46 protein-coding genes (1 of these 46 running past the window's edge) are annotated in these 57,671 nt (G+C 42.0%); 21 read left to right on the top strand and 25 right to left on the bottom strand.

Translation table 11 applies throughout. The features are described from left to right. The 11 genes from ICL16_RS30470 to ICL16_RS30425 all read right to left on the bottom strand — a co-directional run. On the bottom strand, positions 1-788 hold the 5' portion of the coding sequence (locus ICL16_RS30470; protein ID WP_238361028.1) for an aldo/keto reductase. Its footprint begins 175 nt before the window's first position; 788 of the gene's 963 nt are visible here — the first part of the coding sequence; its start codon is at positions 786-788; the stop codon falls past the left edge of the window. A 9-nt stretch (positions 789-797) separates the two neighbouring features. Further along, positions 798-929, bottom strand: a complete 132-nt coding sequence (locus ICL16_RS46975) for a hypothetical protein (RefSeq protein WP_273039747.1) — start codon at positions 927-929, stop codon at positions 798-800. Positions 930-956: 27 nt separating this feature from the next. Next, positions 957-2,384 (bottom strand): ATP-binding protein, encoded by a 1,428-nt coding sequence (locus ICL16_RS30465; RefSeq protein ID WP_190835341.1) that lies wholly within the window; start codon positions 2,382-2,384, stop codon positions 957-959. An 81-nt stretch (positions 2,385-2,465) separates the two neighbouring features. Beyond that, positions 2,466-3,869, bottom strand: a complete 1,404-nt coding sequence (locus ICL16_RS30460; protein ID WP_190835340.1) for an ATP-binding protein — start codon at positions 3,867-3,869, stop codon at positions 2,466-2,468. 67 nt (positions 3,870-3,936) lie between these two features. After that, on the bottom strand, positions 3,937-4,323 hold the full coding sequence (locus tag ICL16_RS30455; protein WP_190835339.1) for a type II toxin-antitoxin system VapC family toxin: 387 nt from the start codon (positions 4,321-4,323) through the stop codon (positions 3,937-3,939). Continuing rightward, complete coding sequence (locus tag ICL16_RS30450) at positions 4,323-4,553, bottom strand: type II toxin-antitoxin system Phd/YefM family antitoxin (RefSeq protein ID WP_190835338.1); 231 nt, start codon at positions 4,551-4,553, stop codon at positions 4,323-4,325. Before ICL16_RS30450 ends, ICL16_RS30455 begins: the two co-directional genes overlap by 1 nt. Before the next feature lie 48 nt (positions 4,554-4,601). Then, positions 4,602-6,266, bottom strand: a complete 1,665-nt coding sequence (locus ICL16_RS30445) for a response regulator (protein WP_190835337.1) — start codon at positions 6,264-6,266, stop codon at positions 4,602-4,604. 237 nt (positions 6,267-6,503) lie between these two features. Continuing rightward, positions 6,504-7,811, bottom strand: coding sequence for a ScyD/ScyE family protein (locus ICL16_RS30440; protein WP_190835336.1), 1,308 nt, complete (start codon positions 7,809-7,811; stop codon positions 6,504-6,506). A gap of 183 nt (positions 7,812-7,994) precedes the next feature. Continuing rightward, the gene (locus tag ICL16_RS30435) at positions 7,995-8,888 is read right to left on the bottom strand and encodes a helix-turn-helix domain-containing protein (RefSeq protein ID WP_190835335.1); all 894 of its coding nucleotides are present in this window, start codon (positions 8,886-8,888) and stop codon (positions 7,995-7,997) included. A gap of 135 nt (positions 8,889-9,023) precedes the next feature. Beyond that, positions 9,024-9,662, bottom strand: a complete 639-nt coding sequence (locus ICL16_RS30430; protein ID WP_190835365.1) for a DUF938 domain-containing protein — start codon at positions 9,660-9,662, stop codon at positions 9,024-9,026. 61 nt (positions 9,663-9,723) lie between these two features. Beyond that, complete coding sequence (locus ICL16_RS30425) at positions 9,724-12,933, bottom strand: glycoside hydrolase family 15 protein (protein WP_190835334.1); 3,210 nt, start codon at positions 12,931-12,933, stop codon at positions 9,724-9,726. Positions 12,934-14,051: 1,118 nt separating this feature from the next. On the opposite strand from ICL16_RS30425, the gene mgtE reads away from it, so the two are divergent. Next, positions 14,052-15,398 carry a magnesium transporter gene (mgtE, locus tag ICL16_RS30420; protein WP_190835333.1) on the top strand — a complete coding sequence of 449 codons (1,347 nt, stop codon included), beginning with the start codon at positions 14,052-14,054 and terminating at the stop codon, positions 15,396-15,398. A 136-nt stretch (positions 15,399-15,534) separates the two neighbouring features. After that, the gene (locus tag ICL16_RS30415; protein WP_190835332.1) at positions 15,535-16,119 is read left to right on the top strand and encodes a PadR family transcriptional regulator; all 585 of its coding nucleotides are present in this window, start codon (positions 15,535-15,537) and stop codon (positions 16,117-16,119) included. Here the strand turns inward: ICL16_RS30415 and ICL16_RS30410 are convergent. Beyond that, complete coding sequence (locus ICL16_RS30410; RefSeq protein WP_190835331.1) at positions 16,101-17,978, bottom strand: ABC transporter ATP-binding protein; 1,878 nt, start codon at positions 17,976-17,978, stop codon at positions 16,101-16,103. The two genes, ICL16_RS30415 and ICL16_RS30410, sit on opposite strands and share 19 nt — an antisense overlap. Before the next feature lie 210 nt (positions 17,979-18,188). After that, on the bottom strand, positions 18,189-18,713 hold the full coding sequence (locus tag ICL16_RS30405; protein WP_190835330.1) for a single-stranded DNA-binding protein: 525 nt from the start codon (positions 18,711-18,713) through the stop codon (positions 18,189-18,191). Between the two features lie 344 nt (positions 18,714-19,057). Here ICL16_RS30405 and ICL16_RS30400 point away from each other — a divergent pair, with 344 nt between their 5' ends. After that, positions 19,058-20,302 carry an ATP-binding cassette domain-containing protein gene (locus tag ICL16_RS30400; protein ID WP_190835329.1) on the top strand — a complete coding sequence of 415 codons (1,245 nt, stop codon included), beginning with the start codon at positions 19,058-19,060 and terminating at the stop codon, positions 20,300-20,302. Between the two features lie 29 nt (positions 20,303-20,331). On the opposite strand, the gene ICL16_RS30395 is transcribed toward ICL16_RS30400, so the two are convergent. Then, entirely contained in the window at positions 20,332-21,015 is a 684-nt protein-coding gene (locus tag ICL16_RS30395; RefSeq protein WP_190835328.1) for a Uma2 family endonuclease, read from the bottom strand. A 51-nt stretch (positions 21,016-21,066) separates the two neighbouring features. Here ICL16_RS30395 and ICL16_RS30390 point away from each other — a divergent pair, with 51 nt between their 5' ends. Continuing rightward, positions 21,067-21,510, top strand: a complete 444-nt coding sequence (locus ICL16_RS30390; RefSeq protein WP_190835327.1) for a hypothetical protein — start codon at positions 21,067-21,069, stop codon at positions 21,508-21,510. Further along, entirely contained in the window at positions 21,507-24,179 is a 2,673-nt protein-coding gene (locus ICL16_RS30385) for a tyrosine-protein kinase family protein (protein ID WP_190835326.1), read from the top strand. The genes ICL16_RS30390 and ICL16_RS30385 overlap by 4 nt, the downstream gene beginning before the upstream one ends. 30 nt (positions 24,180-24,209) lie before the next feature. On the opposite strand, the gene ICL16_RS30380 is transcribed toward ICL16_RS30385, so the two are convergent. Next, positions 24,210-24,890, bottom strand: coding sequence for a LuxR C-terminal-related transcriptional regulator (locus tag ICL16_RS30380; protein WP_190835325.1), 681 nt, complete (start codon positions 24,888-24,890; stop codon positions 24,210-24,212). Positions 24,891-24,990: 100 nt separating this feature from the next. Between ICL16_RS30380 and ICL16_RS30375 the strand changes: the two genes are divergently transcribed. Then, the gene (locus ICL16_RS30375; protein WP_190835324.1) at positions 24,991-25,647 is read left to right on the top strand and encodes a DUF3386 domain-containing protein; all 657 of its coding nucleotides are present in this window, start codon (positions 24,991-24,993) and stop codon (positions 25,645-25,647) included. A gap of 108 nt (positions 25,648-25,755) precedes the next feature. Here the strand turns inward: ICL16_RS30375 and ICL16_RS30370 are convergent, their stop codons facing one another. Then, positions 25,756-27,279 carry an aminotransferase-like domain-containing protein gene (locus ICL16_RS30370; RefSeq protein ID WP_190835323.1) on the bottom strand — a complete coding sequence of 508 codons (1,524 nt, stop codon included), beginning with the start codon at positions 27,277-27,279 and terminating at the stop codon, positions 25,756-25,758. Between the two features lie 166 nt (positions 27,280-27,445). Between ICL16_RS30370 and ICL16_RS30365 the strand changes: the two genes are divergently transcribed. The 4 genes from ICL16_RS30365 (at position 27,446) to ICL16_RS30350 (ending at position 31,300) form a co-directional block, all read left to right on the top strand. Next, positions 27,446-27,721, top strand: coding sequence for a hypothetical protein (locus tag ICL16_RS30365; protein ID WP_337907155.1), 276 nt, complete (start codon positions 27,446-27,448; stop codon positions 27,719-27,721). A gap of 53 nt (positions 27,722-27,774) precedes the next feature. Then, complete coding sequence (locus tag ICL16_RS30360; protein WP_190835369.1) at positions 27,775-28,005, top strand: hypothetical protein; 231 nt, start codon at positions 27,775-27,777, stop codon at positions 28,003-28,005. Positions 28,006-28,437: 432 nt separating this feature from the next. Continuing rightward, positions 28,438-29,679 (top strand): glycosyltransferase, encoded by a 1,242-nt coding sequence (locus tag ICL16_RS30355; protein ID WP_190835321.1) that lies wholly within the window; start codon positions 28,438-28,440, stop codon positions 29,677-29,679. A 16-nt stretch (positions 29,680-29,695) separates the two neighbouring features. After that, positions 29,696-31,300 (top strand): glycosyltransferase family 39 protein, encoded by a 1,605-nt coding sequence (locus ICL16_RS30350; RefSeq protein WP_190835320.1) that lies wholly within the window; start codon positions 29,696-29,698, stop codon positions 31,298-31,300. A 101-nt stretch (positions 31,301-31,401) separates the two neighbouring features. Here ICL16_RS30350 and ICL16_RS30345 read toward each other — a convergent pair whose 3' ends face one another. From ICL16_RS30345 to kdpA, 6 genes are all read right to left on the bottom strand, one after another. Further along, on the bottom strand, positions 31,402-32,556 hold the full coding sequence (locus ICL16_RS30345) for an anhydro-N-acetylmuramic acid kinase (RefSeq protein WP_190835319.1): 1,155 nt from the start codon (positions 32,554-32,556) through the stop codon (positions 31,402-31,404). Between the two features lie 82 nt (positions 32,557-32,638). Next, positions 32,639-33,829: a universal stress protein gene (locus ICL16_RS30340; RefSeq protein WP_190835318.1), complete on the bottom strand. Its 1,191-nt coding sequence runs from the start codon at positions 33,827-33,829 to the stop codon at positions 32,639-32,641. A gap of 82 nt (positions 33,830-33,911) precedes the next feature. After that, positions 33,912-34,517: a K(+)-transporting ATPase subunit C gene (gene kdpC, locus ICL16_RS30335; RefSeq protein ID WP_190835317.1), complete on the bottom strand. Its 606-nt coding sequence runs from the start codon at positions 34,515-34,517 to the stop codon at positions 33,912-33,914. A gap of 42 nt (positions 34,518-34,559) precedes the next feature. Continuing rightward, a complete protein-coding gene (locus tag ICL16_RS30330; protein WP_190835316.1) occupies positions 34,560-34,832 on the bottom strand; it encodes a potassium-transporting ATPase subunit F in 273 nt (90 codons plus the stop codon). Positions 34,833-34,872: 40 nt separating this feature from the next. Then, positions 34,873-36,957 carry a potassium-transporting ATPase subunit KdpB gene (gene kdpB / locus ICL16_RS30325; RefSeq protein ID WP_190835315.1) on the bottom strand — a complete coding sequence of 695 codons (2,085 nt, stop codon included), beginning with the start codon at positions 36,955-36,957 and terminating at the stop codon, positions 34,873-34,875. A gap of 31 nt (positions 36,958-36,988) precedes the next feature. Then, the gene (kdpA, locus tag ICL16_RS30320; protein ID WP_190835314.1) at positions 36,989-38,695 is read right to left on the bottom strand and encodes a potassium-transporting ATPase subunit KdpA; all 1,707 of its coding nucleotides are present in this window, start codon (positions 38,693-38,695) and stop codon (positions 36,989-36,991) included. A 607-nt stretch (positions 38,696-39,302) separates the two neighbouring features. Between kdpA and ICL16_RS30315 the strand changes: the two genes are divergently transcribed. Next, the gene (locus ICL16_RS30315) at positions 39,303-39,998 is read left to right on the top strand and encodes a response regulator transcription factor (RefSeq protein ID WP_190835313.1); all 696 of its coding nucleotides are present in this window, start codon (positions 39,303-39,305) and stop codon (positions 39,996-39,998) included. A gap of 59 nt (positions 39,999-40,057) precedes the next feature. Here the strand turns inward: ICL16_RS30315 and priA are convergent, their stop codons facing one another. Further along, the gene (gene priA / locus ICL16_RS30310) at positions 40,058-42,526 is read right to left on the bottom strand and encodes a primosomal protein N' (protein WP_190835312.1); all 2,469 of its coding nucleotides are present in this window, start codon (positions 42,524-42,526) and stop codon (positions 40,058-40,060) included. A gap of 822 nt (positions 42,527-43,348) precedes the next feature. Between priA and ICL16_RS30305 the strand changes: the two genes are divergently transcribed. From ICL16_RS30305 to ICL16_RS30270, 9 genes are all read left to right on the top strand, one after another. Further along, positions 43,349-44,512 carry an RpoD/SigA family RNA polymerase sigma factor gene (locus tag ICL16_RS30305; protein ID WP_190835311.1) on the top strand — a complete coding sequence of 388 codons (1,164 nt, stop codon included), beginning with the start codon at positions 43,349-43,351 and terminating at the stop codon, positions 44,510-44,512. Between the two features lie 151 nt (positions 44,513-44,663). Further along, positions 44,664-45,152, top strand: a complete 489-nt coding sequence (locus ICL16_RS30300; protein ID WP_190835310.1) for a GNAT family N-acetyltransferase — start codon at positions 44,664-44,666, stop codon at positions 45,150-45,152. 147 nt (positions 45,153-45,299) lie between these two features. Then, a complete protein-coding gene (locus ICL16_RS30295) occupies positions 45,300-46,892 on the top strand; it encodes an energy transducer TonB (RefSeq protein ID WP_190835309.1) in 1,593 nt (530 codons plus the stop codon). Positions 46,893-47,017: 125 nt separating this feature from the next. Next, positions 47,018-47,281 carry a hypothetical protein gene (locus ICL16_RS30290; protein WP_190835308.1) on the top strand — a complete coding sequence of 88 codons (264 nt, stop codon included), beginning with the start codon at positions 47,018-47,020 and terminating at the stop codon, positions 47,279-47,281. After that, positions 47,265-47,594, top strand: a complete 330-nt coding sequence (locus tag ICL16_RS30285) for a type II toxin-antitoxin system RelE/ParE family toxin (RefSeq protein WP_190835307.1) — start codon at positions 47,265-47,267, stop codon at positions 47,592-47,594. Before ICL16_RS30290 ends, ICL16_RS30285 begins: the two co-directional genes overlap by 17 nt. Further along, positions 47,584-47,943 (top strand): hypothetical protein, encoded by a 360-nt coding sequence (locus ICL16_RS46215; protein WP_238361027.1) that lies wholly within the window; start codon positions 47,584-47,586, stop codon positions 47,941-47,943. Before ICL16_RS30285 ends, ICL16_RS46215 begins: the two co-directional genes overlap by 11 nt. A gap of 12 nt (positions 47,944-47,955) precedes the next feature. Beyond that, positions 47,956-48,159, top strand: coding sequence for a hypothetical protein (locus tag ICL16_RS46210; protein ID WP_238361026.1), 204 nt, complete (start codon positions 47,956-47,958; stop codon positions 48,157-48,159). 128 nt (positions 48,160-48,287) lie between these two features. Next, positions 48,288-50,396 carry a TonB-dependent receptor domain-containing protein gene (locus tag ICL16_RS30275; RefSeq protein ID WP_190835306.1) on the top strand — a complete coding sequence of 703 codons (2,109 nt, stop codon included), beginning with the start codon at positions 48,288-48,290 and terminating at the stop codon, positions 50,394-50,396. 23 nt (positions 50,397-50,419) lie between these two features. After that, positions 50,420-51,250, top strand: a complete 831-nt coding sequence (locus ICL16_RS30270; protein WP_190835305.1) for an alpha/beta fold hydrolase — start codon at positions 50,420-50,422, stop codon at positions 51,248-51,250. A 40-nt stretch (positions 51,251-51,290) separates the two neighbouring features. Here the strand turns inward: ICL16_RS30270 and ICL16_RS46205 are convergent, their stop codons facing one another. Then, a complete protein-coding gene (locus ICL16_RS46205; RefSeq protein ID WP_190835304.1) occupies positions 51,291-55,187 on the bottom strand; it encodes a DUF4347 domain-containing protein in 3,897 nt (1,298 codons plus the stop codon). Positions 55,188-55,628: 441 nt separating this feature from the next. On the opposite strand from ICL16_RS46205, the gene ICL16_RS30260 reads away from it, so the two are divergent. Then, on the top strand, positions 55,629-57,323 hold the full coding sequence (locus ICL16_RS30260; RefSeq protein WP_190835303.1) for a serine/threonine protein kinase: 1,695 nt from the start codon (positions 55,629-55,631) through the stop codon (positions 57,321-57,323). 55 nt (positions 57,324-57,378) lie between these two features. Here the strand turns inward: ICL16_RS30260 and ICL16_RS30255 are convergent, their stop codons facing one another. Further along, positions 57,379-57,606, bottom strand: a complete 228-nt coding sequence (locus tag ICL16_RS30255) for a type II toxin-antitoxin system VapC family toxin (protein WP_238361025.1) — start codon at positions 57,604-57,606, stop codon at positions 57,379-57,381. Between the last annotated feature and the right edge of the window lie 65 nt (positions 57,607-57,671).

Here is a 57,671-nt window from a genome sequence, read left to right as displayed (position 1 = left end):
CCGTGTCGCTGTCCAATTTGCCGCAGCAGTTCAACTAGTTCCAAGTTGCGCGATAGACGTGGCTCTTGGAAATTAGCACTACGGCGTCGCCAATCATCAGCAGGCAAGTTTTTTACCCTTTCTTTCGTCATTGCGCCTGTAAGTAAACCAGACGCCATTGGTGAGTAGTTAATTACACCAATATTTTCCTGTTGACAAAAAGGCAAAATTTCCTCTTCAATGTCTCTCTTCAGCAGTGAATAGGGTGGCTGAAGAGAAGTAATCGGTGCTATTTTCTGAATGCGGCGCATCTGCTCGACATTGAAATTAGAAACTCCGATGTAGCGTACCTTACCTTCCTTTTGCAGTTCCGCTAACGTAGTCCAGCCCTCTTCAATATCAGCATTGGGCCAGTGGATTTGGTAAAGGTCGATAACGTCAATTTTCAGTCTTCGCAAGCTATCTTCGACTTCACGGCGAATTGATTCGGCTTTGAGGACAGTACTAACCTCGCCCTTTTCGTTCCAGACTTGCGAACACTTGGTAAAGATATAAGGACGCTGTGATTTTCCTTTAAGTGCTTGAGCGACCATTTCCTCAGAGTGACCCAACCCGTAAACAGCAGCAGTGTCAATCCAGTTTATACCAAGGTCGATGGCTCGCTCAATAGCAGCGATTGAGTCTTGATCGTCTTGAGAACCCCAAGCAAATGACCAACCAGCACCCCCAATCGCCCAAGCACCAAATCCAATCAGGGTTATTTTCAGGTCAGAGTTTCCCAGTTGTTTAGTTTGCATAGCTGTTTGCATATTTACTTCTTAGATATTAAGTGCTTGTCTTATTCGCTGTCGCGTCATTTCCTCTGCAATAAGTTCAGCAGAACGCTCTTCAATTTTCTTCCGTCTTTCTGGTGGCAACTGTTTTAATATTTCTTCTAAATTTGTTCCCATAGCTATCCTCACTTTTGCTTGTTACTCCTACCCCAATTTACACGGCAGACGTACCTGAAACCTTGTATCCCCAGGTTGAGAGAAAAGACGAATATCGCCTTGATGCTGTCCAACAATAATGCGATAAGCGATGTGTAAACCTAATCCTGTTCCCGCACCCACTCCTTTAGTGGTGAAAAATGGCTCGAAAATGTGGGATTGAATTTCTGGTGGAATACCAGGACCATTATCAGCTATTTCTACAATTAATTCGTCGAGATCGCAACTAGTACGAATCCAAATTTGCGGATTTTGGATTGGGAGATCAACATCTGTCCCCATCTCGTTAAGAGCATCAATGGCATTATCAATCAAATTCGTCCACACCTGGTTGAGTTCTCTGCCATAGGCGTAAAGTTGTGGTATGTCACACCCATACTCGCGGTTTATAACTACGTTAGAGTGCTTGATTTTGTTACTTAAGATTGTTAAAGTACTTTCTATTCCGTCATGGACATCTATTTCCTGTAGAGGTGCTTGATCCATGTACGAGTAATCTTTGACAGCCTCTACTAAAGTAGAAATACGGTCAGTACAATGCTCGATTTCGTCTAACAATCCCATTTCTTGTAGAGTTACCCCTATCCAAGAGAGGACATTATTAAGCAATGAGTCGCCTACATTTTCCTTAACATTTTCTAGCCAAGTTAGATCCAATCCCGCTGTTACTAATACAGGAGCGAGTTTCCAACCATCGATTATGTCCTGTGCATCTAACCAAGCGGTGAGTTCATCAGAGCGATCGCTCTCTTCTAGGGGATCAAGTTTTGGGGCATTTTTCGCACTAGCGACAACATCTTTTTGCAACTGAGCTAAAAACGCTTTTTGGGCGCAAGTCATTTGTTGCTGATTTAACTTAATTGTCAGTGGTTGCAACACCTGCACCGTCTCTCGTAATTGTCCGGCTGCTCTACGACTGGCAGAAGCAGGATTATTCAACTCGTGTGCCAGTCCTGCTGCTAAAGTGCCTAATGCTACCAACTTTTCTCGATGCTGAGACATCGACTCCAGCGCTCGCACTCGTTGTGCCATTGTGCGCAGAATCGTTGTCATCACACAATTACAACTAGAAAGCATGTCCCAAAAAACTGCGTTGGGCAATTCCAAAATTTGGCAACGAGTCACAGCACGCCCACTTGCCCAAAAGTATTCCTTACCCATCAACACGGGTAATTCTCCATACAGCGTTTTTGCCTCGTAATTTGCTAACAAAATATCTTGATTAGCAACTTTTTGCGTTATCCGCACACTTCCTTCCAATAGAACAAAAACATGATCGGCGCGATCGCCTTCATGACGATGGATTTCACCAGGCTTTAACCATACCTCTTTACCCTCTTGCAAAAGCCATTGCAATCGTTCATTAGGTAATTTAGAAAAGATTGGTACTTGGCGTAAAGTGTCTATGTCAAGCATAAGTTTATTTTCAAAATTAACTACAGATTTTTATGAGTATTTATCTGTGTTCATCTGTGTTTATCTGTGGTTCAATATCATTTAACCAACATGTTTACACGAGTCACTATCATGTTGAATCGGCAACCGCACTCGAAAGCTTGTATCACCAGGTTTTGAATCAAAATAGATATCGCCATGATGTCTATTCACAACAATGCGGTAAGTAATTTCTAAACCTAAGCCAGTGCCTTTACCCACACCTTTAGTAGTAAAAAATGGCTCAAAAATCCGAGATTGAATCTCTGGGGGAATACCCATACCAGTATCAGCAATTTCGACAATCAGGCAGTTATTTTCTCTAAGCGTGCGAATCGTCAAATCTCCCTTGCCATCCATAGCATCAATAGCATTATCAATCAAATTTGTCCACACTTGATTTAGTTCACTAGCATAAGCGTTGATGCGCGGCAAAGTTTGATCGTATTCCCGCTTAACTATAACTCCCTTCTTGAGACGATGATGAAGGATCAGCAGGGTATTCTCAATTCCCTCATGTATATCTATTTCTTGCAACGGGGCTTGATCCATATAGGAATAGCCTTTAATTGCTTTCACCAACTTGGCAATTCTGGTAGTACTCTGCTCAATTTCGTGGATTAGTCCGTAGGATGCGAGTGTTGACTCTAGCCAAGTAATTACGCTACTCAGACACTCAACGGGAATCTTGTCAGCAATCAAATCTAGTGATGAAGCGTCTATTCCACCATTTACCAATGTAGGAGCAAATTTCCAACCATTATCTATTTGATGATCTTCAAGCCAGTCTGTAACTTCGTCTTCTTTGTCACTTTGATCGAGAGGGTTAAGTTTGGAGTAGCTACAAGCGTGTTTTGTTGCTTGAGATTGAATGTCATTAATGAATTTTATTTGCTCTTTAGATAGTAAATTTAGCTGCAAAGTCAGAGCCTGCATGTTTTGAAAATTCTCGCGCAATTGGCTAGCAGCCCGTTGCGCCGCAGCCCCTGGGTTATTCAATTCGTGGGAAAGCCCTGCTGACATTTTACCCAACGCCGCCATCTTTTCTTGTTGCCGCAATTGCGCTTCCACATCTTTGGTTCGCCCAGCCATAGCTGTCAGAATCACGTCAGCGATCGGCGAACATTCGGCAATGATATGTTTAAAGGTGTCGATGTCAATTTGCACAACGCGACTGGGTGATATTGCAGAAGCAGTGGCTATTGAACCCGAACCAGTTAACATCGAAAGTTCACCCATAAATTCGCCCCGGCGATGAATAGCCAATAGTTTTTTCTCGCTACCGACAAGCTTTGTAATCTGAATTTCGCCTTCTAAAACAACATGAAAGTTGTAGTTTGATTCACCTTCATTAAACAGCACTTCACCCGCAGCAAGTTTAATTTCAGTACCATGCTGCTTGATTTCTTCTAAAGCTTCATCGGGCAACTTGGGAAACAGTGTCATCTGGTTGGGATCGTGCAGCATGGCAACTCCTCTGAAGGATTTTGGATTTTAGATTTTGGATTTTGGATTGGTTAATTCATAACGCTACTTACCATAGCCGTTGAACTGGATAGGCATCAAAAGCTGAATCAACACTTAAAATAGGTATTTTCTCTACCATAACCTGTGCAATTAAAAGTCGGTCAAATGGATCGCGATGATGAACGGGTAATTTTGCAACAACATAGGTATGTTCTAGATTGATATTCAGCAACTCCATACTGTTAATACTAAGTTGCTGTTCTATAAATTCCCTAAAGGGCAGACTAAAACTCAGTTTGCCACTGCTATGCTTTATTGCCATTTCCCAAACACTAGCTATACTGAGTAGCTTCTCGTTATTTTCATCTTCAATTAGCCCTCGTACTACTACGCTGAGTCGAGGGCTATTAATGACGAACCAGATGAAAGTGTGAGTATCCAGTAGTAGCCTCATTACATGTAGTCTTTAAAATCTTCTAATGGCTCATCAAAGTCGTCCGATATTGTGACTAACCCCGACGCAGTGCCAGCCTTAGCAGGCCAACGTTTCTTCACTGGCGGTATGGCAACTAATTTGACGACGGGTTGATTGTCTTGTGTAATCACAATTTCTTCGCCACTGATTGCTGCCTCTACTAATTCGGGTAGATTTTTAGATGCTTCAGCGAGATTAATTTCCTGCATGGCTATCACCTCTCTATTCTTTAATTCATGCTGACATAAAAAAATCGCTCACCGCACGTTACTTAAATATTGGTGAACAAACTGAACGCAAATTGAACCCTCACCTACGCCGGAAGCAACCCGCTTCACCGAACCATGACGTACATCGCCTACTGCAAAAACTCCGGGAACATTTGTTTCCAACAAAAAGGGATCGCGTTCCAGCGTCCATCCTTTGATCCGCTCTTGATTGCGCAATAAATCAGGACCTGTTATAATGAAGCCCCGTTCATCTTTCTCAATTACACCGTCTAACCAGTCGGTACGTGGTTGGGCACCAATAAAGATAAACAGCGAAGTTGCAGGAACTGTTTGTGTTTCGCCAGTAAGAGTATTCTTGATCGTAATTGCTTCCAGGCTTGTTTCACCTTTTGCCTCAATCACGCTGCTGTGAGTTTGTACTGTGATATTTGGTGTTTCTGCGATTTGGTCAATCAAGTACTGGGACATACTCTTAGTTAGGGAGTCGCTGCGTACCAACATTGTCACTTTGTCGGCGTACTTAGAAAAGTACATGGCTGCTTGTCCGGCTGAGTTTGCCCCTCCCACAACATAAACTTCTTCCCCTTGGCAACTGATCGCTTCAGTTTGTGCTGCACCATAATAAACTCCTGCCCCAGTCAAACGATCGAGTCCTGGCACATCTAGCCGTCGCCACGATACACCTAAGCCGAGAATCATGGCATGGCAACTAATTTCGCTACCGTTAGCCAACTGTACAAATCGATACTGGTCTTGTACGCGAATACCTGTAACTTCCTGGGGAGTGAGAATTTCTACACCAAAGCGTCTTGCTTGTGTTACTGCCCGACGTGCCAAATCACCACCGCTCAAACCAGAAGGGAAGCCAAGGTAATTTTCGATACGAGAGCTTGTGCCTGCTTGTCCACCAGGGGCTTCTCGTTCAATTAGTACTGTGCGTAATCCCTCTGATGCACCATACACGGCTGCTGCTAATCCAGCCGGACCTCCACCTACGATAATCAAGTCATAAAATGGCTTTTCTGCCTGGGTTTGCAGTCCAATTTTCTCAGCAATTTGCACGTTGTTCGGCTGTATGAGGTTTGAACCGTCAGCGAATAGCACAAGTGGTAGGTGTATTTTGTTACATTCAGCATATCCTACCAGTTGTTGTGCTTCCTCTGACAACTCAATGTCCATCCACTGATATGGCACTTGATTTCGCGCTAGGAAGTCTTTAACTTGGTGAGAATGAACAGACCAACGGTTGCCAATAACGCGAATACCCTCAAAGGGTGGGTGGAAATTAGCTTGCCAGTCATCGAGTAAATCGTTGAGTACAGGGTATAATCTTTCTTGGGGTGGATCCCACGGCTTCATCAAGTAGTAATCTATTTTTGCACTATTGATGGCGCGGATTGCTGCATCTGTGTCTGCATATGCGGTAAGCAAGGCACGTTTTGCCTCTGGGTACATTGGCAGTGCTTGTTCTAAGAACTCTACGCCAGACATTTGCGGCATTCTTTGATCTACTAAAAATAGCGCCAGTTGCTGGTTACGCAATTTCAATTGTTCTAGTGCTTCCAATGCGCTGTTCCCCGATTCGGCACGTATTATACGGAAGCGATCGCCATATTCAGAGCGCAGATCCCGCGCTACGGCTTGCAAAACTTCGGGATCATCGTCAACTGTCAAGATTACAGGTTTCGCCATCGCGCTCTCCCTCTCCCTTGTTAAATTGCTGCTGTATCTGTAATCTACACTAACTGTTGATATAGTCCAATCAAAGTTCCGTGTGGATCTCGTAAATAAGCTGTTTTGATTCCGTAGTAGGGATTGCTGTGAAAATTAATGGGCATCCTAGCCCTTTATATCTAGGTGAGCTAGGATGCCACTTTGCAATAAATTATACTAATTATCCTTGTCGTGGCAACACATCTGAAAGAGGAATTAGAGAGTTTGTACTGAAGCTGGTTCCCACAATTCTTCTTGGCGTCTGCGCTTTAGTTGGGAAGCAGCACACAAAGCACCAAGAGCTAATAAGCTAATTACAGGGGTGGATTCGGGAACTTTCGTTGTGCCACCCTTAAGATCGAGCTTGAGGATAGCTCCTGAGTCTGAATATCTAGAGCGGTTTGATGTATACAGATTACCATCAGGACCAAAAATTAATTCAGAAGCTGCCTCTAATCCATTACCACTCCATATAGTTTCCCTAGTACCATCCTGACTTACTTTGATGATCGAACCGCTGATATCACCAATGATATTACCAGTACCCTGTTCAGTCGCCTTCCATTCTTGCTGATTCATGTGTTGCAACACATACAAATTGCCGTCAGGATCGTACGCTACGCCAGTTACTTCTGTGAAACCATCAGCAATGACTTGTGGTTGCAAAGTATTGGGATCAACACTAAACAGACGTGCTACTGCTACTGGATATGGAAAGGCAGTGTATTCGCCTACTGTTAAAGTACCATCGGGAGCAAATGCGATCGCCGCTGGTACTGATTGTTGTGATGGCTCAAAAACAATATCTCCTAGACTATCAAGATTTGGTAATTCGGCATTTGGACTAAGAGGATTAAGTGGAAACGCACTGACATTCTTAATACCGCCGCCATTAAGATCCACAGAAGATATAGTATTCGCACCCGCGTCAATGACGTAAGCAGTATCACCCTGAATTCGGAAAGCATAAGGGTTAGAAGTCAAATCAGTGCCATCGACATTATTTTTAGCTTCATATGCAGCAAAATCAGCAAGAGTTGTCAAAGAACCAGTGTTGAGGTCTACTTTATATAGTTGTCCCATACCAGGTTCTTTCAACACGGTATCGCGGTTGTTTGGATCGCCAGCAAAACCGATCAAAAGATAAGCGTTGCCTTTGTCATCAAATTTGATGTCTGCAGGACCGGCACCTTGTTCTCCAGCTGGTCTTAATCCTATAGATGGTAGATTATCGACTACACGTTGTTTTTGACCATCGGTTGTAATTTTGGTAATCGCACCAACAGAGGCAGCACATAAAGGAATATATTGCGAACTAGGTGATGGGATACATCTTCCGTCGCTTCCGTCACCACCGCCACCACTTTCTGCTACATAAAGACTGCCGTCAGAACCAAAGCCAATACCCCGTGGGTTATTCAAACCGGAGGCTACTGTCGTTAGTGTTGCCGCAAGGGCTGCTTTGGGTACAGCAATTGCAATACAAACAGCGAGAAATTTAAAAGCAAATGACTTGAATTTCATACCTTATGTTGAGTAATTTGAGAAAATAAATTAACTGCTCAACTTCAAAAGATATAAAAATGTAATTTGATTGTAAATGAATATTTTTTTGCTATTTCTATTCAATTCTTCAATTTTTTATTACATTATATTCAGTTATTGCGGAAAATGTCTTAAACTTGCGAAAACTTATTTAAGAGTAGTTTATAAATGATCTCTATATGCTTTTGGTGTCATTTTTGTATACTTACGAAACAGTGCTATGAAGTGGCTTGGACTGTGAAAACCTACAGACTTACAGATTTCGGTAATTGACAATTTTCCTGTCTTCAGTAGTATCTTTGCTCGTTCAATTCGACAATTAAGTAAATATTGATGAGGAGTCAAACCCGTTGACTGTTTGAACAACCGGGCAAAGTAATAAGTACTCATTTGCACTACACCAGCAAGTTCAGCAAGCGTCAAGTCGCGCTCAAGATGATCATTGATGTACTCGATCGCGCTGCACAACTTGTACTTGGGTAGACCACCAGTAAAATCCTGAACAAGATGTCCTGATGTAGAATGTTGCTGTAGCAAATAACTAGCAAGCGCAGTTGCTAGTGATTCACCGTAAAGACGCCCAGACAAACATCCAGATTCTAGTTCTGCTTTCAGCGCCAGCCCGATATACTGAATTTGGGGATTGACTACTCCCAAGCTGGGTATAATCTCAATTGGCGAGTGATAGCCTAACTCAATAGCAACATGGGTGACGAAGGTTTCCTCAAGGCGTAGCACGAGGAAGTCACAAACCTCTAAACATATGGCTTCGCATAATAAGCCTGGAGGAAGAATTGTTGTTTGACCTGATGTAAAACGCCTGCTCACAAGACACCCATCCCACTTCACCTCTACCCTAGCTGAGCGCTGGAGATTTAGGTTAATGATATACTCTGAAAGTACTTGTGCTGGTAACTCGTGGGCAGGTAATTGCAAGTACTCGACAAGAATGCCATTCCATCCAACTTTTTTACTGGAAAGAATCGGCGCAATAAATCCGTCAGATGGAGCCTCTGTGTTAGTACCCTGAAAGTCTAAAATTTTAAATTCAGGCATTTGTTTGAGATTTGAAGAAAGGCAGATGCCAAAGTGCTGATAATTTATCTAAAGGAATAATACACCGAAGTTGATCCTCAGCTTGCTTTGCACTCTATTGAGTTATTGCGGAAAATATCTTAAACTTGCCAAAACTTACACAGGATGGGAAGATTTCTGAAAAACGACTGACAGATTGTTTGCAGGCATTTGATATGTCTTGACAAAAGTGAGTTGTTGTGAATTTGCTGCGGCGATTACATCATCTAAGTCGCGCACACCCCATTCTGGATTTTGTGCGCGTAAACTCTCGTCAAAAGCAGCATTACTCGGCGCGGTATGTTTTCCGCCTTGTTTAAAAGGACCATATAAGTAAAGAATGCCATCTGGTGGGAGAATACGATCAGCGCCTGCCATTAATCCCAAGCAAGCTGACCAAGGTGAAATATGGATCATATTAATGTTGGCGATCGCTGTGATGGGTCCCGTCAAGTCATCACGCTTCCACCACTCTGGTGTACGAACATCAAGCTCAATAGGCGGGTAAAGATGATCGCATGGATAATGTGCTGTCCAGGCGGCGATGCTGGCACGAGACAGCGGATTAGGGTCTGAGGGCTGCCATTTACGAGGGCTAAGGCGGGGAGCAAAAAATACAGCGTGTTCACCAGTACCGCTAGCAATTTCTAATACAGTACCAGTAGGAGGCAGCACTTGTAAAAGTATCTCAAGGATTGGTTCACGGTTGCGTTGCGTTGCAGGTGCATACTGTCGCTGATCGTTGGGGGTATTCATCATTAGTCCGTCCCTTCAGAGTTGGGGGCAGGCAGGATGCCCATCCCAAAAGAATTATCCTTTAAGCAGCCATACTTTGCTCGAATTCGGTTAAGAAGCGGAATGCCTTGACAACGTAGGTAGCGCATTCTTTGGGAGAGGAGTTGTAAAACGATCGCCATGCTGCTGCCTTATCTTCATCGTAGTGATCGCTTCTTTCTGGATGAGCTTCTAACCATCCTAGTCGCACAGCATGACCAATTAACACATCTAACACAATATATGCTTCAACTTGCAAATTGGGATTACTCTGTGCGATCGCTGCCAACTCCATTAAAGTCTCAATACAAACTTGTCGATACTCTGAAGCCTCTATTTTATTCAGTAAATGCTCTACTAGTAAAGCAAAATTCTTTTCTCCCGCTGTCATGGACGACAGCATCAACTCGCTATCCAAACGATTACGCCTTTCCAGTTTATCACCAATTACCAAGCCTTTGCAATGTTGCATCAACAGCCAAACTTGCTGAAAAAATTCTTTTGGCACGCGCCCTGTTGCTCCTTCAGTTTGACGAAACCGTCGCCAACCGCCTGGTGGTACTTCTATTTGATCAAGCAGTACTGGCTGCACAACCCAATCAATGTCACTTTCTTTTTGTTTAACGTGCAAAGATTCCTGCTGACGCAACACCTGACTCATGCCAGCATATTCAAATAATACCTGGCGTAACCGTGTTTTCACATCAAAAGGCGAAAGATGCATAACTGTTTCGTATGCCTCGTCTTGAGTAAGTTGAAACTCCTGGGCTAGTTCACTAGTGATTAACAAAATGATATAGCCAACTCTCAATGTCAGTAACCCTTTAAACAGTTCTGGTTCTGACTTAATCAAACTACTCAAATGTATCAGGATTTCTTGAGTTAAAACGCGATCGCGAATATCCTCACGACAAAACTCATTAATCTTCTCCACAATTTCACTGTGAGAAAGTGGCACAGTAATCAGTGATGCCTCAGTATAAGCCTTACCTACAGCAATTTGCTTACCCCGCACCAAAATACTCGTTACCACATCCGACAAACTGATATCTGCCATTTGCCGCAAACCAGCAGCACGACGCACTACTGCCCATAATCCTCCATCCCCAGCTTTAGTGTAAACTTCATCGAGTAAATCTCCCACCGTTACCGGACATCCAGGACCACCAAAGCCTGTATCATACTCCAACCCTTGTAAACGAGTCAAAGTTTGCAACAACTCAATTTGCTCGTAAAGATTGAACGATGAACGTAAAGAAGAAAGCAAGAACCCTAAATTAGTTTCGCACTCCATTTGAAATTCCTGAGTATGCCCCAACTGCCAGTTTTTGCCAGGTTGATAGGTGAGGTAGGAACACCTTGGTGCAGAATCTTTCACCGACGACTGGGAGAATTCAAAGTCTTGGAGAAAATCAATTCGTTCACAAGCAGCAGTTAACATTAACTGATTGAGTCGTCCCAATTTTACCCGCACACCGTTAAACAAACCATTCTTGAGTTCCTGCATGAGATCAAGTAACGCCTCGCTACCAGTTTCCAACATGGTGTGAGTTAGCATTAAAGTTAGGGTAGGACGCCCTAATTCGCTCCAATATTTGTTAATGTAAGCTAGTTCACCTCTAAGTTGATCCACCAAAAAATGGTAATCAAGGGTTAAGTAAAACTGTTGCGAGTTCAAAAACGAAGGTAAGAAGACAACATTCTCGTTCCCAATGCGAAAGATTCTCGATGTAGTTAAACTGCGGGGACGACGGGGGGGACGCCCTGTTAAACCAAGTTTATCGTTACGTCCAATTTGTGTAAAGATGGCGATTAAATCATCTGCTTGACGTACTTGAATTGGTTCTACTTGCTTTGGTGTTTGTGTCTCAATGCCGTACACTTCCAATTTTGCTTGTAAAATCTCATCTTCTGCAAGTAGGGCGATTTGTACCAAAGCTTCCCGTTGTCTATCCATTCGTAAATGTCGTCCCAAGGGATCAATATCGCCAACGGCTACCAACCCTTCACTCAACATTTGACTGAGAAAATACAAACTTTGCGCCCATACTAAGGGAACATTTTCGTTCGGTAAACGAGGTTGACTTCCTGGGTTTAATTTCTCTGCTTCTATGTTCTCTGCTGGAACATAATAAAGTTCTGGCAACAAATGTAAACCATTGCGTTCAACTACTAAAGAATCTAAACGCTCTTGGTAATATTTAACTTGTTCTTTGTCGTCTCGAAACAACCCATCAAGAAGTAAGTATGTGAAAAATAAGGGCCATTCGCATTCAATATGCTCAAATTGTTTAAGTTCCAATGGTTCGTAATGCAAGCGCTTTGTGTCTTCTAAAACTGTTTGATGTCCATCTCGTAAAAAACGCTTGCAGCCGTATTTTCCTTCGAGTTTGTTAATGATGTCGTTGCGGGTGCGCTCGCGTAATTGTGGATCTTCTACTGCATAGGCGGGAAAACTAATTACACTTAATAATGCCGCATCAATTTCTTTTGAAGAAGATTCTCTTGGTAACAGAGATTCTAGGGTAATTCTGGCACGGGCAATTTCATCAGGTAGCACATGAATTACCGATGCTTGACTACCACGCACACCAAATAAATCAATGCCATTAATTGCTTCTAAAGCTGCTTTTGCCATACCGATAGAACTGGCATTTAATTCGGCGTTACCATGATTAATTTTGTTGCCTCGTTCCCAAATACCAAAATCTGGTGTACGGTATGCTCGTCCAATATAGTAAACCAAATTTTGGACAAAATTTACTTCGTCAAATGTGTAGACTATATGCAATCCTGAAGCTGTCATTTGTGCCACCATTAGCACAAATATTGATGTAGCATCAAGTTGTAAATGCCCCCATTCATCATCACCTACTACGATGTCGCCAGTAGCAGTGTTGTATTTAGCGTGCAGGGCATCTAATGGCGACTGAGTGTGCTTGAATAGTTCTACTTTGTGTGCCTGTCGCATCATTGCAAACAGCAATCCCCGCATGAGCTTGACAACGCTGTGTTCTAGTTCATATGCGCGTCCTTTGTCTTCATCAAGCTTGCGGTATGCTAGCGCTAGTCCCCAAACTGCCAGAATACTGTAAACGTTATCACGTACCCAGGCATCGGTATAATCTCCGTGGGCTGTGATTGCTGTACTTGCTGGGAGTAATCCAGTAATCGGGTTTTGGCGTGTCAGGATGATTGTTTTGATTTGCTGATAGTAATATTCTAGACGAGTTTGCAGTTGAGTAATTTTCATGTGATTGTTTATTGCTAATTGCTAATTGTTTTAATGGTTAGCTATTAGCTATCAGCCATTAGCTATCCTGTTACACCTACCTATTCTGTAGAGACGTTCCGCCGGAACGTCTCTACATTAGATGTTTTTTAAAGAGGGACGTGAAAATCGGTGGTATCAATAGGTCTGTTTTAAAAGAATATACTCGATTTTTGGATTTTTTTCAAATCTTTATCTGACTAGACTAGACATTATCTTTTTCTTTAAATTCTTTCTGTTAATTCTAGATAAGCCTCAATAATCCGGGAAAATATCAAACTATAAACAAAAACAATTTCAGTACGTTGTCCCTATTCAATGTTTTAATAAAGAGTCCGCTATGATAGTTTCAAACTCATTAATTTATAACAAATGGTAGATAGTCTATGCAAACAATACCAACACTTTTAACGCTACGTAGGTGGACAGTAGAAGAATACCATCCATTAATTGTCAATTCAATGGCATTTTATGAGTAAGTTAGATACATATTCTATGTATTAAGGCGTAGGCATGAACCACACTTGCATCAGATGTGGGCGATCGCGTGGTAGTACTAAATTCTTAACATAGCCGAATTATTTTCTGCTCGGATTGAAGATTATTTTAGATCGAATCGCTCAATCAGCTAGCACTTGTGGGAACTATATTTAAGGAGGTAGCAGTCATGTCGCAAATGTCAATGCGAATAATTGCCTATTTTTGTTGGAAAAATTCGGTAAAATTACAGAACACAGCTGTTTGAGACTTGATCGAGGCTACTACTTAGGAAGTAAGTTTTTTAACTTTATTAAGTTTCAAAGGAATTTGGTCAATACTCTTGACATAGTTCCTGACAGTAGTAAAATCTACTCAAATCAACAGGCATCAGGGCAATGGGAAATGCCGTGGGTGAAATTAAAAAATTTCTGCTACGGACTCCCAGCATCTGCCGGATCACATAGTTCCGGGTTAGTAATATGACTTAGTGATGCCATTGATAGGTAATCAATGTTGAATTCCTAGAGATTTTATGGACCACAGTCCACCTGACGGCAGTACAACCCTCCTCTAAGCTGGCGAGCTTGTCTCCCGGCGCGGGGGAGATCATAGGAGGTTTTATGCTCACACAAGATATTCGCAATTCATTTATTGACATTGCTGACTTAAACCAGTTGAAGTCAGACTTGAATGATTTACAGCCCGTAGATGCAGGAGAGTACATCACGCAATTGCCCAAACAAAAGCGGGCGATCGCCTTCCGTCTCCTTAACAAACATCACGCCATAGATGTGTTTGAGTACTTGCCGCCAGAAGTACAGGAAGATTTGATTAATTACCTTCATGATATTCAAGTAGCACAAATTGTGGAGGCGATGAGTCCTGACGAACGGGCAGAATTGTTTGATGAATTGCCAGCAGGTGTAGTTAAGCGGCTTTTGCACTCCCTTAGCCCAGAACAACGGCACGCAACAGCAACAATTCTCGGTTACGCCGAAGGCACGGCAGGGCGGGTAATGACAACCGAATATGTACGGTTGCGCGAAGGATTAACTGTAGGAGAAGCTCTGTGTAAAATCCGCCGTCAAGATGAAGACAAGGAGACAATTTACTATGCTTACGTTACAGATGATAACCGCACGCTAGTCAGTGTTGTCTCACTGCGGCAGTTAATATTCACTTTTCCTGATGTTTTGATTAAGGATGTAGCGAGCGATCGCGTGATCAAAGTTAAAACAGAAACACCTCAGGAAGAAGTCGCCCGCCTGATGAAGCGTTATGACTTAATCGCTTTACCTGTGGTAGATCGGGAAGAAAGGCTAGTTGGCATTATCACGATTGATGATGTCATCGATATTCTAGAGGAAGAAGCTACAGAAGACATTCAAAAACTAGCAGGTGTCAGCGGTGGTGATGAACAGGCTTTGTCCCCACCCCAAGTTACCATTCGCAAGCGCTTGCCGTGGTTGTTAGGAAATATTGCTTTGTATATTGGTGCAGCCAGTGCTATCTCGCCCTTTCAAACGGTGATTTCACAAGTACCAGTATTGGCAATCATCATGCCAATTTTAGCTAACAGTAGTGGCAATGTCGCCTTCCAAGTTTTATCTGTCACAGTTCGAGGTCTTGGTGTTGGCGAAGTCACGCCAAAAGACACCATGCTACTTCTGCGCAAAGAAATTTTGGCGGGTTTAGGCACAGCCGTAGCTTTAGGTTTTGCTCTTGGTGCACTATCGCTGATTTGGTCGCCCCCTCACGAACGTTGGGTATCGGTGGTGGCGGCAATGGTAATGATCGTGAATGTACTGCTAGCCGCTACATTGGGGACGTTGTTGCCAATGGGTTTGACGCGCTTAAATCTAGATCCAGCCTTAATTAGTGGACCACTAATGACTACCACCTTGGATGCAGTTGGGTTTTTGACGTTCCTATCGATGATTTCTGCTGCGTTGCGGATATTTGGGTAGAGACGCTCCCTCCGGCGGGGCGTCTGTACATTTCCCGCCCCCGTAGAGACGCCCCACCGGGGCGTCTGTACATTTTTTCCCCCCCATCCTGGTGTATCTACTCTTATCTCTCAGTAACATACATATAGATGGCATAATGTCAAGAGAAAATAAAAGTAAATACGCTATATTGGGAATATTAAGTTTTGGTCCCAAGTCAGGTTACGACATTAAAAAGAAGATCGAAACCAGTACTAGCAACTTTTGGAGTGAAAGTTATGGGCAAATTTATCCAATTCTGAAAAAATTGGTAGAAGAAGGGTTAGCAACTCAAGCAGTTGAGGAGCAAGTAGGCAAACCAAATCGCCACGTTTATCAACTTACAGAAAAAGGACAACAAGAGTTGCAACAGTGGTTAACTGAACCTGTTGAACCGCAAGTAGAAAGAATTGAAATTTTGCTCAAGCTTTTTTTTGGACAACAAGTTTCTGTCGCTGACAACATTCGCCACGTACAAAAATTTAGGGATCTACAACAGGAACTACTGCAAAAGTATCAAGCGATGGAAGTACAATTGAAGCAACACCATAAAGCAGATAACCCAAATATTCCCTACTGGTCAATAATTATTAGTTATAAACTACACGTTACCTCGTCTTTAATTAATTGGTGCGAACAAACCTTAGTAAATCTGAATCAATTGGCAGAAGCAAAGCAAGATGCTCAAGATGTTCGGACATGACGCTTTTGTATTCTTTCAGAACTACCAGTGGGAATAGAAGCAATTAACTTTTGCGTATATTCTTCTTTAGGTGCGCGGTAAATTTCTTCGGCTGTACCTTGTTCAACAATTTGCCCCTTATTCATCACAAGAATGCGATCGCTCATAAATTTCACTACACTTAAATCGTGAGAAATAAAAATGTAAGTCAAGCCAAACTCATCTTGTAATTCTTTCAACAGATTTAGTACTTGCGCCTGCACTGACACATCTAGAGCCGAAACCGATTCATCACAAATGATAAACTTGGGATTTAATGCCAAAGAACGGGCAATACAAATCCGTTGACGTTGCCCACCAGAAAACTGATGCGGATAACGTTGTATTGCATCTGCACTCAACCCCACTCTTTCTAAAAGATAAGCTACACGTTCTCGTCGTTGTTGCTTACTATTATTGATAGAGTGAATTACCAAAGGCTCCATAATTGCTTCCCCAACCTTCATGCGTGGATCGAGAGCGCTAAAAGGGTTTTGGAAGACAATTTGCATTTCTCGGCGTAACTTTTGCAACGCTTCGCCTTTAATTGTAGTAATATCTTTTCCCTCAAACTTAATTTGACCACTCATTGGCTCAATTAGTCGTAGCAAAGTTCTGCCGAGAGTAGTTTTACCACAACCAGATTCTCCTACTAATCCCAGAGTTTCCCCTTTTTTCACATCAAAGGAAACACCATTAACTGCCATAGTGTAGCGTTTTGTCCCACCAAATACCCCGCGTATAGGGAACCCTACCTTAAGATCCTGGACTTGCAATAAGGGCTGCTGTTGTTCTAAGCTTGTCAATCGGCGCAGGATTTCTTCTGTTGTTATTTCCGGTGGTTGTGCTGGTTGTTTGGGTTGAATCACCAATCCTGTTGGTTTTTCCTCCACACTCATGTAATCAGCAACCGTTAGTAATTTTTGGGGACGACGATTGAGGGAAGGGCGACAAGCAACTAACCCTTTAGTATATGGATGTTGGGGGGCAGAGAAAATTTGCTCAGATAAGCCTTGTTCAACAATTTTGCCTTTGTACATGACTGCTACAGAATCGGCAATTTCTGCAATTAGTCCCAAGTCGTGGGTAATAAAAATCAATGCCATTTCCCGACGCAGTTGTAACTCTCGCAGCAACTCAATAATTGTTGCTTGCACTGTCACATCTAATGCTGTAGTTGGTTCGTCAGCTATTAATAGTAAGGGGTTACAAGAAATTGCCATTGCAATCATTACCCGCTGTAGTTGCCCTCCGGAAAGTTGATGCGGGTAACGCTCTAGCATTGCTTCTTTGTGTTGGTTAACCAACTGTGCTAGCTTCCGTTCGTCTAAATTTGATGAACCAGCAATTTTTGCAGTTTCAATATACTGCTGCTGAAGGGTTTCGTCACTGGGAAGAAGTTTTACTTCTTGTAAACCGGCGATCGCTTGTCTTCTGGCTTCAGTTGTGGAAACCTTTTGATGGCGCATAATCGCTTCAGTTAACTGAAACCCTATGGTGTATACTGGATTGAGCGAACTCATTGGTTCTTGAAAAATCATCGCGATGTCACCGCCCCTGTAGAGCTGCATATGCTCTGGTGGCAGAGAAAGCAAGTTAATTGGTTCGCCTCCTTGTTGTGGGTGAAACCAAATTTCGCCTCCACTGATCTTTCCTGGTTTCTGCACCAAACCCATCACCGCTAAGGATGTGACTGATTTTCCCGATCCCGACTCCCCTACTATTCCCAGTGTCTCTCCTTTGTGTAGTTGAAAGGAGATATTATCTACAGCTTTGTTGTTATTACCATCACCGGAAAATTCAACTTGCAGATTGCGAACATCTAGGACTATTTCTCTCATAGGAGTCGGGTGTTTATTTTTAAATAAAGTGGATTTTAACAGTTAATTTGATATTCTGTTTAAAAGTTGAAATTTTTTAACAGCCCTTTGAGGAAGGCAGAGGGCAAGAAAAAGTTTTTCACTATGTTTGGTGCGTTTGGCGCGATTGGAGTTTTTGAATCAATATTTACATGCGCCTAACGCACCCGGCTGCAGGTTTTATTCTTTGAATTAAAAGGGGATGTCGTCTACATCTGGTTCTGGGGTTGGGGCTGGGTAAGAAGGTTTGTAGTTTTTTTGAGGTATGGGTTCTTCTTGATCGTCTTGGGTTGCAACGCTACTTGGTGCTGGGGTAGGTATTGGCTGGGGTGATTCGTAGGTAGAATTAGCTTTTTGCCCACGCGCTGCAGTAACTGATGGCGTTGTTGTCATTGATGACGAATTGATGTTGACATCAGTTCCTAAAGAGTGTATCCTTTGCACTGTCAATTCGGCACGTTTTTCTTTGAATCCTTCAGGACGATCAATTGTATTCATGCCCAAGCGCCCTTCGAGTAATACGCGATCGCCTTGGTGGTAGTTTTGCTGAATTTCTTTTGCCATATTGCCCCACCCTACCACTTTTAAAGTTGCTGGCGGTTCATTTTCGCGCAGCGCGGAAAACTGCACTAGCATTTCAGCTACTTCTAAATTATCGGCTGTATAACGTAATTGTGGGTCTTGAATAATTTCCGCCATCAAAATGCAACTGTTCATGAATCCTCCTTAACTACAAAAAGTGCGATATTGGTGGGGTGAGGTTGGTCTGTGTTCGTGCTTAATTGAGGTAGTTTTTGTAAATTTTAATTAGTTCACAGAAAAATTGCATATGATTATTTGAGCTAATGAGTTATTTGTAGCATAAGCGTTAAGCTATTATGGCGCGTTCTGTGTTACCTACGACTTCATCGCAATGGATGTCAATTCCTAACTAGTATAATTGTACCATATAACTGAGTAATTTAAAATTGTATTTAATACGTCCACCTTTGGTATGAAATTAAGCAAAATCTAGATAGTCTGATCTTAACTACTAACTATAGGAGTTATCTGAGAAGCTCGTGGCGCAAGTTATTTTAGAAAACGTTTACAAAAGTTTTCCCCCACGCAAAGGGGATACAGCCTCTGTCCAAAATGCAGAAAGCATGAATGTCTTGCGACGAATTAACCTGACAGTGGCTGATGGTGAGTTTATGGTGCTGGTGGGACCTTCGGGTTGTGGGAAAAGCACCCTCCTGCGGTTAATTGCTGGGTTGGAGGTAATGACTGGCGGTAATATCTGGGTGGGCGATCGCTTGGTAAATGACTTACCCCCCAAAGAACGAGACATTGCAATGGTGTTTCAAAATTACGCCCTCTATCCTCATATGACGGTGTATAATAATGTGGCTTTTGGATTGAGACGGCGTAGGAAGAGAGAGGGAGAGGGGGAAACAGGGAGAAAGGGAGATTTCACTGCGTCTTTATTGGTGGGAATGACGAGGAATTTGCCCAAGGGATTACGTTATATTTCTGAGCAAGAAAGGGCTGTGGATGAGCGAGTGCGTTATGTGGCACAATTATTGCAAATAGAAGCTTTGTTAAATCGCTATCCGGCACAGTTATCTGGGGGACAAAGGCAAAGAGTCGCACTAGGCAGAGCGATCGCACGTAATCCTCAAGTGTTTTTAATGGATGAACCCCTGTCTAATTTAGATGCCAAACTTCGTGCCGAAACTCGCGCCCAAATTGTTAAATTGCAACGCCAACTAGGTGCAACAACAATTTACGTTACTCACGATCAAACTGAAGCCATGACGATGGGCGATCGGATTGCTATCTTGTCAGAAGGTAGGCTTCAGCAAGTTGCTTCTCCTCTGGAATTGTACAATAATCCGGCGAACCTCTTTGTGGCGCAATTCATTGGTTCACCGCCTATGAATTTTATTTCTGTAGAGTTTCATGCCCCCCAGTTAATTACCAATGGTGATTTTCGTCTTACTCTACCAGAAGTTTGGGGAAAGGCTCTACAAAAATACGATGGGCGAACTGTGATTTTAGGTATTCGTCCAGAACATTTAAGCGTGAGTGTGCCTGCTAATAAAAATTTGCCAGTAAAAGTAGAATTGGTAGAGAATCTTGGCAATGATATCTATCTTTCTACCAAACTTCTCGATCCTGGTTTTCACACTGCTACTACTAATGAAGTGCAAGTGAGAGTTCCACCGGAACGGTTTGTCAGTGTTGGCGAACAACTGTGGTTATCTATAAATTTAGAGAAATTACACTTTTTCGATCCAGAAACTGAGCTAGCTTTAGATCTTTAGATCCCCGACTTCTTTAAGAAGTCGGGGATCTAGGCAGTTTGACTCAATCTTTCTATAAATGCTTGATGCTCTGCTGTTTTTAGTCCCTCTTGAAGAACTGCTAAAACAACAGCCATATTTCTCTGTTGCAAAGCAGAGACTGCTAACCATAATCCAGGAAAAACTTGAGAGCGAATTATTCCGTCTGCATCCGGTTCTAAAGAAATATATCTTCCTTCATGAAGTATGAACCAATCTAAGCGATTTTCATAAATTTGCCAGACAATATACTCCTGTACTCCATTACGGCGATAGGCATTGAGCTTATCATTTAAATCATAAGAAGCACTGCTAGCCGCAACTTCAACAATTAGTTCTGGCGCTCCTTCAATATAATCATCATCACTGATACGAGAGTTACCACCTACTTCAGGCTCAATCCGTAACAAGGCGTCAGGTTGAGGTTCGTTGTCAGCATCTAGACGTACAGTGGTGTTATCGCCCATGTCTACTCCTGGTGTATTAAACCAGTAGGCGGATAGCCATCCTATAATTTGAGCATGAGGTCTACCATGATTTTTTATTCGCACTGCTGCCGCCAAGTACACTACTCCTTCGATTAATTCTGCTTTTGTATTGTTGGGCATTTGGTTGTAACGGCGCTCAAATTCTGGGAGAGTCAGGCGATCGCCACTTTCTAAAGGGGGAAGCTTGATAGTAGGTGTAGCTGACATAGCGACCAATAACTTTTATATTTTAATTGTATTACGCTTAGATCAAACTTGATGAGTACTTATGATAAACGTTGTCAGTTAGGCGCTTCTCGTCGTCGCCTTGAAGATGCTCAAGTCTTACATAGTCAAAAGCGTTGGACTGGTGCTATTTATCTTGGTGGTTATGCGATTGAATGTTCTTTAAAGTCTCTCATTTGCCATGAAGAGGAGAAAAATAACTTTAAAGATACAAAAATTTTTCAGCAGGGACTGCAAGGAGCTAGCTTACACAATTTAACAACCTTACTGAGCAGTTTAACTGTATTACAACGTGCTATAACACTAGACCGTACTGGTAAATATAAAGATGCATGGAATTTAGTTTCATCCGTCTGGCAAAATGATGCATTACGATATTCTGACAAAGTGGGTGATGAAGAAAGTAGCAAGAAATTCATTGAAGCAGTACAAACTTTACATAGATTTTTGTTAGACAAACAAGGCGAAACATCATGACCTATTCTAGTACCATTACAACTCAAGATATTCAGAAGTATTTAAATGAAAATTTAAGCTTTGAAGATAAACAAGTACAAGTGAGTGTCAAGCGCACTTCACTTGGTTGGCTAAAAATTCGGATTATTACAAGCTGCTTTGAAGATAAACAATTAATTGAACGAGAAGAAAAAATAGACAATTTATTAAAGAGTCTCAATTCTGAACTTAATCTTGGTCAATATCCAATTGCAGGCTATGATTTGTTGACTCCCAATGAAGCTCTTGATATACCTCCTCAATATATTCAGCTACCTTTATGGTCAGATATTTTAATGGCTCCGGAACCAGACGAGCCGTTAAATTTAGATGAAGATAGTCCTAAAAAACCTTTGGTAGTTACGTTTTACTCTTTCAAAGGTGGTGTAGGTCGCTCTACAGCTTTAGGATTAGTAGCAGGTATACTAGCAACTCGCAATCGTCGGGTGGTAATGGTAGATTTTGACTTGGAAGCTCCTGGAATTTCCATTCTGTTTCAACCAGATATGGAAAATAGCAGTGAACAAAGGTACGGGGTAGTGGATTACCTACATCAACGCAATTTGACTCCCGAACAAGACATTCCAAATATTGCTGATTGTATCTACCAAATTAACTTACAAACGAGGGGTGAACTTTTTTTAGTTCCGGTAGGAGAGTATGACGAGAATTATATTCATAGGTTAGCTGATTTAGATATGCGGTCTTTCTACAAATCTGGACATAATGCAGTTGAGCAATTGATGGAAGATATTAAAGCACAACTAGATCCAGATGTAATTTTGATTGATGCTCGTCCTGGATTTAATGACGTAGCAGCGATCGCACTTTTTGATCTAGCTGATACTGCCATCATTTGTTTTTCACCTACTGAGCAGAGCTTTGAGGGACTGCGTTGGGTTGTGCAAACGGTTCGTAAGCAAAAAGAATATCAAGGTAAGCCCGATATTCGATTTCTCTTAACACCTGTGCCACCTGTTGCAGCCGAACAGCATAAAATTTGGATAGATAAAGTTGAGAACTGGATTGAAAACAACTGGGGTTTACCGAATGGAACAACTGTCGGAGAACTTTACTACGAAATCTTATACAATCCAAATATCACAACTTTGTCTAGCCTAACCAACGATGTACCAAAGAGTTTGCTGGATGCTTATCTGCCTCTAGCTGATACTATTGATGCCAGTTTACCAGATATTAAACCTAGTGTAACTACTAAAATTATAGCTAATCGTAAAACTATTCTCAATGAGTTACGGTTTGAGGCAGCAACTGCACAGGAGTTAGAACCAGTTAATATTCCGAATATCTTTCAACGCACCGAGGATTTTCCTAAATTTTTAAGTAATAGGACTTGGCTAATCCGTGGTGCTAAGGGAACAGGAAAAAGTCTGTTGTTTCGACTATTTGTAGAACAGCCAGATGCTGCTAAGGAATTAGCTCAAACTGATGTCAACTTAAATAATGTTAATTTTATTGCAGGTCATGGTCAACCTAGAGTATCTGTAACAATTCTGGAAAGTGGCGATATTGCTAGTTATGAACAGCAAGTTGGTGAGGATGATTGGCACTTTTTTTGGCTTAATTATAGTCTTTTACAACTGTGCAAAGCTAAATCGGAATTAAGTTTGCTCTCTGGTTTAGATGAAAAGTTAATCGCATTGAGTTCTCAAGAAAATCCTTCTCATGGGGAGATTGTTTCATGGTTGGTAGAGCGTTCCCAATCTCCAATTAAGCGACCGCAAGCAGTTGACGAGTTGCGAGCAATTAATTTATGGTTACAACAAAATAATCAGGTTGTATGGTTGTTTTATGATGAACTAGATGCTGGTTTTGGTTCTAGTCAAAGAGATTACGAGCGACGCAGACGCGCATTGGAAGCATTGCTTGCTTGGTGGTTGGAAAGCGGGACAAGTCTAAAACAGATTGTCCCCAAGATATTTTTACGTGAAGATATTTGGAACCAACTCAACTTTACTAATACAGGACATTATAGTGGGCGATCGCTTCAACTACGTTGGGAAGAGGCGGATCTCTGGCGACTGGTGCTTCGCCAAGCGCTGAAAAGTTCTGAATTATTAAGAAAATCTTTAGAGCAAAAGTTGGGGGTAACAGTCGAACGACTTAATATAATTGGGCTGGAGCAATTACGTCAAAGCTTATATCCCTTATGGGGTGAGCGGATGGGGCGTACAAAGAAAGCCTACACATATAACTGGGTTCGCAACCGTATTGCTGACGGTCAAAATAACTGTTTTCCGCGCAGTTTGATATTGCTTTTAGAAGAGGCAGTCAAACTTGAAAAAGATTTTTCTACCGAATACAGCGCTGAGATTACTTTACGACCAAAAGCATTGATTGATGCTTTTCCCTATGTTTCCCAGCAACGTGTTGCTGAGGTGCGTAACGAATATCCTGAACTCGAAAATTTTCTGAATAGACTTCAGGGTGAACGCTCTCCTATTGATGAAAATCGCCTAGCTGAAATTAGGCAGGTGGAGGATGGCGAATTAGCCCTTCGCATTAAGGATATGGTCGAAGCGGGTATTTTCACAGAGCGCTCTCGTCCTAAAGATCCTCCCCCTCGTGTCTACGGTGTTGCTGAGTTGTACTTGTATGGATTAGGTATGGTTCGCAAGGGACAACGATAGGAATTTTGTCTAAGGTTTTAGTTGAGCAAGTTAAAAAGTTTGGTGAACAATTGATTCAATCTGCAGTTTCGCTACCATCTCGGCACGGGCTGACACATTAAGCTTGCGAAACATTCTTTTCAAAGCTTGCTTGACTGAATTGGGCGCAATCCAAAGTTTTGCGCCAATTTCAATATTGGTTAACCCGGCAGCCACTAACTCAGCAATTTCTAATTCGCGAGGTGTTAACACACATGTTAACGGGGAGTGGAATATTTTTGGTTTTGTTCGTAGGCTTGCCAGTTTTGCTGACAAATGAAGGCATAGAGCGCTTAAGTCAGCTAAATCGCTACCATTAAAAGCAGGAGTACCAATAACACGGGTAAAGTTAAGTGTTCCGACAAGACGAGCATCGTAAATAATTGGTCCACTCATAACATGTTCGTGGTCGTTACGCAAGCAAAAATGCTTCCAGTCTCCAGTTGGTAATACTAATTGTTCATGAGCGGGAGCATGACGCTCTGCTACATAGCGCTCAACTGGATTGCTCTGCATACACACACTCGGAACTCCCCAGTCAAATTCTGCTTTTGATTGCTCATCCAGCAGATACATGCCCCAATGTTGTACACCAAAATGCTTGCCAACTGTATTCAGCACAGCTAGTTGTAGTTCTTGTTCACTGTTGGCTCTTGCTATTTCATTAAATATTGTCCGAAGAGAATCAGCCATATGTGTACCCATTTGGGGACTATGCGAGCTTCATAATTACTCTTATGCTAACTAGTAAATGCAAAAGTTAAAATGACTGAATAATATTAGGAGCGATCGCATGACAGTTACACAAGTTTCTGCCCAAGAACTATTCCGGGCTGCTTATGAAAACCGCTATACTTGGGACAAAAACTTCCCTGGTTACACAGCAGATGTAACCTTTAAACACGATGACCAAGTGTTTACAGGCAAAGTTAGCGTTAACTCGAATATCAAAGCAGAAGTATTTGACGTAGATGACGAACAAGCACTGCAGGCGATTAACAATCAGTTGTGGGAAATCGCTATTCACCGTGTCCGTCGCAGCTTTGAAGAAACTCATGGTGCGAATACCTTTAGCTATGGTGCTACTGACGAAACTGGTGCAGTGGAAATTTTTGTCGGTGGTAAGTCAGAAGGCGATGGCTATAAAGTCCGCAACAATGAGGTGTGCCTAGTCCACCGTCACATTCACAATGTTGTTGTCACAATTAACACCTTCAGCAGTCATAACACAGGAGAAGGCTACCTCTCCCACACATATGACTCTGTATACCACGATCCAAAAACTGGCGAACAAAAGGGTGGAAGAAGCGAATTTACAGATGAGTACGAAAAAGTCGGTAACTATTTTATCTTAAATCGCCGCGAAATTCGTACTGAGACAGAAGGACAAATTTCTGTTCAAGAAATTATCTTCTCGAACATTAAATTGTTGGAACCTGTTGCTGCTTAATTTTGTAGTAAGCTACTAAGAAATATTGCGTCTTTGTGGTTGAGTAATTTTTTTACAAACCGCGAAGACGCAAAGGACACGAAGAAAGAAATTGATGCTAGGGTTAAGTCAGCAAGCTTTGCTGTATCTGTCATTCTCAGAAGTTGTCACAAAAAGCTGTGGGTATTGGTGGGTAAATAACTTTTCTTGCCCTCGATAAAGATGCTTTTTCAATAATTTACCCAAAATAGAAATACCTTGCTCTATTTCCTCTAGGGAGTTAGCAAACGTCAATCGCATTGCTGAATAACCCTGCTTATCAGGGAAAAATGCCGAACCACTAAAAATTAGGACGTTTTGTGCTAAGGCTTCTTTGCTAATTGTTTGTATGGGAATATCGGCTGGTAATTGCACCCAAAGAAATAAACCGCCTTTAGGAACTGTCCACTTTGCCTCTTCAGGAAAATAACGCTCCATCGCCTGTACCATAAAGTTGCGGCTTTGCAGGTTTTCTGTGCGCAGTTGGTTGAGATGACGGCGGTAATGTCCTGATGCCAAGTATTCACTAACTATTGCTTGGGAAACTGTGGATACATGCACATCATGAAATAACTTCCGTTCGAGAATCGCTTGATAATGTTTGCCTGTAACCACCATGTAGCCGACTCTAATCCCAGGCATTAAAGTTTTAGAAAATGTACCTACATAAGTTACTAAATCATTTTGATCTAAAGCTTTGATTGGTGCTGGTACAGGTTCAAAATTCAATCCTTCATAGGCGTTGTCTTCTAAAATTGGACATTCGTATTGTTGAGCTAATGCCAGTAGTTGCTGACGATGTTCTGGTGAGGTAGTTAATCCGGTGGGATTATGTAGGGTACTAATCGTGTAAATCAGTTTTGGGCAATGACTTTTGAGATATTGCTCTAATAACTCTAAATTTATCCCTTCCGCAGTCATGGGAATGCCGATGATTTTGGCTCCTAAATTTTCTAAAATGGCAATAGCGCCAAAATATGTGGGAGCTTCGACAATTACCCAATCTCCTGGTTGGACAAAATAATGCATTGCTAATGACAATGCTTGCTCGGAGCCGTTAGTAACTATTAAATCATCTGTAGATACGTTTAGTCCTTGATGTATCAACATTTGCGTAATTTGTCTACGTAACGTTGTCTGTCCTTGAGGCAAGTCATATTTATGCAATGCGTCTGTCTGATTGAGCGCTCGTTTGGCAATTTGCGTGATATCTTTTGGCGGGCGCGGGAAACCAAAACTTAAATTAATCATTCCTGGCTGCGTTTGTGCTTGTACTGCAGCCATGTGCAGATCGAAGAAGGAATTGCCTCCTGGCTCTTTAATTATCACGTCTTGAGCAGGGGCAAATGTTGGTTTGAGGTTAGTGGCAGCAACTCTTTGAGTTTCCACGAAGTAGCCGGAACCTTGACGGGCGCAAATTACTCCTTCTGCTTCTAAAACGTTATACGCTTCAATGATGGTGAGTTTATTTACTTGTACGCTTTCGGCTAGAGAACGGATGGAGGGTAAGCGATCGCCTGGTTGTAGTGCGCCAGATTGAATCAGATTGCTGAGGCGATCGTGAATCTGCATGTATATAGGTTTAGGTGACTGCCGATCTAAAAAAATCTTCATCTTGGCGCACTCCAGCACTGTAACTACTTGCAATATAAACGATTTTTCGCAGTAGAACATGGTACACTTGGGCGAATTTTGACTAGAACAGTTGCAATTGCTCATCACTGTACTAGGACAAATCTGCCAAAACTGTACCTTCTCACTTTGAAATTCCTGAGTGAAAGTGAAATTAATAGTTCACTTTTACTTGGGTAATTTTACCGTGAAAATCCTTAACACTTTATTACCAACCCTGAAGAACGTTTGGCAACATGTCCTCACATGGATGTATAGCAGTTCTGAACTACAAGTTTGGCAAGAATCAGACTGTTACGGTTGTACTTATTGTTGGCACGCCTACGATCCAATGACAGGACGTTCTGCTTGTTTTGGTTCTGAGGAAGAAATACGTATCTGGATTGAACAGTCTTACTATTGCAATACTTCCCGTAAGCTATAAGCGCCTACATTTCATCACAACGAATAGTTGAGGAATTGTACCGCGAAGTTGATATGGCAATAGACAATAGTAATTATGCCGATGCCACGATCGCCTCAATTCGCGGTATAGTTGAAATAAAACAAACTGAAATAGATCGCTCTTTAGAAAAGACAATCCAAGTAGTAGGTGTAGGTTTAGCTCCTCACAACCCACCCCATCCCTTTTACGCTTCATTATTATTGAGTATTTTGGCTACCTTATTTTTTAGCATCATAACTTGGCGTTGTACTCAAAGAAAGTAGGTTTACGGTATCAATAAAGACGTTTATTTTTGTAACTTTATTTTACTAGATAGTTATATAAAAATACTACTATTTTTTGGCGAGTAATTACGGAGATTATCATGGTTGTATGAAGATAATGCCAGAAAAATATAAATTAATTATGAAGTTGAGCAAAAAATGTTTAAAATTGCATGAAGACGCAATAAATTAATAACAGTAAATTTACGGTGTAATTATTATGTCATTAAGTATTAACTCTATCTCATATAGTTAACTGAACTGCTTACATTTAAATTGCAACCACAAAAGTTACTTAGCTACTCCCAAGATTTACGTACATCAGACTTAAGCAATTTTTTAGTTCTATTAACTAACATTGATTTTAGGTAGGTGCTATCACATTAGCTCGAAAGCAACGTGCGTTAAATTACCCTAAACGGTCATTATTCTATGAGTATCCTTGAACCTAACTCACTTTTGTCAGTACCCACCGGTCCATTGCGGATTTCTCCATTGCCACCGAGTGTTGGTACAGAAAGTGAAACCATCTTCTTTTCGTTAGTGATTCCGACTTACAAAGAGGCGGCAAATGTCAAAAAAATAGTGAGGATATTGAGCGAACTGTTAGATGAATCGATCCCTGGAGATTATGAACTGATTGTAGTAGACGATAATAGTCCGGATGGTACTTGGCAAGTGGCACAATCTTTGGTAGAAGAATACCCGCAGTTGCAGGTGATGCGCCGCCAGCATGAGCGGGGACTTTCCAGTGCGGTGATTCGGGGATGGCAGGCAGCCAGAGGACAAGTTTTAGGAGTGATTGATGCGGATTTACAGCATCCACCTCATGTGCTATTACAACTGTTACAGGTAATTCAACAAGGAGCAGATGTAGCAGTTGCTAGTCGTCACAAAGAAGGTGGTGGGGTGAGTAGCTGGAGTTTCATCCGGCGTTTTTTGTCCCGTGGCGCACAATTGCTGGGATTAATTATCTTACCAAGAGTACTAAGCAGAGTTTCCGATCCAATGAGTGGTTATTTTATGATCCGCCGCAATGCGATCGCAGGTGCAACCCTTAATCCCGTAGGATACAAAATTCTGATTGAAGTGCTTGGGCGAGGAGAAGTGGGTGAAATTGGCGAAGTGGGTTACGTGTTTAGCGAACGCAAAGAGGGTGAAAGTAAGGTGACGTGGAAGCAGTATGTGGAGTACATACAGCACTTAGTTTTGTTACGGCTCTCCACCAGTAGGCTAAGACGATTCACTCAACGCCAAAGTTTCCCAGTAAGTCGCTTCCTCCGTTTTGGCTTGGTGGGATTAACGGGGGTATTTGTTGATATGGTGGTGCTGTACTTGCTCCATAGCCCAACTGCACTAGGTTTGCCCTTGACTCGGAGTAAAATTATCTCCGGTGAAATAGCAATTATTAACAATTTCATTTGGAATGATAGCTGGACTTTTGCTGATATTTCCATGCAGCAGCAAGAATGGCGTCAGCGACTCAAGCGATTTTTAAAATTCAATATTATTTGCCTTGCCGGATTGGTATTGAATGTACTGGTTTTGAATTTAGTGTTCAATTTCGTAATTCGCAATGCTTACATTGCCAACCTGATTGCGATCGCCGCTACTACTATTTGGAATTTCTGGGTTAACCTAAAACTCAGTTGGCGGGTAACACAAGTGAAATAAAGGTAAAAGATTAAATATGCTCACTTCTCATCCTGCCCAATCTAAACCTTTACTAAAGGTGAATGATATTTATTTGCTGATTGGTCTAATATTAATAGGTGTGTGGTTACGTCTACCTAGTCTTGGACAAGGTTTATACCGTGATGAGGCATCTACTTATTTTGATGCACTGCCGACCAATTTTGCTGAATTAATTAAGACAGTTACCATCAGCGAACTTAATCCTCCTGGCTTTTACCTAATTATGCATCAATGGATGCAATGGTTTGGGGTAGAAGAAGTAGTATTTAAACTACCTGCGTTGATTTTTGGTATATTAATAATTCCTGCTACCTATGCTTTAGGTAGAGTTGCTAGTTCAAATAGTGCGGGGATCATCGCAGCAACAATCACTACTGTAATCCCATCAGCTATTTATTATTCTCAAGAGGCTAGACCTTACACCATAACAGCTTTGCTATGTTGTTTGACATTACTAATGTACTGTCAAGCGGTAGTAAGCAAATCCCAAACAAGGTATTTAATTGGCTTTGTAATTTGTACAACTATACTGTTGTATGTTCAGTATACAGGTCTATTAGTAGTTTTTAGTCTCATCTTCATTACTATCTGCCTCAAATTACTTCGGATCGCAAATGTGAGGTTGAAACCTTTTGCTATTGCTTTCGGAGTAATCTTTTTGCTATATGCGCCGTGGTTGCCAATTTTCTTAAATCACTTCCAGATAGGCACACCTTGGATAGAGAAAGAACCTTTGTTGCGCAGAGTAAATTTGTTATTTGAACATATAACTTATACCATCCCAACAGGCAGAGGTAACAAGACTGCCAGACTACTGATTTTTTTGACCTTAGCTCTGGGAGTGCAACGGTTATTCACTCAATTTAAGCAGTCTTCTTACCGTTGGAATCAAGTTTTTAATCCATCGACAATTATTCTTAGTACGTGCTTCATCATACTTTTCTCAGCACAGGCAGCTCTTTCTTTATCGTATGATCGATATATTTTTCCCTTTGCCCCCATTGCCTGGGTACTTTATGCCAGTTGGTTGGTTGCTCTTGGACAGTTAATTTACAGCTACTGCAATAGCAGATGGAAAAAGTTGAGTCTACACTTTGCCGTAGCGTTGCTACTCTGTTGGTTGGTATTACCTAATTCGCTAAGTGCTTTATCTTTAGGAAATCAAAATAAATCAGGGATCAGGTTACTGGCTGCTGATTTAGTGCAAAAGTCTCATGGAAATACTATTTACCTTGTCAATCCTGACTATTTAGGTCCTACCTTTGGATACTATATGAGACAGCACCAAGTAAAACTACATGGCTTTGCGCGTTGGCAAAATCCAGAAATATTTAGACCTCAAGGTTATGCCAAAATATGGGAGCAACCAACATTAATATCAGATATAGAACAGCGTATTCAAGAAGAGGCACGCAAAGGCTATCGAGAGTTAGCTCTAATTCAAGAGAATTTGGTTTTAGCGGATGTCGGACAAATGAAATACAGTCGAGCTAATGTATTCTTGTCTAGATTAAAACAACTCTACCCATTACGGCAGAAAAAAGACTACCCTGGTAGAGAAGAAAACGTATCTATTTACGTGTTTTCACTAACAAAGTAGATTACCCTACCCCAACCCTCCCCTTATCATGTTTTCACTCACAAGGTAGATATATACCCCTCCCAACCCTCCCCTTATTAAGGGGAGGGCTAGGGTGGGGTTCATGCTTGCCAGATTTCGCCCAAAAGCACTTCTTGAGGTGCGCCAGTGGCGGTAGGTAGGTTGCCAGGAGTACCCAACTGTCGCCAGTAAGCTAAAACTGCAAAAGCGATCGCTTCTTTAAAATCAGCATTCAAACCAACTTCATCTGTAGTTGAAACTGGTATCGATGTCAACAACTGCTGCAATCGACTTTTGAGATAAAGATTGCGACTACCACCGCCACACAGTAGCACTCGCTGTGGCATTTGCGGTAGAAAAGTACGGTAACTGTGAACAATGGAAGCGGCTGTAAGTTCTGTCAAGGTAGCCAAAAAGTCGGCGGGACTGAGTTGGTAGGGTTCAGCATCTTGTATACATTGATGTAAGTATGTGTCACCGAATAACTCTCTTCCTGTGGATTTGGGTGGTGGTGTATGAAAGTAGTCTTGGCTCAGCCATTGTTCCACCAAAGGATGACACGGAGTACCACTCGCTGCCCAAGCGCCATCTTGATCGTAAGTTTTTGTACCCTTAGTTAAATGGTACACTGCCAAATCTAAAAGACTATTTCCTGGTCCTGTATCCCAAGCACGAACTTTTGTCAACCAGTTGTCATCTCTTGATGGTATATGAGTAACATTACCAATACCACCTATATTTTGAACACAACGAGCTTCTACAGGATGACTGAGCAAAGCTGCATCGATACGAGGTACTAAAGGCGCACCGTGACCACCAATAGCAACATCTGCTACACGAAAATTACTGACAGTAGTAATACCCGTAGTATTAGCAATTATAGCACCACGACCAAGTTGAAGGGAATAACCGATTTTGGGTTGGGAAATTTCCCCCACTCCCGGAGGTGGTCTATGGTAAACTGTTTGACCGTGGGAACCAATCAAAGTAGCCTTTTGCTGTCCGATTTGAATATTCTGAGCTGCTTGGGCAAAAGCAAAAGCGATCGCATCATCTAATTGAGCCAATTGAGCCATGTTGAGGGCAGCGCCACCACAAACTGCGAGAATTTGCTCTCTTAGTTCGGTTGAGTAGGGATACGTTGCACCTGCTACTAGTTCAATTTTGATGTCTAAATCTGTACCAGTAATATCTACTAAGGCAGCATCTATACCATCTACAGATGTACCACTGATTAAACCAATTACAAGAGTCATTCGATTTTAGTTTTGAGATTTTGTAGTAAGCACTTTAGCGCTAAAGCGCTTACTACAAACTAAACTTTTTGTTGACATTTTACTAATCTTCCATTGCTGGACGATTGGGGATGCCATTTTTTTCTGTAGAAATGATATGTAAATCTACATCTTTGAGTAATCGTAGTAACTTGTGAGTTAAGGAACCTTTGAATAAAATTTGCCAACGCGATCGCTGAGAAGCACCAATCACTATTTGGGTGATGCGGTACTTTTCTGCCACTTGCGCAATTGCTTCGGCTATATCATTACTAGTAACACGAATGAATGTACCTTCAAATTCTTTGCACAGCTTTTCAAAAGTTTCCAGGTATAAACTTTCTTCCTTAGTGATAAAGCGCTCTGGATGGGCGACATATACAGTAAAAAGAGGAGCATTCATGTACCCAGCAATTCTTGCTCCCCGCCGTAGTAGTTGTACTGAATTAGGGTAAGTAGATACACAGACCATAACTCGCTCATGTATGTTACAAAACTGGCCTTGAGGAGTAGAGGCAATAGCATCTTCTTCAACATTATCAGCAACTTCGCGCAATGCCAATTCTCGCAAAGCAATTAAATTACGGCGTTGAAAAAAGTTATCGAGAGATTGTTGAATTTTTTGTGGTGCATATATTTTACCTTCCAGCAACCGTTCCTGAAGCGTTTCTGGGGTCACATCTATTACTACTACCTCCGTAGCTTCCTCTAAAATACGGTCAGGAACACGTTCTCGGACAACTACACCTGTAATCTTAGCTACCAAGTCATTGAGACTTTCCAAATGCTGAATATTCATTGTCGAATAAACATCAATGCCTTGAGCCAAAATAACTTCTACATCTTGGTAGCGTTTTTCTCTGAGAGAACCAGGGACATTAGTATGAGCCAATTCATCAATTAGTACCAACTGAGGCGAGCGTGCAATAATCGCATCCGTATCCATTTCTGTCAAAGTCAACCCACCCCGCTCAATTTGCTTGCGGGCGATCATCTCCAAACCCTCAGCCTTTTGTGCCGTCTCCTTACGTCCGTGAGTTTCCAAAAGCCCAATAACAACATCAACCCCTTCCTTCTTAAGTGCATGAGCTTCCTCCAGCATCCGATAGGTTTTACCTACCCCAGGAGCCATACCAATAAATATTTTGTATTTCCCTCGGCGTGGTGAACTTAGTTCATAAGAAAGAGGAGGCAAGGATTTATTTTCTAACTTAGGAAAGTTAGAATTATTTAAAAAATCGCCTTTAATATTCATATTACCTGGGAATTGATAATTGTTAATTGCTAATTGTTAATGGCACATTCCAAATCTCTCATAAACAATTAGCTGTTAGCATTTATTTATTGCGCTGACGATTAAATTCATCCAGATCCAAAGCATAATTTAGTCTAAGAATATTCACACCAGGTTCGCCAAAAATTCCTAAAAACCGACCTTCTGTATATCTATTCAACAAAGGAACTAACTCATCTGGTCTAATATTACGAGCACGAGCCACCCGCTCAAACTGTTCTCGTGCCGCTCGTAAAGAAATATGGGGATCTAAGCCAGACCCTGAAGAATAGATTAAATCAGCAACAGACTCAATATTCTCATCTTTAAGTCTGGTTGCCTTGTCTACTACCCTACTTAATAAATCTGGATTACTAGGAGCGAGATTACTTGCTCCTGACAAACCAGTTGGTTTAGCATCTTTACCTTGACTATACCTAACCGTACTTGGACGACCTTGAAAATACCGTTCAGAGCGAAACTGTTGCCCAATCAAAGCCGAACCATAAGGTTGATCTTGAAAATTCCTAACGATACTACCATTAGCCTTATCTTGAAGAAAAGGAATTTGACCAACTAAAAGAATCAATAAAGGATAGATAATAGCCGTTAGCACCCAAAGAATTAAAGTAATGCGAACCGCCTTAGCAGCTTCTCGAACAATAGACATAAAAACTTCTCAACAGCCTCATAAAATCAAACTCTAAACAACTTAAAAACGCTCAGGCTGAAAAACAACCATAAACAAATAAACAACAACAGCCAAAGTCACCAAACCCAAAACACCAATAGCCCAAGCAGAACGACGTTCCAACGTACCATCAGCAGCAGCATAAACCACAGGAGCAATAAGCAAATTCAAACACAATCCCAAAAAAACAACCAAAGGCAACCGTTGCTCCCGCCATTGCCCCCAAACATACAAAATCATCTCCACCAAATCTGTAGACAAAAACTTAGCCAATTTATCAACCTTATTCTTCATAATCTTTCTTCGCGTCCTTCGCGTCTTCGCGGTTCAACAACTACCCCAACCCCACCGCCGTAATCAAAACATCAATCAACTTAATAGCAACAAAAGGAGCAATAACACCACCCAAACCATAAATCAAAACATTACGTTGCAAAAGCTGATTAGAAGTCAAAGGTCTAAACTTCACACCAGTCAAAGCCAAAGGAATCAAAACAGGAATAATCAAAGCATTATAAATCAAAGCCGAAAGCACAGCCGAATTAGTACTAGTCAACTTCATCACATTCAAACTTTGCAAATTAGCACTCGAAAACAAAACCGGAATAATAGCAAAATACTTAGCAATATCATTAGCAATAGAAAACGTCGTCAAAGCACCGCGAGTAATCAGCAATTGCTTACCAATACTCACAATATCGATCAGCTTAGTCGGATCAGAATCCAAATCCACCATATTAGCTGCTTCCTTTGCCGCTTGAGTACCAGTATTCATTGCTACCCCAACATTCGCCTGAGCCAAAGCAGGTGCATCATTAGTACCATCCCCCGTCATTGCCACAAGTTTACCTTGAGCCTGCTCCCGTTGAATCACCGAAATTTTATCTTCAGGAGTAGCTTCAGCAATAAAATCATCCACCCCCGCTTCTGATGCAATTACAGAAGCAGTAATGCGGTTGTCCCCAGTGAGCATGATGGTACGAACTCCCATCCGCCGCAATTGGTCAAAACGTTCTCGAATACCGGGTTTAACAATATCCTTAAGATAAATGACACCGTAAATTTCGCCATCAAGAGCTACCGCCAAAGGTGTACCGCCAAGTTGGGAAACTCGTTCATAAGCAGCATCAAGTTCGGGCGTATCATTGCCATTGCGAGAACGTACAAATCCCTTAATTGCAGAAACAGCACCTTTACGAGCTTGGCTGCCATTGGGTAAATCTGTGCCACTCATACGGGTTTTAGCAGAAAACTCAACTCCAACGGAGCGATCGCGATCAAAATCTACCCTAGCACCTAACCTTTCTGCCAACCGCACAATCGATTTTCCCTCAGGCGTATCATCAAATACACTTGCCGCTAAAGCCACATTAGCAATATCGTCCATCGAATGACCGTTGATGGGGACAAACTCTTCTGCCAAACGGTTACCTAAAGTAATTGTACCTGTTTTATCCAGAACTAAGGTGTTGACATCACCACATGCTTCAACTGCCCTTCCAGAAGTAGCAATCACGTTGAACTGAGCAACTCTGTCCATACCAGCAATACCTATGGCACTGAGCAACCCGCCAATTGTGGTAGGAATCAACGCCACCAAAAGAGCAATCAAAATTGCCACACTAATTGGACTTTTGACGTAATTAGCAATGGCAGGTAGAGTTACTACAACAAACACAAATACTAAAGTGAGAACTGCTAGCAACACCGTTAAAGCAATTTCATTTGGTGTTTTTGAGCGTTCTGCCCCTTCTACTAAAGCAATCATCCGATCAATAAACCCTTTACCTGGGTCTGATGTGATGCGGATAATTAACTCATCTGATATAATACGAGTCCCACCAGTAACTGAACTAGCTACGTCTGAACCTGTTTCTTTTAATACTGGTGCAGATTCCCCGGTAATTGCTGATTCATCTACACTGGCAACACCCATAATCACTTCCCCATCGGCGGGAATAATATCACCAGCAACTACGTAGACAGTATCGCCACGACTCAAGCTAGTGGAAGATACTTCTGTAACTGCGCCTTCGGGGGAAAGTTTTTTGGCGGTTGTCTCTGACTTTGTTGAGCGCAAAGCATCGGCTTGCGCCTTACCCCGTCCTTCTGCCACAGCTTCAGCATAGTTAGCAAATAAAACGGTGAAGAACAAAATTGCCGTAATTAATCCGTTAAACAGTTGCAGGTTTTTACCGGAAACTGGACCAAAGAGGTATGGATCGATTGTGAGTAGTAAGGTGATGATCGTGCCGAGCCACACTAAAAACATCACCGGATTTTTAATTGCGTATTTGGGATTAAGCTTGACGAAGGCGTCTTTAATCGCTCTTATGTAGAGTCCTTTGTTATTTACTTTGGACTTTTTATTTGCTTGACGGCGATCGCTTTTACGTCCTGAAGATTTAGGGGAGTCCATATCAACAATTAACCATTAACAAATTCCGTAGTTATTTGCCACCGCTGGCTAATTTAATACCTTCGGCGATGGGACCTAAAGCTAAAACGGGAAAGAAAGTTAGTACTCCTAAAATGAGAATTATTCCCGCTGTGATGACTGTAAATAATGTGGAATCAGTTCTGAGAGTACCTGGTGTTTCGGGTACTGGTTGTTTGTGAGCCATGCTATCTGCTAAAAGTAAGATGGCAATAATGGGAATGTAACGTCCGATTAAAATGCTCACACTGGTAGTCAGGTTCCACCACAAAGCTGTGGAGGCAGGCTGGGAATCTGCTAAACCTTCAAAACCAGAACCATTGTTTGCGCCAGCTGAAGCGTATTCATATACTACTTGCGAGATACCGTGAAAGCCAGGGTTGCTAATTCCCGAAAGCACTTCGGGAAATGTTAAAGTGATCGCACTGGGAATTAATACTGCAATTGGGTGGATCAGCAGTACTACACTGGCTAGAACTATTTCGCGCTTTTCTATTTTGCGTCCCAAAAACTCTGGAGTACGTCCTACCATTAATCCAGTAATGAAAACAGTAAGAATTAGATATATGAACAGGTATGCAGTTCCCGTGCCTTGACCACCCCAAACAATTTGCAAAAATAAGTTCAGTAGAGTAGAGAATTGTCCTTGTGGCATGAGAGAATCGTGCATTCCATTCACAGCACCACACATTGTTCCGGTAGTTGTGACTGCCCACAATGCTGTTTGCGCCCAACCAAATCTTAGTTCTTTACCTTCTAAATTAGGCTGCGGATATCCTCCTAAAGTGTTATTGACAAGGGGATTACCTTGATACTCACCCACAGAAGTCACGCCAATCAAAACTACATAGATGGCGAATACCATCCAAAATAGTAACCAAGCTTGTTTTGTGTTGCGAGCAAATAATCCATAGGTATAAATTAGTGCTGCCGGAATAGCAATCATGGCAATGATTTCGAGTAAATTAGAAGCAGCATTGGGATTTTCAAATGGGTGTGCCGAGTTGATGGCAAAAAAGCCACCGCCATTTTCTCCCAACTGTTTAATTATCTCAAAAGAAGCTACCGGACCTCTAGCTATATACTGTGTACCTCCCTCCAAGGTAGTGACAACTTGCGGACCAAGTAAGGTTTGTGGTACACCTAATGAAAGTAAGGCGATCGCACCAATAATTGATAGAGGTAACAATATACGTGTAATCGAACGTGTCAAATCAACATAAAAATTTCCTACTGCGCTACCTGTCAACCCACGAATAAAGGCAATTCCCACGGCTAACCCAGTAGCAGCTGAAGTGAACATCAAAAACGCTAAAGCAACTGTTTGGCTGAGATAACTTAAGGTTGTCTCCCCAGAATAGTGTTGTTGATCGGTATTTGTTAGAAATGAAATAGTTGTGTGCAGCACTGTATCCCAGGTTGGGGAAGCTAAACTTGTCGGATTTAAAGGAAGAAATCTCTGACTTATTAATAGCAAAAACACTAAAATGCCCATAATCAGGTTGCTTAATAGTACCGCCCGGATATACTGCCAACCTGTCATATCATCTTGGACACGCACACCTGATAATGCGTAGATTATTCTCTCCACAGGGTTCATCACGGGATCGAGTAGTGTTTTCTCTCCCATGAATACACGAGCTATGTACTTTCCTAATAGCGGAGTGATTGCTATTATAATACAAAGCGTTATCCCAATTTGTAAAAATCCTTGTCCCATTTATCTTGCTGAAATTGTATATAGATTATTTTGATTGTTTTAAAGCAAAATCTTGTGGGAAATGCTTAGCTATTTGGGCTTTATTAACATGATTGTTCCCATGTTTTATTAAGTAATTTTTTAGTCACTTAGACAGTATAACTCTCTACCTATCAGCAAAAAAATTTACTAAGGTTTAACCCTGAGCAACAGGAAATTATCTAGCCCCTACACTATTTCTCAGAAATATCATACTTCTACCACCTTAAGCAATCATTTATATATCTATAACTAGATATATATCTATTGATATAGGTAATAATAAGTAGTTTAGCTACCTCTCATGTTATTTGTCCTTTAAGCTGCGTGAGCATTTAAAATGTATATTGACTTATTAGGGTCGCAATACTGCAAGGGCTGAGAATTTTTGTAGGTTGGGTTGAACTATAGTGAAACCCAACAAATGCCTATAAATGTTGGGTTTCGTTCCTCAACCCAACCTACGTATTTTCGTATTTTTAAGCTTAACTGAGTAGTATTGATTAGGGTCGTTCTTTGTCATTGGTTATTGAGTGAACAGAAATATTTTTAGTTGATGCATATTGTTTTGATAAATTTATAATTAGAAATGAACCCAAATGTTGCACTAAGAATTTTACTCGTTGAAGATGATGAACTGTTCCGCCTTGGTTTACGAATGCGGTTAGAACAGGAAACGAGTGTAGAAATTGTAGCAGAGGCTGAAGATGGTGAGCAGGCAGTAGAATTAGCGAATCGCTACTCGTTAGATTTGGTATTACTAGATATTGGGTTACCAGGAATTGGTGGAATTGAGGCGTGTCGTCAAATCAAGCAGCAGCATCCAAACTTACCAGTCTTAGTTTTAACTTCCCGTTCGGAAAAACCCTTGATTGCGCGACTGATTGAAGCGGGGGCGCATGGTTACTGTCTCAAAGGTATCCCTTCGGAATCTCTGATATTGGCACTACGCTCGGTAGCAATGGGTGCTTCTTGGTGGGATCAAACAGCAACCACAGAAATCAGGGCAGCTTTTGAAGGAAACCATAAGCCAGCTTTACCACCAGTAAAAATAACTGAACCGCTAGATAACCCATTAACTAAGCGAGAGCAAGAAATTCTCGCACTGGTAGCCGCAGGTAAAAGTAATCAAGAAATTGCCGAAATTCTCTATATAGCTCCCGGTACAGTGCGAGTTCACGTACATGCTATTTTACAAAAGCTAGAGGTACGCGATCGCACTCAAGCAGCAGTACTAGCTATTCAAAGAGGATTGGTAGCACCAGAACTATTACATGGTGTTTAATGGATTTACCTACATTAATTGTTAGGAGACGTTCCGGCGGAACGTCTCTACGACTATGGTTACATAATGTTTAATGGGTCTACATCAATTGTTAAACTTACTGATGGAGGACAAAGCTGACGTATTTGATCCCAATCTGGTAAATTTGGTAAAGCAACTGGTGCAAACTTCAGCAAGATTTGCCAGCGATAACGATTAGCTACTCGTAAAATACTAGCTGGTGCTGGTCCTAATATATCTAACCCTTCTTGTTGAGGTAGCGCTTTCGCTATCATTTGTGCTGTATTTTGGACTTGAATTGGATCGGGGCTACTCAAGCGTAATAAAATTAACCTTCCATAGGGGGGATAGTTGAGAGCTTGACGTTGTTCTAATTCTGCTGAGGAGAAAGATAGATAATCGTGATGCCGTACCGCCTCAATTACTTGATGTTCGGTTGTATAGGTTTGGACAATTACCCTTCCAGGATCTTCTCCTCTGCCAGCACGCCCAGCAACTTGAGTTAAAGTTTGAAAAGCTCTTTCGCTGGCACGGTAGTCAGACAAATGCAGCAATCCATCAGCAGCAACAACGCCTACCAGTGTAACTTGAGGTAAGTCCAATCCTTTGGTGAGCATTTGCGTACCTACCAGCAAATCGGCTTCACCATTGGCAAACTTAGTTAACAGCGTGCGGTGCGCACCTTTTGTGCGGGTGGTATCGCTATCGTAGCGGATGCAGCGTAATTCGGGAAATTGCTTTGCTAACTCTTGCTCTACTCGTTGGGTTCCACTACCGAAAAATTTGAGATAAGGAGAACCGCATTCGGGGCAGTTGCGCGGATGAGTTTGAGCATAGTTACAGTAGTGACACCGTAATACTTGAGGTGCATTCTCTTCAGTTTGGTGATACGCTAGCGACACATCACAGTGAGGACACTCAATTACATATCCACAACTGCGACAAGATACAAATGTACTATGTCCCCGGCGATGGATGAACAAAATACCTTGTTGACTCTTTTGTTGTAGCTGCTGTAAAGCTTCTTGCAACGAGCGGCTAAAAATTGATTTATTGCCTTCGAGCAATTCTTGCCGCATATCCACTATTTCTACAGGCGGTAAAGGACGAGAGTGAACGCGATTGGGTAGGGAGAGATAGTGGGTTGGATTAATATTTACCCAAGTTTCTAGCGAGGGTGTTGCTGAACCTAGTACTAAGGGACAGTTTTCTAACTCGGCTCGCCATTGGGCGACGTTACGGGCATGGTAGGTGGGGATGGGGGAATCTTGCTTGAAGCTGGTGTCGTGTTCTTCGTCTAAGATGATTAAACCTAAGTTGGGTAAAGGGGCAAAAACGGCGCTTCTTGTACCGATAACTACTTGGGGTTCTCCGGTAAGCATCATTCGCCAAGTGTCATAGCGTTCTCCTTCCGACAAGGCACTATGGTAGACGCTAATTTTGTTTCCGAAACGGGCGCGAAAACGATCTGTTAGCTGGGGTGTAAGTCCAATTTCTGGTACTAAGACGAGAGCCGATTTACCTTGTGATAGTAGGGGTGCGATCGCCTGTAAATACACTTCTGTTTTACCAGATCCTGTTACTCCATGTAACAGTACAGTAGCGTAGCCTTGGAGTTGATTAATTGTTGCTAAAGCTTCTTTTTGAGCTGGAGTGAGGGTTTTACTTTGCTCCGGATGTATATCTACTCCCCCGAATGGGGAGGTTCGTAATACTTCTCTTTCTTGAGTGACAATATAACCCTTTTGTTCTAACGCTTTGAGAGTAGAGGTACTTGTACTACACGCCAGCAACAATTCATTTTGCCACAACTCACCGCCACGTCGCCGCAGCACTTCCAAAATTTCTCTTTGGCGAGTGGTTAAGTCTCTGTCAAAGGTACTACCTGTTAGTATCACTGCTTTTTGCAGCTTTGGTCGAGTCGGTTGTGGTGGTTCTAAATAACTTTCGACTAAACCAAATCGCTGCAACTCCCGTACTGCTCGGTAAGCACCTTTGACTTGCCTTTGCAGGTAGACAAAGCTATAATCTCCTTCTGCCTGTGCAGTTAAAAGTTGGAGTATTTGCTGCGCACTTGAGGAGAGGAAAGGGGGAGTGGGGGCTTTCACCAGACGGATACGACGTTGCGATCGCCCTAGTAACCCTGGTGGTAACGCTACACGTATTACCTGAATTAGGGGTGTATAGTAGTATGCTGCTACTTTACGTAAAAGTTGCCAATAGGTGGGAGGAAAAAACCCTGCACTCACCACATCTGCCACATCCCGAATTTTTTCTAATGGTATATCTAAAGGTGGTTGTGTGAGTAAACGAATAGCTATTCCTCCCAATTGTTGTGTACCGAATGGCACACTTAAAATATCTCCTGGTTTTACTTCTAACTGTTCTGGTAATCGATAAGTATATATTTCTGAACTTCCCGGACAGTCTACTAGCACTTCAATCCATCGATTAAGCGATGTACCTATATTGTAAGATTCACTTGGTTGAGCAACCACCAATGGAGGCATTACGCCATTCTTATACATGATTTCTGAATTAATAGACAGATATTTTCCACATGTTCGTGCCATGAATTTTTATGCCAGCAACTTGACTCTAACTATCTCCATCGGTTCGCCCAAAATGTATTTCGCAATACTGTCATAAGACATAATACTTGATAAGTTTCCTCTTATGTAATCGACTAGACAAATCAATTTCAACTGTAAACTGTGATTAAAAGTTGATTACATCCAGACAAGAGCGAACAATCTCAAATTTTTTTCCGGATTTTTCTGGTGGTTACTGAATAGGGAGTACCTCCTTTTCCCCCTATTGATAGATATTCAGGTCATTACGTATATGAGATCCTTTATCAAGATAATAACGTTACTAACGTATAAGATGCCAAGTAAGCATCATTCGGTTAAGGTTCAGCAGCAGTCCATAGCTCCAACAACCAGATTTTGGCATTTTCCACGCCAAATTGGGTATAAAAATTAAAAAATAATTAGAAAAATAAATGAATATTTAAGAAGTGGAGAGACTAAATATGATTTTTATATTTGTTAAGATCGGGTAATTTTGATTGAATAGATTTGCTAGGCAGAAAAAAATGAGGAAGATATGTATTCGCAGGAGAGACAAAAATTATTAAGGATGCAAATTTTTAAAGTAGATGTAGCGGCAAGGAATAAATCACTAGAAAAATTTTGTCTGGTCAAAACTGGACTTTCCGAAAAAATAGGTAGATACTAAAAGAACAAGACAAAAATTTATTTGTAGCAAAAGTAGAGCAAACAAGTAAAAGTGTATATTTGTTTTTCAAGTAATAACTACCAATATCTTAAAGTAGCTGTCACTAAATTATGTACCAAACTACTGAGCAATCCCTAGAAACTATGAATATTTCTGAATTGGGAACAATGGAGATGCTAGAAAATGCTGCTGATAATGAGCAGTCTTTTCTCAAATTGGAAGCAATAGCAGAAGAAGAACCCCCAATTATAGAAAATCTGGAAGCAGAAGAACGCGATGGGGATGCAATGGCAGCAGCTCGACCCTCAGGATATAATAAGACTGAGCATGACGACGCTGTGGGCGCATTTTTCAAAGAAATGGCTCGTTATCCTCTGCTGAAGCCAGATGAAGAGGTAGAATTAGCCAGAAGAGTGCGATTTTTAGAGGAAGTTAGAGAACTACAAGCTTCTTTATACGAAGAACTTGGCAGCCAGCCAAACAAAGGAAATGTTGCTGCTCAATTAGAATTGACAGAAAAGCAATTAGAACATCGCTTATATTTGGGTAGGGTAGCGAAACGCAAAATGATTCGCTCAAATCTACGCCTTGTGGTATCAATCGCCAAGCGATATCTCAATCGCGGAGTGCCTTTTTTGGATTTAATTCAAGAAGGGGCGATGGGTTTAAATCGCGCTACAGAAAAGTTCGATCCAGATAAAGGGTATAAGTTCTCAACCTACGCTTATTGGTGGATTAGACAAGCAATTACCCGAGCTATAGCTAATGATGCACGTACAATTCGCTTACCAATTCATATTGTTGAAAAACTCAATAAACTTAAAAAAGCGCAACGAGAACTTAAACAAAAATTAGGACGTAATCCCACAGAAGTAGAAATGGCGGAGGCATTAGAAATTCCTCCACAACAACTGCGTCAACTCCAGCAATTACGAAGACAAGCGCTTTCCCTCAACCACCGTGTTGGTAAAGAAGAAGACACAGAATTGATGGATTTGCTTGAAGATGAAGATAACCAATCTCCAGAGGCGAAAATGAACGAAACCATGATGCGCCAGGAGATTTGGGAAGTTTTGGGTGACGTGCTTACACCCAGGGAAAAAGATGTCATCTCTCTAAGGTATGGTCTTCTTACTAGTGAACCCTGTACTTTAGAAGAAGTTGGCAACATGTTCAATCTCTCTCGTGAGCGAGTGCGCCAAATTCAAAGTAAAGCTATGCGGAAGTTACGGCGTCCTCATATAGCTAAGCGTTTGAAGGGTTGGCTGGTATAATTAGTCATTTGTCATTTGTCATTTGTTAAGAACCTTGAGCTATTGACTAGGAACTACATAATGTGGACTAATGACTACAGACTCCCTGGTAGGCTTGATGTACAGACGCCCCGCCGGGGCGTCTCTACGGAAAACCCTTGATTAATTACTAATGACTAACGATTTAATTTTGCGTTTTGCTGAACCAGCCGATTGCAGCGTCATATTTGAATTAATTAAGGCGCTGGCAGAATATGAAAAATTGTCGGATGCAGTTACAGGCAGCCCTGCTGCACTGAATGAGCATCTATTTGGTTCACCAAAATACGCCGAGGCGATATTAGCTGAATACTCAGGGCAAGCTGTGGGATTTGTCCTCTTTCTTCATAATTATTCAACATTCTTAACAAAACCTGGTATATATTTAGAAGATATATTTGTTTTACCAGAGTATAGACGCTTAGGCATTGGTAAGTCCCTCCTCACGAAATTGGCGCAAATAGCTGTAGAGAGAAATTGCGGGCGGTTAGAGTGGAGTGTTTTGGATTGGAATGAACCGGCGATCACATTCTACCGTCGTATCGGCGCTTCGATTCTCGATGAGTGGCGCATTTGTCGCGTTACTGGAGAAGCGCTTAATCAGTTAGCTACTAATGGCTAATGGGAAACAAGCAATTAGCAACAAGAAGTTTGACAAGTTGTCATTTGATGACACTAACACTCAGCCTGAGAAGAAAAATTTTTTTACTTTTTGCCTCCTTTGCCGTATTCTTATTAAAGATATATTGATAATAGGTGGCAATAAGAAATGACTTTTTCCAGTATTGCCTTGGAGCATCGCGAAAAAGAAGCCCAGACAGAAAAAACGTTTCTCATCTACAGTCTGATCGGCTCCCTAGCTCTACATGCAGGGTTACTGGCTTTTGGTATTGACAATTTTTTAAAAATGTTCCCAAAAGTAGAAGATGAACCGATAGAAATAGCGATCGTTGAAGCTCCAACTCCGGAAGCAACAAAACCACCAGAAGAAAAAAAATTGCCCCCACCGCCACCACCACCAAAGGTAAATGCTGGTGGCGGTGGTGGTGGCGGTAAGAGTGCCGCACCCACAATAGCCCCAAAACCAGTAGTCAAAGCACCAGTACCACCGCCAGTACCCATTGTCAAAGCACCAGTACCACCGCCCAAACCCGTTGTCCAACCACCAGTACCACCGCCAGTACCCATTGTTAAAGCGCCGCCACCACCGCCAGTACCAATAGTCAAAGAGCCGGATTTACCAACCACTCCAGCGCCAGTTATTACACAACCACCATTGCCCAAAATAGAAAAGTTTACTCCACAACCATTACCAACCGTAACACCGACAGCCTCATTACCAGAACCAGTTAGTACACCCAGCCCGATTCCTACTAACCCCGTTCCCATCCCTTCAGCCACACAGTCGCCTACAGTTTCACCTGAAACTGCTGGAACAGGCATTTCTGGAAGTAACCGTCGTCTGAGAACTGTCTTTGGTGGTGGTTCCGGTAATGGTTCTGGTACTGGTATAGGTAATGGTATAGGTAGCGGTAGAGGTAACGGTATAGGTAGCGGCGTCGGTAATGGTGTCGGTAACGGCGTCGGTAATGGTGTCGGTAATCGCTCAGGAGAAGGTACGCAAGTGGCTACAGCGCCAACACCGCCAAAGCCTAAGCCACCAGCGCCAAAACCAACAAAATTAAATGTTTCAACAGATTGCATTAAGTGTGAAATTAGATACCCAGACAGCGCGAGACGGCGGCGACTAGAAGGTAACCCAGAGGTAGCTATTGATTATGATGAAAATGGTAAAGTTATCAATGTGCGCTTGACTCGTCCTACTGGTAAATCTGAACTGGATGAAGCGATTGTCGAACAAGCAAGAGAGTTTCAATTAAAACCCAGACCAGGCGGAAGACAAGGGGTAAGAGTAGTAGCTAACTATAATATTAGGGGATCGGATCGCGATCGCGATTACCAAGCACGTCAAAGAAAACGAGAAGAAGAGCAAAGACAAAGAGAAACAGCCACCGAACAATCTCCAGAAACTACTAGCCAACGCTCAGAAAGAATTCAGGATGTTCCTCCAGTAAACCCGAATAGACGCAGGCGATCGCTTACACCTTCCGCACCAGAACCCACAACTAATCCAGGTATAGATTCTTCTAATCAGTCCCCCCAGACCTCACCTAGTCCCAGTGAATCTGTGCCATCTGATACATCTATTCAGTCTCCTGAAGGCAGATCTGAAAACCGAGGAAGAAGGCAGAGGAATTTGGAACCATTTAATAGTCAACCATCTGAGTCACAGTCAGTACCAGCAACAGATCCTTCTCTTACACCGCCTGCTACTAATAGTGATACAATCAACGGTAATTAAACCGTGTTTACACTTACCATCCCTCGTTACCAGGCTCAGCCTGGTAACGCAGTCTACAAGGCTCAGCCTCGACTACAATCATTGGCGATTAGAATGGAGAGACAACATTACCTCAACTGTGACTTATGCTGAGAACTGTCGAAGGTATTTATCAGGATGGGCAAATCAAACTTACGGATCTGCCGCAAGATATAAGCGAGCATTCCCAAGTTCTCGTTACTTTTCTTGAACCTGACAAAATTGATTGTGCAAAACTGCGCCAACTGATCGATCAGCTTGAAACAATTGCAGGCATTCAGCAGGGCTTTGAAGAACTCAACGCAGGACAAACTCGCCCTATCAGTCAATTTATTCAGGAAATGCAGCAGAAATATGGCATTTCAGGTTGAAATTACTCCAATTGCTGAAACTCAAATTAACAAAGCTTATCAATGGTATCGAGAACGTAATTCCGAATTTGCCGATCACTGGTTTCGGGGCATAATGAATGCGATCGCAACACTACAAGAAAAGCCTCGACGATGTTCTTTAGCAGTTGAACACGAGATTTTCCCTGAAGAAACTCGACAGTTGTTGTATGGGAAATCTAAAAATATGTACCGTGTTCTGTTTACTATTAGAGATACTACAGTGACCGTGTTGTATGTACGTCATGGTTCTCAGGCATCGTTAACTGTCGAAGATTTGGAAAATGGAGTTTAGAGTGAATTCTGGGGATCAAGAATTCGGCTATGTACTAAAGCGGAAAACGCTCAATTTACCGCAATTTCCCGATGAACTTGATCGCTTGCAAGAATTAAGGGAGCGAATTGAAGAGGTATTGCCATTTGTGCCCCTCACCAATGAACTTGCAAGGCGGGAAATTCTCATCTCAAGGGTAGTTACCGAGTTGATTCACTATACTCAAGCAGAATTGCCGATTGAGTATGAGCTAAAAGTTTCTAATTGGCTTCAGGGTAATCTAGATTATTTGCTGCGCGTAAATACTATTAATCAACTACTAGTAATTGAAGCTAAGTACGAAGATTTGACAAGAGGCTTCACGCAATAAGTCGCTGAATTGGTGGCACTCGATCAGTGGGAGGGAGCACCGTCTGTATCAGAACAGCCAATTTTAGTAGGATCTGTTTCCACAGGAACAATTTGGCAATTTGGTAGGCTTAATCGCACTGCTAAGCAATTTGAACAGGGGATTAATAGCTATCGTGTTCCCGAAGATTTGGAGCAGGTAATGCGGATTTTGGTAGCAACATTGAAAGTGAAGTAAATTTTGTCACAAAATTTGACAAAGTAAAAGAGCGATCGCTCAAATATGACAGCGTGTCTTTTGACAGATGTATCGGCATTAGCATAAATAACACCTTATTGCTTTTTTTACTGGGTGTGAGGTAAAGGGTGAAAAAGTGTTTTTTTCTAGTAATTGCTGTACAGATTGTACTGGTAACAATTCCTGCACTCGCTGGCGAGGGTAAACATGATGATAAGATCCAGATAAATTCAAATATAAAGAGTTTGAGTGAAATACAGTTACCCGCAAAAAGTGCTAAATTATTAACTCAGCAATCTGTACCGGAGCAAGTAGCTCAGAAAGAAACAGAGCAGCCGACAACTGACTCGGAGGTAATTGAGCTAGAAGTGACTGGTGAACAAGATATCCTACCTCAATCTACTCCGGTTTACATAATTGAAAAAGAAGAAATAGAAAAACAAGGCGCTAATAGTGCGGCAGAAGTTTTAAGAGGTTTACCCGGATTTGCGATTAACGATGTAGGTTTTGGTGCTGATATTCACACAGGCACTTATTATCGAGGACAATCTATTAATCAATCGGTATTTTTGCTTAATGGTAGACCTATCAACACCAATATCAACACTTATCATGGTAATCTTGACCTGAACAGCATTCCGGTAGAATCGATTGAACGGGTAGAATTATTCAGTGGTACGGCTTCTACTCTGTACGGTTCAGAAGCTTTTGGCGGAGTAGTTAATATTGTTACCAAACAAGGTCAAGGTAAGCCTAAATTTAATGCTTTAGTGCAATATGGCTCTTATGGTGAAGAGAACTATCGAGCCAGTTATGGTGGTGCAGTTGGTGCAGCAAGATTTAACCTCAGTTACGAAAGATACAACGCAGACAGTGATTATCCCGTTCCCGTTGGTGCTACAAATCGTGGCAGCGACGGACGTTTATTTAATGCGGATACTGCTACTAGCAACTACTTTGGTAGTATTGGCTGGGATTTAGATCGTAATAATACTGTCAATTTGGATGCTTACGTAATTAGCAGTCGTCGAGGCTTACTTTATTTTGGTGCTACTCCAACTGCACTGCAAAGAGATAGACTAGACCACGATGTACTTAACATTGGTTTATCTTGGAGAAGCTTGCTTGGTGGGAGTAAAGATTCTGTCCTCAACACTACCATCAGCTACAACAAAGATTACTTCAACACTTACGATCGACAACCGACGGGAACTAACTTTAACCGTCAAGGTTCATTAGATTCTCAAGCATTGACTGCCAGAGTAGAACATCAATGGCAATTTAATCAGAGTAATTTGCTCCGATGGGGACTTGATGTCAGAAACCTCAACTTAGAAGGCGTTGCTTTCAGTAATCTTGCCAATCGCAGAGCTTTCAATGAAACTGAAGCTAGGGATCAGTTTCAAACAGCAATATTCGCCTTAAATACTTGGAACATTACAAATAATTTCCTAGTCGATTTGGGGTTGAGACAAAACTTTAATACTCAGTTTGGTAATTACCTCAATCCCAGTGTGGGATTACGCTTCGCCCCCAGCCCAAGTATTGCCGTGCGGGGAAGTTGGGCTTCAGTGCAGCGCAACCCCGGTTTAGATCAATTATACGTTTATGACACAGTTCATGGTTGGGACCCCAACCCAGATCTCAATCCCGAAAAGGGTTCTTCTTGGACGGCGGGAGTGGATATCAAGTTTGCTCAGAATTTGACAGGGCAATTTACCTATTTTGGTAGTAGTTTAGATGACCGTTTGGCAGTAGCGCCAGCAGTGATAGACAACCGACAAACTAGTCAGTGGACTAATATTGGACTGGTAAATACAAACGGTTTTGAGGCAGCGTTGCGGTGGCAAATAGCTCGTGAGTGGTCTACTTTCCTCAACTATACTTATACTGATGCTCTAATCGAATCAGGTCCAGAAAAGGGATTGCAGTTAAGTACGGTTCCATTTTCAGTAGGACAATTGGGGATTGGTTATCAATCTAATGGTTGGCAGGTGAATCTAATTGCTAGTTACAATAGTGGTGCGCGTCGAGCCTTCTTTGTGTTACCAGGTCAGTCTACCAGAGATTTCTCGCCTTCCTGGCTGAATTTGGATCTGAGTGCTAGGATTCCAATCACGAGAAATTTTGGGGTAAATCTTTTCGTAGAAAACTTGGCTGATGTTCAGTACGAGAAGGTAAATCGCATTTATAGCCCAGGGCGTACTTTCCGGATTGGGTTGTCCGCAAATTTTTAGCATTAAGCTAGGGTGAGTTTGCAATGTATGTACGTAAAACTTTTTCCAAGTCAGATGTTCAACTTTCTTACTTAGAGTGGAAAATTGGTCAAAAACCTTTACTACTTTTACATGGGTTAGCAGATAATGCCTTAGTTTGGTCTAGTTTGGGGGATTATTTGGCAGCAGATTATCATGTTGTTGCGCCAGATATGCGGGGTCATGGTGAAAGTAGTAAGCTACAAGATGATTATACTTTTACAAGTGCGATCGCCGATCTAGAAGCACTGATGGATCACTTGGGATGGTTAGTTGCTGATGTGGTTGCTCATTCTTGGACAGGTAAATTAGCAGCTATTTGGGCAAGGCAACATCCAGAACGGATACGCAGTATGATTCTAGTAGATCCAATATTTATCTGGCGTCTCCCCAGTTTTTTCGAGATAACTTTTCCCATATTTTATCGCGTTTTACCTTTCCTGAAAGGTATGGGTCCGTTTGCCAGTTATGAGGAAGCTCAACAGCAAGCACGGCAATTAAATCAGTATCAGGGATGGAGTGAATTACAGCGGCAAGTATTCCATGCCAGCATAGAGCAGAAACCTGACAGTAGTTGGGGGAGCAAATTTACTGTTTCCGCCCGGAATGGAATTTTTACAGAGGTGATGCGAGTTCCAGGTTTGACAGTTCCAATTTACACCCCTACCTTATTTATGCAACCAGAAAAGGGTGTGAACCGTAAAGATTGGCAACTCAAACCTTACAAAACTTATTTGAAAAATTTACAAATATGCAAAGTTCCTGGCAATCATTGGCCATTTTTAACCCAGCCTGAGGCATTTAATCAAATTGTCGAGAATTTCTTAACTTCTTAGTTTGTAATAAGCGCTCTTTGCGCTTACTACGAACCTATAGTTAAGCAACACTCAAATTTACTTTGACAATTAGATCGTTGTAATCTCTGTCACCACCATTAAGTAGATCCTCAAAGCCAAAGGTATTATTACCCAACAAGCGAATGTGGTCAACCCTACCTGGGTTAGCTCCTAAGAAGGGGAAATAGACTGCGGGATCGTTATTGGGATTTCCATCTAATATTGCCTCCGGTCTACCATTAGCAATAATAAATGGTGCGAAGATTGAACCAGGGCTAAGATTAGCAGTGAATGTAGCTGTACTTTGGTTATTCGCTCTTAAGTCAACGGCAACACGAGAGCGCACCGCAGCTTGATTATAACCAGCTTCCCCTGGACGCAAGTCTACAGTTCCATTACCATCGGTATCAATACCACCATTCACGTCACCCACTCGGTAGAAGCCGACGAAATTATCGAAGGAGGCTTCTCTATTTAAGACAAACTCTGCTCTTACCTGAGTTGTTACACCTCGCAAATCTATTAGTTCTGCAAAAGAATTTCCCTGAATACCAGATCCTAGAGGTAACTGTTGATTTGTTGCTCTCACATTCACCACCAGATCCTGAAAGTTTGCAGTGCTGCTATTTGATGCATCTTTCCAAGCTAAGGTAAAGTTGCCATTACCCAAGTCTGTGACTCTTTGCGTTGAGGGATCACCAAAGAGTACATTTGTCAGAGGAGTTGAACCAGTTTGCACGGCATCGATAGTACTGTTGTTAACCAAGACAAATCGCAAACGTTCTCCTGAATTAAATTCTAGTAAGCGTGTTATGTCAGTATTAAACCCTCTGGGAACATTAGCAATGACAGAGAAAATTGCCCTAGCACGCGAAAGTGCAACTTGAGCATAATTTTCTGCACTAGGGAGGATGCCATTAATTCTTCCTTGATCATCGTCAACGACAAACACTCCTAGTTCATTCACCTGATTAGAACTACGTCCAGTGAGAGTGACTTCAAGTTTTGGTCTAGTGTCGCTACCGCCTTGCAGTTGGAAAAGATTGTTGGACAGTAGTCTGAGGATAAATGGATTATTGCCAGCATTAGTAGAAGGATTGTTGACAGCATTAGTTGGAGGACTGCCGACAGCATTGATAGTAATTGCGCCAGTGTCAGTAGCACTACTAAAGGCAGTAGCGCCACCGTTAGCAGTTGTATCTGCGGTGCTACCGCTGGTACCACTGGTTTGATCCCAAGCACGGAAGGTGAGAGCATTGCTGAGGACGCCACTAAAGTTAGCGTTGGGCTGGAAGTAAACGCGAGTGTTAGCATCAGCAGCCAGCAAACGAGCGTTGGTGTTAGATAGAAATCCTAAAGGTATCCAGTTATTACCAGCATCTGTGCTGTAAAACCAATTGCCATTGGTATTGTCAGTGTTTGTGATGGCAATACCTGTAACTGCGCTGTCTGGATCAGTGACATTACCGTTACTACCAAGACTGACTAAGGAGGAAACAAGTGTACCAACTGCCCCTATAGGTGTGCCTGCACCTTGGTTAATTGCGGTGAGAACGACGTTAGTATCGCGCAGGGTAGGAGCATCATTAACGGCATTAACGGTAATTGCAACAGTGTCAGTAGCAGTACTAAAGGCCGTAGTACCACCACTAATAGTGGTGTCCGCAGTGCTGCCGTTGCTACCACTGGTTTGGTCCCAAGCACGGAAGGTGAGAGCATTTTCGAGGCTGCCATTGAAGTTGGTGTTGGGTTGGAAGTAAAGACGAGTGATGGCATCAGCTGCTAGTAGACGGGCAGTGGAGTTGGTTACAGCCCCCAGAGGTAGCCAGTTCCCGCCGTCGTTGGTGCTGTAGAACCAGTTGCCGTTAGTGGTATTAGCATTGGCGATCGCAACACCTGTAACTGCATTACTGTCTGGATCGGTGACGTTACTACCAAGGCTGACTAAAGAGGAAACGAGAGTACCAACTGCTCCTGCGGGTACGCCTGCATCTTCATCAATATTGAGGAAGATGTTGGTATCGCTGAGAGTAGGGGCATCATTGACAGCATTAACGGTAATTGTAGCAGTATTAGTAACACTGCTAAAGGCAGTAGTATCACCGTTAGCGCTGCTGTCCGCAATGCTACCGTTAGTACCACTAGTTTGATCCCATGCACGGAAAGTCAGAGCATTATCGAGGATACCATTGAAGTTGGCGTTAGGCTGGAAGTAAAGGCGGGTAATAGCATTAGCTGCTAGTAGACGGGAGTTAGTATCCGATAACAATCCCAAAGGTATCCAGTTACTACCATTGTCAATGCTGTAGAACCAAGTGCCGTTAGTAGTTTCAGCACTGGTGATGGCAATACCTGTAACTGCATTACTGTCTGGATCGATAACGTTATCACCAAGACGAACCAGGGAGGAAACGAGAATACCAACTGCTCCTATCGGTGCTACTGCATTTTCGTTAACCGTAGTTAGGGTGACGTTGGCTTCACTGAGGTTAGGAGCATCATTGACAGCATTAACAGTAATTGCCGCAGTATCAACAGTATTACTAAAAGCAGTAGTACCACCACTAATGGTGGTATCTGCAGTGCTGCTGTTAGTACCACTAGTTTGGTCCCAGGCACGGAAAGTCAGAGCATTACTGATACTACCACTGAAGTTGGCATTGGGTTGGAAGTAAATGCGGGCAAAGCCATCAGCCGCCAGCAGACGAGCGTTACTGTTAGAAACAAACTCTAATTGTTCCCAGTTATTGCCATCGTCGGTGCTGTAAAAGAAGCTTCCGTTGGTAGTGTTAGCATTCGTGATGGCAATACCTGTAACTGCATTTGTGTCTAAATCGGTGACATTACCACCAAGACTAAGTAACTCAGAAATGATTGTCCCAACTGCCCCTATAGGTGTGCCTGCATCTTCGTCAACAGCATTTAAGATAACGCTGGTGTCACTAAGAATTGGAGCATCATTAACAGCATTAACGGTAATTGAGGCAGTATCAATCTCACTACTAAAAGCACTAGTACCACCGTTAGCAGTAGTGTCGGCAGTACTACCATTGACTCCACTAGTTTGGTCCCAAGCACGAAAAGTCAGAGCATTTTCGAGAATACCATTGAAATTGGCATTGGGTTGGAAGTAAATGCGAGTGATTGCATTTGCTGCTAGCAACAGAGCGTTACTGTCAGATACAGATCCCACGTTTGCCCAGTTACTACCGTTGTTGGTAGTGTAGAACCAATTGCCATTACTAGTATCAATACTTATGATGGCAATACCTGTGATTGCATTTGGATCTGAATCGCTGACGTTACCACCAAGGGTGACTAGGTTAAAAATTGGAGTACCAACAGCACCTACAGGAACTGTTGCATTTTCATTGATGGCAGTGAGGGTAATGTTGGTGTCACTGAGGGTAGGGGCAACAAGTACAGATGGATATGCAGTCTTTACTTCACCAGAAAATGCCAATTGATGATTTGAAATGTTGCCTCTAGTTACTTCTAAATTCCAATCACCCCCTAGAACACCGTTACCAGTGAGGTTGGCGGAGGCAGCAACATTTGCTCCTGTTAGTTGGTGTAGCTTGGTGATGAATTCTTCCCCAGCATCACCTGCGGCGACTTTGCACCCGTAGAGGAGGAGGGTGGGGGAGTTTGTGAGTTTGGGAGTGGGGGGGAACCAGTTTTGTAGTTGGTTGGTGTAAAGTTCCAGAGTATTCAGGCTAAGTTCGCTGTTACCTAAGTAAAGGGTTCCTGAAGAACCATGAGAAACAATGTGAACTTTTTCTACTCTATTATACTGTCTCAGTACCTGGGTAATTTGTGCTACTCCATCTTGCTCAGGCTTGAGTACAACAACCTGGATGCCTGGTACAACAATTTTCAGTAAAATTTCGTAGTGGCTTACAGATGGATCAATGAAAAGAATGTCTGTTATTTTCATTTGGGCTTAAGTGGTGATGAAACTCTTTTAATGAATCGGAAAGTTGATTAATTGAACTGCCGCGCAAATGAACTGCTTGTCTGTGAACAGAAACGCAACTCAAACAGGATGCACACTCTGTAAATTTGGAACTGAACTTTGTAATCTTCTTAAAATCTCTCTAGCCACCAGAGTCTTAGCCGACAACACAAAATTTTAACTTTGTGTTTTGTTTGACGAATTAGGTATAAAAGCTTATACGAACGTATATTAATACCTGTACAATTTTTCGGAGTTACTTTTACTTTTCCGTATAAATTATCAATGTATAAAAAAAAATTATACTAAGATTTAGTTTTAAGGCTGAAGAGGGATAAATATTACAAAAAAAGCGATCGCTTGTGGTGTGTGTGAGCCAGAATCGCTATAACTATATAGCGTTTCCTTTAAGATCAGCCAGTCATGAGCTTTTGTATCAATCCCACCTGCCCTAGACCAAATCACCCAGATAATGATGAAAACCGCTTTTGTCAAAGTTGTGGTTCTCAACTTGAATTACTAGGGCGCTATCGAGCGATGCGGCTTTTAAGTGACAAAACTGGCTTTGGCAAAGTTTATGAAGCATACGAACAAGATCGACCAAAAATCCTCAAAGTACTTAAAGAAGATCTCAACCACGACGCGAAAGCAGTAGAACTATTCCAGCAAGAAGCAGCAGTGTTGGGAAACTTAAATCATCCCGGTATTCCCAAAGTTGATGGCAAATTTCCATATCAAACCAGAACTGGATTGCTCTTGCACTGCATTGCGATGGAAAAAATTGAAGGTTCCAATTTAGAACAGTGGCTGATGCAGCAGCAGAATAGACCAATTTCTACTGCACAAGCTTTAGCCTGGTTGAAACAACTAGTAGAGATTTTGGATTTAGTGCATAACAAGCACTACCTGCATCGAGATATTAAACCATCTAATATCATGATCCGCCCCGATGGGCAGTTGGTGTTGATTGACTTTGGCACTGCTAGGCAAATAACTCAAACCTACATAGCCAAAGTCAAAGGCAAAACAGGTAATATCACAGCTATTATGTCATTAGGCTACAGCGCCCCAGAACAAATGAATGGTCAAGCTGTGCCGCAATCAGATTTCTTTGCGTTGGGATGCACTTTTGTGTTTTTACTCACAGGATACCATCCCTTGGATTTGTACGATGCCAATCACAATGAGTTGCGCTGGCGCGATCGCACTACTCATTCACCCTTACTACTTAATTTTATCGATTGGCTAATGGCACGGGAACTAAGTAAACGTCCTGCCAATACCCAGGAAATTTTGCAACGCCTTGCACAACTGGAACAGCAACTATGCGGAACTACCGCTGCAACTGTTAATGTGGTGGGGAGTCCACAAGAACAATTGTCACCCACTACTACAATACCACCACAGAAGCAAAAAGAAAAATTACCTTTACTGGAATTGTTTGCAGCACTGCTGGTAGTGTTGGGATGTTTGGGAGTAGTTGCCTTAGCTACGCGCTCTCCAAATGCCTCATTCCCAACTTATGGACAAGCTCCCGAAAGAAAAGGTAAAGTTGATTACTTTCCTTATGAGGAAGGTAGGGATAGTCAAGGTCGAGTTGCTGAATTTAACGTAGCTGTTCTTTCCGTAGAATATAAATGGCTTTTGGGTAGTGATTACCAAGTTAAATATAATGACCAAATTATTAATCTTGACGCTTTAAAGGCAAATTTGGAAGCAGAAGGTATACAAAGAATCATGCAAAATCCAACTGAAATAATATCAGTGGGAACAGCTTCGTGTGAAGGTACACAAGAAGTCGAAGAACGTAGGGCTTTTGAACGTTCTAAGCAAATACAACTTTTAGGTAAAAAAATATTTAGTAATACACAGAGTGTGCAAGGTTATCGCTTATTAAATCTTGGTCAATTTCAGCGGAGTGATTGTCAGAAAAACCAGGATTTAACGGCATATCAAAGAAGTATTATTATTATTGGAGTTAAGAAAAAATCGGAGGGGGTAATTCTAGATGAAGCCCTCAGAGATAGGTTGGAGAAGAAGCCTTTTGCTGATTTTAAATTAGAAGATTATTCACTAGGTTCGCCTAAGAAGTTTAAAACGATACCTAGTAATTTATAGGTTTGCATTATGCTGGGGGCGGCGATTGCGATCGCTCACAAATGATAATTTTTGATTACCAAATCACATCAATAGGATATTGGTTAATCTTACTATCTACTGTCACTATAGACATTTTCTCAACTTGGCTTTGAGCAATAATAATTCTATCAAAAGGGTCTTGATGTAAATTTGGCAGGTGTGCAACTTGCAATGTGTGAAGAAATGTAATTGGTAAGCTTTCAATTCGATTCATTGTCAGCCGACTCGGAATATAAGTTTCTAGTGGTTCGTAACTTTTCACTCCCCCCCTCAAGCAGCAACGGGAATAGGAGGAGGCAATAATCCCTTACGACCGAGAGCAATTAC

The organism is Iningainema tapete BLCC-T55 (assembly GCF_014698965.1).
In the GTDB taxonomy this organism is placed as follows: Bacteria; Cyanobacteriota; Cyanobacteriia; order Cyanobacteriales; family Nostocaceae; genus Iningainema; species Iningainema tapete.
This window is presented reverse-complemented; position numbering and strand designations above follow the sequence as displayed.

What these genes read in the sequence shown, in the direction of transcription:
- ICL16_RS46975 (WP_273039747.1), bottom strand. Translation starts at nt 929, where the DNA reads ATGGGAACAAATTTAGAAGAAATATTAAAACAGTTGCCACCAGAAAGA.
- ICL16_RS30465 (WP_190835341.1), bottom strand. Translation starts at nt 2,384, where the DNA reads ATGCTTGACATAGACACTTTACGCCAAGTACCAATCTTTTCTAAATTA.
- ICL16_RS30460 (WP_190835340.1), bottom strand. Translation starts at nt 3,869, where the DNA reads ATGCTGCACGATCCCAACCAGATGACACTGTTTCCCAAGTTGCCCGAT.
- ICL16_RS30455 (WP_190835339.1), bottom strand. Translation starts at nt 4,323, where the DNA reads ATGAGGCTACTACTGGATACTCACACTTTCATCTGGTTCGTCATTAAT.
- ICL16_RS30450 (WP_190835338.1), bottom strand. Translation starts at nt 4,553, where the DNA reads ATGCAGGAAATTAATCTCGCTGAAGCATCTAAAAATCTACCCGAATTA.
- ICL16_RS30445 (WP_190835337.1), bottom strand. Translation starts at nt 6,266, where the DNA reads ATGGCGAAACCTGTAATCTTGACAGTTGACGATGATCCCGAAGTTTTG.
- ICL16_RS30440 (WP_190835336.1), bottom strand. Translation starts at nt 7,811, where the DNA reads ATGAAATTCAAGTCATTTGCTTTTAAATTTCTCGCTGTTTGTATTGCA.
- ICL16_RS30435 (WP_190835335.1), bottom strand. Translation starts at nt 8,888, where the DNA reads ATGCCTGAATTTAAAATTTTAGACTTTCAGGGTACTAACACAGAGGCT.
- ICL16_RS30430 (WP_190835365.1), bottom strand. Translation starts at nt 9,662, where the DNA reads ATGAATACCCCCAACGATCAGCGACAGTATGCACCTGCAACGCAACGC.
- ICL16_RS30425 (WP_190835334.1), bottom strand. Translation starts at nt 12,933, where the DNA reads ATGAAAATTACTCAACTGCAAACTCGTCTAGAATATTACTATCAGCAA.
- mgtE (WP_190835333.1), top strand. Translation starts at nt 14,052, where the DNA reads ATGCTCACACAAGATATTCGCAATTCATTTATTGACATTGCTGACTTA.
- ICL16_RS30415 (WP_190835332.1), top strand. Translation starts at nt 15,535, where the DNA reads ATGTCAAGAGAAAATAAAAGTAAATACGCTATATTGGGAATATTAAGT.
- ICL16_RS30410 (WP_190835331.1), bottom strand. Translation starts at nt 17,978, where the DNA reads ATGAGAGAAATAGTCCTAGATGTTCGCAATCTGCAAGTTGAATTTTCC.
- ICL16_RS30405 (WP_190835330.1), bottom strand. Translation starts at nt 18,713, where the DNA reads ATGAACAGTTGCATTTTGATGGCGGAAATTATTCAAGACCCACAATTA.
- ICL16_RS30395 (WP_190835328.1), bottom strand. Translation starts at nt 21,015, where the DNA reads ATGTCAGCTACACCTACTATCAAGCTTCCCCCTTTAGAAAGTGGCGAT.
- ICL16_RS30390 (WP_190835327.1), top strand. Translation starts at nt 21,067, where the DNA reads ATGAGTACTTATGATAAACGTTGTCAGTTAGGCGCTTCTCGTCGTCGC.
- ICL16_RS30385 (WP_190835326.1), top strand. Translation starts at nt 21,507, where the DNA reads ATGACCTATTCTAGTACCATTACAACTCAAGATATTCAGAAGTATTTA.
- ICL16_RS30380 (WP_190835325.1), bottom strand. Translation starts at nt 24,890, where the DNA reads ATGGCTGATTCTCTTCGGACAATATTTAATGAAATAGCAAGAGCCAAC.
- ICL16_RS30375 (WP_190835324.1), top strand. Translation starts at nt 24,991, where the DNA reads ATGACAGTTACACAAGTTTCTGCCCAAGAACTATTCCGGGCTGCTTAT.
- ICL16_RS30370 (WP_190835323.1), bottom strand. Translation starts at nt 27,279, where the DNA reads ATGAAGATTTTTTTAGATCGGCAGTCACCTAAACCTATATACATGCAG.
- ICL16_RS30360 (WP_190835369.1), top strand. Translation starts at nt 27,775, where the DNA reads ATGGCAATAGACAATAGTAATTATGCCGATGCCACGATCGCCTCAATT.
- ICL16_RS30355 (WP_190835321.1), top strand. Translation starts at nt 28,438, where the DNA reads ATGAGTATCCTTGAACCTAACTCACTTTTGTCAGTACCCACCGGTCCA.
- ICL16_RS30350 (WP_190835320.1), top strand. Translation starts at nt 29,696, where the DNA reads ATGCTCACTTCTCATCCTGCCCAATCTAAACCTTTACTAAAGGTGAAT.
- ICL16_RS30345 (WP_190835319.1), bottom strand. Translation starts at nt 32,556, where the DNA reads ATGACTCTTGTAATTGGTTTAATCAGTGGTACATCTGTAGATGGTATA.
- ICL16_RS30340 (WP_190835318.1), bottom strand. Translation starts at nt 33,829, where the DNA reads ATGAATATTAAAGGCGATTTTTTAAATAATTCTAACTTTCCTAAGTTA.
- kdpC (WP_190835317.1), bottom strand. Translation starts at nt 34,517, where the DNA reads ATGTCTATTGTTCGAGAAGCTGCTAAGGCGGTTCGCATTACTTTAATT.
- ICL16_RS30330 (WP_190835316.1), bottom strand. Translation starts at nt 34,832, where the DNA reads ATGAAGAATAAGGTTGATAAATTGGCTAAGTTTTTGTCTACAGATTTG.
- kdpB (WP_190835315.1), bottom strand. Translation starts at nt 36,957, where the DNA reads ATGGACTCCCCTAAATCTTCAGGACGTAAAAGCGATCGCCGTCAAGCA.
- kdpA (WP_190835314.1), bottom strand. Translation starts at nt 38,695, where the DNA reads ATGGGACAAGGATTTTTACAAATTGGGATAACGCTTTGTATTATAATA.
- ICL16_RS30315 (WP_190835313.1), top strand. Translation starts at nt 39,303, where the DNA reads ATGAACCCAAATGTTGCACTAAGAATTTTACTCGTTGAAGATGATGAA.
- priA (WP_190835312.1), bottom strand. Translation starts at nt 42,526, where the DNA reads ATGTATAAGAATGGCGTAATGCCTCCATTGGTGGTTGCTCAACCAAGT.
- ICL16_RS30305 (WP_190835311.1), top strand. Translation starts at nt 43,349, where the DNA reads ATGTACCAAACTACTGAGCAATCCCTAGAAACTATGAATATTTCTGAA.
- ICL16_RS30300 (WP_190835310.1), top strand. Translation starts at nt 44,664, where the DNA reads ATGACTAACGATTTAATTTTGCGTTTTGCTGAACCAGCCGATTGCAGC.
- ICL16_RS30295 (WP_190835309.1), top strand. Translation starts at nt 45,300, where the DNA reads ATGACTTTTTCCAGTATTGCCTTGGAGCATCGCGAAAAAGAAGCCCAG.
- ICL16_RS30290 (WP_190835308.1), top strand. Translation starts at nt 47,018, where the DNA reads ATGCTGAGAACTGTCGAAGGTATTTATCAGGATGGGCAAATCAAACTT.
- ICL16_RS30285 (WP_190835307.1), top strand. Translation starts at nt 47,265, where the DNA reads ATGGCATTTCAGGTTGAAATTACTCCAATTGCTGAAACTCAAATTAAC.
- ICL16_RS46215 (WP_238361027.1), top strand. Translation starts at nt 47,584, where the DNA reads ATGGAGTTTAGAGTGAATTCTGGGGATCAAGAATTCGGCTATGTACTA.
- ICL16_RS30270 (WP_190835305.1), top strand. Translation starts at nt 50,420, where the DNA reads ATGTATGTACGTAAAACTTTTTCCAAGTCAGATGTTCAACTTTCTTAC.
- ICL16_RS46205 (WP_190835304.1), bottom strand. Translation starts at nt 55,187, where the DNA reads ATGAAAATAACAGACATTCTTTTCATTGATCCATCTGTAAGCCACTAC.
- ICL16_RS30260 (WP_190835303.1), top strand. Translation starts at nt 55,629, where the DNA reads ATGAGCTTTTGTATCAATCCCACCTGCCCTAGACCAAATCACCCAGAT.